The sequence below is a fragment of the Kribbella sp. NBC_01484 genome (assembly GCF_036227145.1).
GTDB lineage: Bacteria > Actinomycetota > Actinomycetes > Propionibacteriales > Kribbellaceae > Kribbella.
Genome location: NZ_CP109437.1, coordinates 4,693,803 through 4,748,582, shown reverse-complemented (window position 1 = coordinate 4,748,582; position 54,780 = coordinate 4,693,803). Strand labels below are relative to the sequence as shown.

Below are 54,780 nucleotides of genomic sequence, written 5' to 3'. Positions count from 1 at the left end.
CGACGGACCTATGCCGGTGGCTTGGCGCTGTTCACCGCGGCGTCAGTGGGCTGTGCGCTGGCCACCTCGGTGCCCTGGCTGATCGCGGCCCGAGCGGTGCAAGGAGTCGGCGCCGCCGCGGTGATGCCGGTGGCGATGGGCCTGCTCGGGGCGGCGTTCCCGCCGGAGCGGCGCGGCTGGGCGACCGGCGTGTTCAGCGGGGTCACCGGCCTCGCCGTACTGGGCGGGCCGATGATCGGCGGAGCGGTGACGGAAGGGCTGTCCTGGCAGTGGATCTTCTGGATCAACGTGCCCATCGGCCTCATCGCGATCGCGCTGGTACTGCGCAAGATCCCCGAGAGCAAGGGTCCGTCGCGGCGGCTCGACCTGGTCGGGGCGGTCCTGATCAGCCTCGCCGTACTCGGCCTGGTCTGGGGCGTCGTCCACGGTGGGAGCGCCGGCTGGTCGAGCGCCGAGGTGCTCGGCTCGTTCGCGGCCGGGGTCGTCCTGCTCGCCGCCTTCGCCGGCTGGGAGGGACGGACGGCGCACCCGATGATCCCGCTCGAATTCTTCCGGAACCGGACCTTCACCGCGGCGAACTCGGCCGGCTTCTTCCTCAGCGCGGCACTCTTCAGCGCTGTCTTCTTCCTGTCCCAGTACATGCAGGTCGTGTTCGGGTCGGCGCCGTTGAAGGCGGGTCTGCAGCTGCTGCCGTGGACGGCGACCCTCTTCTTCGTCGGTCCGCTCGCCGGCCGGTTGATCGATCGGGTCGGCGAGCGCCCACTCGTCGTGATCGGGATGACACTGCAGACCATCGGCATGTTCTGGGTCAGCCGAAGCACCGGCCAGTACTACGAACTCGTCGCACCGCTCGTGGTCACCGGCTGCGGGATCTCGCTGGCGATGCCGGCCGCCCAGAGTGCGAGCATCGGTGCGCTGCCACGGGAGGCGGTGGGCATCGCCTCCGGGGTCTACGGCATGACCCGTCAACTCGGCGGCGCAGCCGGTGTCGCCGTCCTCGGATCGGTCTTCGTGTCCGCCGGTGGGTACGCGGGTCACGGCTTCACCCGGGCCCTCGCCGGGTGCGGCGTACTGTCGTTGCTCGCGGCGTTGTCGGGTCTCGGCATCACCGCACGGCGCCGTACCGCCCAGCCGGTCGCCACGAAGGTGGTGGAGGGAGTCGGATGAACCTGGAGGAAGAGTTCGCGCTGCATCGGGGTGGTCTGGTCGCGCACTGCTACCGGATGCTCGGGTCGCTGTACGACGCCGAGGACGCGGTGCAGGAGACCTACCTGCGGGCCTGGCGCGGACAGGCGGACTTCGAGCACCGTTCGACCGTCCGGACCTGGCTCTACCGGATCGCCACCAATGTCTGCCTCAACTTCCTGCAGCACAGCAGCCGGCGGATGGTCCCGTCCGCGCTCGGTGCCCCCGGCAACGATCCGGACGAGCTGCATCCACAGGCACTCGAGGTGCCGTGGCTGGAGCCGTTCCCGGACCAGTTGCTCGGCGCCGACCCGGCCACGGTGGTCGGCGATCGGCAGAGCCTCCGGCTGGCGGTGGTCGCCGCGATGCAGCACCTTCCACCGCGCCAGCGCGCCGTACTGATCCTGCGTGAGGTGCTGACCTGGCCGGCGGCCGAGGTCGCGACCTTGCTCGACACCACGACCGCGGCCGTCAACAGCTCGTTGCAGCGGGCGCGGGCCGAGCTGGCGCGGCTCCGGCCGAGCGAAGAGGACTTCAGCGAGCCGGACGAACCAGTCCGGCGGGCGGTGCTCGATCAGTTCTCGGCGGCCATGGAGAGCAAGGATCTGGTCACGTTGGAGGGACTGTTCACCGCGGACACCCGGTGGGAGATGCCGCCGATCCCGACCTGGTTCAGCGGACGTGGCGACGTACTGCGGCTCCTGGACGCGAAGATGCGGTCCGGTCCCGACCGACGGATCCTGGTCGAGACCTCGGCGAACGGGCAGCCGGCGTTCGCGCTCTATATCCGGGGCGACGACGCGCTGTACCACGCGCATTCCGTCAAGGTCCTGACCCTGACCAAGGCCGGTATCTCGGCCGTTCTGTCCTTCCACCAGCCCGCGCTGTTCCCGGCGTTCGGGCTGCCCATCATTCAATCCCGCTAAGACGGAGACACCCATGTCACTCGCAACCACGCTCCGCGCCCTGCACGTGCCCGGCACGCCCCTGGTCCTGCCCAACGCCTGGGACGCGGCCTCGGCCCGGATGGTCGAACAGGCCGGCTTCCCCGCCGTCGCGACGAGCAGCAACGCGACCGCCGCGATCCTCGGGTACGACGACGGCGAACAGGCACCGGTCGACGAGGTCCTCGCGGCAGCGGCCCAGGTCGCCCGCTCGGTGTCCGTCCCGGTCACGATCGACTTCGAGCGCGGCTACCGGCTCCCGCCGGGCGAACTCGTCGAACGCTTCACCGCGACCGGCGCCGTCGGCCTCAACCTGGAGGACTCGGATCCGGCCACCGGCGACCTGGTCGATCCGGCCGAACAGGCGGACTTCCTGGCCGCGATCCGCGCCGCGGCCGGCACCGAACTGGTGGTCAACGCCCGGATCGACGCGTTCCTGCGCAAAGCCGGCTCCCCCGAGGAACAACTCCGGACCGCGCTCGACCGGGCCGCCCGCTACCTGGCCGCGGGCGCCGACTGCGTCTATCCGATCGGCGTGGGCGATCTCGACCTGATCGGGACGCTGGTCAAGGAGATCGGCGGCCCGGTGAACGTCGGCTACGGCCAGGGGGCCAACACGCTCGCCGACTACACAGCGCAGGGCGTCGCCCGGATCAGCTTCGGCCCGATGGTCCAGCGCCACCTGTACGGCAAGCTGGCCGGAACAATCCTCCCGGCGGTCGCCGCCGACCGGAATCCCTTTACGGAATGAACGCTGGACCAACACGCCCACAGGCCCTTGTCTGTGATCGTCGCGATCGGGTACGAAGGGATAGGTAGTCCAAGGCAACCATCGAGAGAAACGGGGAAAACGACGATGGGCATGTTCGACAACCTGAAGGACAAGGCGACGGAAGCCGTCGACGAGCACGGCGACAAGATCGGCGAGGGCCTGGACAAGGCCGGCGACTTCGCCGACGAGAAGACCGGCGGCCAGTACGGCGACAAGATCGACCAGGGCACCGACATGGCCAAGGACCAGCTCGACAACCTCGACGGCCAGGACGACGACATCGAGTAGCCGGACCCGACCACCGACGCCGAGCGGCCGCAGGCTTCCCGCCCGCGGCCGCTCGCGGTCTGTGAGACCACCATCGGGGCGAGCCGGTGAGGCAGTAGCGTCGGTGCATGGATAGCGATCTTGGGTTCTTGCGGCAGGCGGTGGAGCTTGCGCGGGTGAACGGGGCCGGGGGGCAGTTGCCGTTCGGGGCGGTCATCGTGGATGGCGATGAAGTCGTCGCAACCGGAGTCAACACGGCACTGCGCGACAACGACCCCACGGCTCATGGCGAAGTGGTGGCGATTCGCGCCGCGTGCCGAGAGCTGGGCGCGATCACCCTGGCCGGTACGACGCTCTACTCCAGCTGTGAACCGTGCCCGATCTGCCACACCGTCGCGATCGTGGCGGAGGTGGACCGCGTGGTCTACGCCGCGCCGAAGGAGTGGGTGCCGGACCTGCGTACGCCGTACGCGCCGATTCTCACCAAGATCCAGGCTGCTGCGCGTGAGCTCGACCCTGGACGGATCGAGCAGCTGGAGTTGCCCGAGGCCCGCGAGCCGTTCGCCGTCTATCTCGAGCAGCTCAGGTGAAGCTCGGGCTGAACCTGCTCAACTACGGCCCCGACACCACGCCCGAGCTGCTGCTGGCGTGGGCACGGTTCGCCGAGGAGTCCGGGTTCGCGCTCGCGATGATGTCCGACCACGTCGCCATGGCGCCCGAGGTGCAGGCGCTCTACCCGGTCCCGTTCTACGAGCCGTTCACCGCGATCACGTGGCTCGCCGCGCACACCACGCGGCTCCGGCTCGGCACCTCGGTCTCCGTCCTCCCCTACCGGCACCCGTTGCAGACTGCGCGCGTCGGCGCCAACCTCGCCGACCTCAGCCACGGCCGGTTCGTGCTCGGCGTCGGTTCGGGCTGGTCCCAGCAGGAGTACGCCGCACTCGGCGTACCGTTCGACCGCCGCGGCCCCATCACCGACGAGTATCTGGCCGCGATCACGCACGCCTGGACTCACGCCATCACGTCCTCCCCCGGGCCTCATGCGCCGTACGACGAGATCCACACCGGACCGCCCTCGGCGCACCGCCCACCGATCTGGGTCGGCGGGGCCGGCCGGGCCGCGATCCGGCGCGCGATCCAGTACGGCGACGCCTGGCATCCCATCAACCCACATCCGCTCTGGCTGCGTGACAAAGGCATGCCGGCCCTGCGTTCCGCCGCAGCCAACGCGGGTGTCGCCGTACCCGCGCTCTGTCCGCGCATCCGGGCTCATCCGACGGCGAAGCTCGCCGACGACGACCGCGTGCTCGGCGAGGGGACACTCGACCAGATCCGGGCGGATCTGGAAGGTCTCGCCGAGCTGGGTGCGGAGTACGTCGTACTGGACACCTACATCAGCCCGGACGTGCGGCGCACCGCCGAAGAGGACTGGCGCATCCTCGAGCAGGTAGCCGCCCTCAAGCCCTAGCCCCGCCTGGCGCGAACGCATCAGGTAGGGGACTCTTGGACTCATCGCCCAGTCGTCTCGTCACCAACCGGCGATGTTCTGGCCGCACCTTCAGGGGGAACGATGCCTGACCGGACGGATCTGCTGGTCGTCGGCGCAGGCCCCTACGCGTACTCTGCGGCCGCCTTTGCCCGTGACAACGGCATCGAGACCCGCATCGTCGGCCATCGGATGGATTTCTGGCGGAGGCACATGCCGGTTGAGATGTTCCTGCGTTCGGGCCCCGACTGGCATCTCGACGGACGCGGCGAGCACACGTTCGAGGCATTCTTCGAGGACCGGGGAATGCGACCCGCAGACTTCGACCCGATCCCGATCTCGGTCTTCCTCGACTACACGGAGTGGTTCCGCGAGCGCAAGCGCCTCGACCTCGACGAGCGCCTCGTGACCGGCCTGACCACGTCGAACGCAGGCTTCGTGGCAACGATGGACGACGGTGCGACGATCACCGCGGACAAGGTCCTCGCCGCCCCCGGCATCGGCTACTTCCTCAACCTGCCGGAGTGGTACGCCGACGTCCCCGCGCCTCGCCGGTCGCATACCTGTGAGCTGGTCTCGTTCGATTCGTTCGCCGATGCCCGGGTCGTGATCATCGGCGGCCGGCAGAGCGCCTACGAATGGGCGGCCTTGCTGTGTGACCACGACGCCGAGCATGTGGACGTGGTGCATCGCCACAGCACGCCCAGGTTCGCCAAGGTGAGCTGGGGATTCGTCGACCAGTACGTCGACCAGACGCTGGCGCACCGGGGATGGTGGCGAGGACTCTCCGTCGAGCGGCGGCGAGCAATCGCTGCCGAGTTCTGGCAGGTCGGGCGTCTCACCCTGGAACCCTGGCTTGTGCCACGGATCCCCGACACAGTCGTGACCAGTCATCCTGGGTGTGCGGTGGTCGACACGGCAGTCGGCGAACACGACGTGACGCTGACTCTCTCCGATGGCGAGGCGCTGACCGCCGATCATGTGGTCTTCGCTTCCGGTTACCGGGCTGACCTTGCTCGCGTGCCTTACCTGGGCGGTGTCGTGGATCGGGTCTCGCTGACCGAGGGGTTCCCCGACCTGACTGAGGGCCTCGAGACCTCCCTGGCCGGGCTGTACATGACAGGCTTCGCGTCGACCCGCGACTTCGGCCCCTTCTACGGGTTCACCAAGGGGTGCCCGTCGGCCGCCCGCATCGCCATCACCGACATGATGCGCTGACCGAACCCGAGCTGCTGCCGGAGCAGCTCGATCCAGCGGCTCATCGCTGCAGGTACTGGTCGGCTTGATGGCTGTTGCCTCACGCAACGGACTGTCGCCGACCGGCACTGGCCCGACCGGGCCGCGTTTCCCTACGGCTCACTGGCGTCAGCGCCAGATGACGGCTTCGATCTCCCGGCGGCGCTCGGAGAACAAGCCGTTGCCGGCGGCCTTGGTCAGCAGGTCGCGAAGGTCGGCCTCGAAGGCGGCGAGGTCCGGGCCGAGCAGGTGGGGGGTCGAGCTGGACAGCGAGAACACGGACGCGACGATGTCGTCGACGCTGCGGTCCTCTATCTCGTTGCCGCCGACGACGATCCGGGCCGGGCCGCGGTAGCCGGCCGTGCGCATGACCTCCTCTTCGCCCCCGCGGGTGCCGGTCGGCAGCACGCTCTGACCGGCGCGGCGGACCGGGCCGAGGTAGCGGACGACGAGCTTGTCGATGTCGTCCCAGGGTGGGCGTGGATGCGGGAGCTCGTCGGTGCCCTCCACGCCGCGATGAGTGGTGGCGCCGACGTGCACCCAGGCGCCGTCCGGCGTCAGCATGCCGCGAACCCGGTCGGCGACGAGCGCCTGATCCATCCAGTGGAAGGACTGCGCGAACGTGACCACCCGGAAGGTCCCGAGATCGGCCGGCAACTCCTCGGCTCGCAACTGCCGCCACCGCACGTTGGTCGACTCCGACCGACTCGCGGCCACCTCGAGCATCCCGCCGTCCGCGTCCACCCCGACCGCTTCCGCGAACAACGGCGCGAGCAAGAGCGTCAGCGACCCCGGACCACAGCCCACGTCCAGCAGCCGCCCGCTCCCGTCGAGCCCGAGCTCGTCCCGTACGGCGTCGGCCAACGCAGCCGGGTAGGCCATCCGCCCGACCGCGTAGTGCTCGGCGCTCCCGGCGTACAGGCTCGGATCCCACTGCCAGTTCCACTCGGTCGAGTCCATCCCGCGATGCTATCGACGGCTCCTGGTCTGCCGTCGACCGAATTTCGGCGCACACTCGAGGGTGGGGGAAGGAGCGTGTCATGTGGCAACCAGATGGATGGGATGTGCGGGCACGGATCGGTGTACTGACGCCGCACGGTGACGTCGGGCCCGAGTCGGAACTCCAGGCGATGGCTCCGGAGGGTGTTCGGGTGCATGCGACCCGTGTGCCGTTCGGGGGGATCAGGTCGGGCGGCCAGATGGACCCGACGATCCCCTTGGCGCCGGTGCAGGCGTTCGTCGAGCCGCCGGACATCGACGAAGCGACGGCCCTGCTGGCCGCCGCCCCACTGGGTGCCATCGGCATCGGATTCACCAGTTCGGCGTACGTGATCGGCGCCGACGGTGAACGCAAGGTCGTCGAGCGGCTGATGGAGCACAGCGCCGGCATCCCGGTGGTGTCCACGTGCGCCGCGGCGGTGGCCGGACTGCGGACGCTGAACGTGCAGCGGCTCGCGCTCTTCAACCCGCCCTGGTTCGACGCGGAGCTGGACCGGCTCGGTGCCGGGTACTTCACCTCGCTGGACCTGGACGTGGTCCGGCACGGACCCTGCGAGCTGCCGAGCAATCAGCGGAGCATCAGCCCGGCCGACCTGATCGCGTGGATTGTTGCCCACACACCCGACAGCGCCGAAGCCGTCTTCATCGGTGGCAACGGCTTCCGCACGGTCGGCGTGATCTCCACCTTGGAAGCAGACCTGCAGCGCCCGGTCCTCACCGCCAATTCCGTCCTGCTCTGGGCGCTCCTCCACGCCGCCCGCACGGCCGCCCGCCCGACGAACTACGGCAGGTTGTTCGCGCTCTGAGACAGCCGGCCGAGCCATTGCCACCCGCAACTGGTCGATCAACCCGCCGGCTCCCCGAACCCGAAGGCGCTCGCGACCTCAGCAGCCGTCGGTACATGCATGGACCGGCGCTGACACAAGTGTCGTGTAACAGCCTCCGACTCTGAGTGTCTGCTGAGAACTCCGTGAGTGGTCAGGGGGTTGCGAGGGGTCAGAAACGCCGACAGGGGTTCGATCTGAGCACTTCACGACGTAGGCTGCTCCTGCATCGGGGGAACGGTGGGGCGCTGCAGGGGGGAACTGCATGATGCTGGACTTTGGCCTGCCCTTGGGCAGGTGCACGCGATGATTCCGTTGCGACGGATTCTGGTCTGGATCTCCGGTGCATCGGCCGGGCTCGGCGCCGCTCTGGCGGCGACACTCCCGTTCGACGCGGAACTCGTCGACATCTCTCGCCGCGGTGGTACGCCGGGCGCCCACCACGTCGCGGTCGATCTGGCCGACCCGGACTCGTGGCCGGTGGTCGCGACGGACTTCAGGCAGCGACTGGACGGGTACTCCCCGGAGATGGCTGTCTTCATCCACAGCGCCGGCACGCTCACACCGCTGGGGCCGGCTGACCGCGTCGACACCGCGGAGTACACGCGCAACGTGCTGCTGAACTCGGCCGCGGCCCTGGTGCTCGGCCAGGCGTTCCTCAGCGCGGTCTCCGGCCGCGACTGTGAGCAGCACCTGATCATGATGTCCTCCGGTGCCGCCAGCCGACCGCACGAAGGCGAGTCGAGCTACTGCGCCGCCAAGGCCGCGATCGACCAGTGGGTCCGGACGGCCGGCCTCGAGCAACGCCGGCGAGATCCTGGCTGCCGGGTGATCTCGGTATCACCCGGCGCGGTCGACACCGACATGCAAGCCGAGTTGCGTGCTTGCAGCGACGACCAGGTGCCGGAGGCCAGCCGCTTCCGCCAGATGGACGCCCAAGGCCTGCTGTCCAAGGCGGAGGACATCGCCCGGACGATCTGGTCGACGCTCGACCGCGACCTCGACAACGGCAGCGTCCTACACATCCGCGATCTGACCTGAGCGCGCCAGCCGGTGGATCTGCGCACGAGTCGCCGGATACAGCTCCGTGTAGGTCTGGAAGAGCTCCCCGTACGTCGAAGCCGTCGACGGATCGGGACGGACCACGTGATCGGGTCGGGCCCAGTCGGTGTCCGGCGGGACCAGGCCGATCCCGATCGCCGCCAGCAGGGCATCGCCGTACGACGCTCCGATCGTCTGCGCAGGCACCTGCTGCTCCAGCCCGCACACGTCACTCACGATCTGCGTCCACAGCCCACCCTGCGTACCGCCGCCGACGGCAACGATCCGCTCCGGCCGCCCGGCCGCTTCTTCGAGAGCGCCGATGATCTGCCGCACCCCACAAGCGATTCCTTCGTACGCCGCTCGCAGCAGGTGACCACGCCCGTGCCGCAGCGTAAGTCCGGCGATCACACCACGGGCCAGCGGATCGTAGATCGGCGTACGCTCCCCGCTGAAGTACGGCAGCAGCACCAGCCCCTCACCACCGGCCGGAACGGCGGCCGCCTCCGCGACCAGCGTCTCGAACGGCACTCCACCGGTCAGATCCTGCAACCACGTGGTGATCGTCCCGGACGTCGCCATCCCGGCCGCCAGGGTGTGGGACGAGGGCTCGACGCCTGACGTCGTCCAGAGTCCACTGACACTGGTCGGTGCGGTCAGCACCTGGACGAAGAACATCGTCGAGCCGTACATCAGCATCAGGTCGCCAGGACGCCGCACCCCAACGCTGAAGGCTTCCGCCCAGGCGTCGACCGTGCCCGCAACCACCGGAGTCCCCTCGGCCAGTCCGGTCTCCGCAGCCGCGACGCCTCGCACCACGCCGACCTGCTCGGACGGCCACACCAACCGTGGCAGCGCCAGACCCGGCAGCACAGCTTCAACCCAGTCCCTGGCCCAGTCCTGCGTGCGGATGTCGTAGAAGGGATCGCACTGGCTCGCGGTGTGGTGATCGAGCACCCACTCACCGGTCAGCCGGGCCACGACGTACGTATGCGCACTGAACCATCGATCCTGCGGTTGCCAGTCCTCCCCTGCCTCCCGCCGCAACCACTCCAGCTTCGGTCCGATCGCCTGACTGGACAGGTCCTTGCCACAGCGTTCGAGGATCGCGTCCGCGCCGAGTTGCCCGGTGATCTCCTCGATCTCCCGGGTCGCGCGGGTGTCGACGCCGTACAGGATCGCCGGCCGCCGCGGCCGCAGCTCGGCATCGGTCTGTACGACGCATGGTCCGAGGCCCGAGACACAGACGGCGGCGATCTCCGCGTCCGGATGCGCGGACGTCAGCTCGGCGAGGACGTCCACGACATCACCCCACCAGTCGCGGTCCGGATCCATCTCGGCCCAGCCCGGCTGCGGCAGGCTCGGCGCGTGCTCGCGCCGGGCGACCGCCCGCACCGTGCCGTCGAGCGTGGTCAGAACAGCCTTGGTACTGCCCGTGCCGATGTCGACCCCGATCACGAAGCTCATCCGGCAACCCTAGAGTCCAGCCGCCTGGTCACGGTTTGGACATCTGCCGGACGAGGTCTTGTCACGGGTTATTCCAATGGTTAGTTTAACCGCCACTCTAATCAGGCTGGGCTGGGCGGAAGAGGTGTGCGATGGGAACAGCGTTCTCGCGGCGGGGGTTTCTCGGGATGGGACTGGCGGCCGGCGTCATCACGCTGACGGCCTGCGGATCGGACAGTGACAAGAGCTCGTCGTCGGGGAACGCCACCGCCGCCGACCTGGTGATGACGGTGTGGGGCGGGGAGAGCGACAAGACGGCGTACCAGAAGCGGATCGACCTGCTGGTGAAGAAGTTCCCCGAGCTGAAGGTGACGCTGCAGCTGATCCCGAACGACGGGTACGCCCAGAAGGTCCAGACGATGATTGCCGGCGGCAAAGGCCCGGACATCATGCAGGTCGCCGAGAGCGTCAACGTCTACTCGAGCAAGAACCAGATCCAGCCGCTCGACGACCTGGCGACCAAGGCCGGGATGGACCTGGAGAAGCGGTTCGGCGCGATCGGCAAGCTCTACTCGTACCAGGACAAGGTCTACGCGATCCCGGACCGCTCCGGCGCCATGATCGTCTTCTACAACAAGGCGCTGTTCGCGGCGAAGGGCATCAAGGCACCGACCGCGGACTGGACCTGGGACGACGCGCTGTCGGCGTTCAAGGAGCTGTCCGTGCCCGGGAAGCAGTGGGGCTACGCAGGCGGTGGCTGGTGGGCGCAGTGGTGGAGCTTCGTGTACCAGAACGGCGGCCGGATCATCGACGACAGCGGCAAGCCCGCGGTCGCCACCGACGAGGTGATCGACGCGCTGCAGTGGACCGGCGACCTGATCTTCAAGCACGGCGTCGTACCGACCCAGAAGCAGTACGCCGACATGGGCGCGGACGTCGGCGGCGACCAGGCGTTCGCGAACGGCAAGGTCGCGGTCAACACCACCGGCTTCTGGGGCATCAGCGGCCTCACCAAAACCAAGATCGACTGGGACATCGCGCCGCTGTGGCGGGGCAAGGAGCAGGCGGTGACCGCGTTCGGCAGCGGCCTTGCCATCTCGCGGACCGCGAAGAACCCGCAGGCAGCGTTCAAGGCGATCGACTTCCTCACCTCGCCGGAGGCGCAGCAGCAGATCATCGCCACCGGCCAGGACGTTCCGGCCAGCCTGGAGGTGCAGAAGAGCGACGCGTTCCTGAAGCCGGCCTGGATGACCAAGCCGGTGAACATGAACGTGTTCGGCGAGTCCAGCGACTTCATCTACCGGGCCCCGTTCATCCCGGCCTGGAACGAGATGCAGAAGGCGTTCGACGACGGGCTGGCCGACTTCTGGCTGGGCAAGCAGGACGCCCGCGCCGCGCTGACCGCGATCCAGCAGCGGCTCGAGTCGATCGTCAAGCCCGGCTGATGTCGACGCTGCGCCGCCGGGAGGCGCTGTGGTTCTACCTGTTCGCGTCACCGTGGATCATCGGGTTCGTCGTGTTCCTGCTCGGGCCGATGCTCGCGTCGGTCTACATCTCGCTGACCGACTGGGACTCGTTCACGCCGCCGAAGTGGGTCGGACTGCAGAACTACACCCGGCTGCTGACCGATGACCCGGTGTTCTGGAAGGCGTTGTGGAACACGTTCTACTACGCCGCGATCTCGGTGCCGCTCGGGCTCGGGATCGGCTTGTGGCTGGCGAACCTGCTGAACAAGCAGGTTCGCGCCCGCAAGGTGTTCCGGACGCTGATCTACCTGCCGACGCTGGTGCCGCTGGTGGCGACCGCGATGATCTTCAAGATGGTCCTCGCGCCGTCCGGCCCGCTGAACGACGTCCTGGGCTGGGCCGGGATCCCCGGGCCGTCCTGGTTGCTGGAGTCGGTCTGGGTGAAACCGGCCCTCATCCTGCTGTCGGTGTGGGGTGCCGGCGGCGCGACCGTACTGTTGCTCGCGGCAATGAAAGGCATCCCTCGGGAGCTGTACGAGGCGGCCGAGGTGGACGGCGCCGGGCCGGTCCGGCAGTTCTGGAGCATCACCGTCCCGCAGTTGACGCCGATCATCTTCTTCAACCTGGTGATGGGACTGATCGGCGCGTTCCAGGTGTTCTCCCAGGTCTACATCCTCACCAAGGGCGGGCCGAACAACGCCAGCCAGATGATGGTGCCGCTGCTGTTCGACGAGGCGTTCTCGTTCTACCACCTGGGGTACGCGTCGGCGATCTCGTGGCTGTTGTTCGCGGTGATCCTGGTGTTCACCCTGCTCGCCTTCCGCACCGCCCGGCGCTGGGTGTTCTACGAGACCGAGGTGAAGTGATGGCCACCGCACTCTCTACCGCCGCCGCACCGGCGCGGGAACGAACCACACGTCGGGATCGGGTCGCGGGCGTCTTCCGGGCGTCGCCGTTCAGCTATGCGACGCTGATCATCGTGTCCGCGGTGCTGTGCGTGCCGCTGGTGTTCGTGGTGTCGATCGCGCTGTCCAGCGATCAGACCGTCAACGCGAACACCTTCACGATCCTTCCACGCGAGTTCCACTGGGACAACTTCACCCGGGTGTTCGGCACCGACCTGCCGATGCAGCGGTTCCTGCTGAACTCGGTGATCATCTCGGCCGGCGCGGTGCTCGGCCAGGTGCTGTCCAGCGGACTCGTCGGGTACGCGTTCGCGCGGCTGCGGGCGCCGGGCAAGAACGCGCTGTTCATCATCGTGATCGCGACGATGATGATCCCGGCCCAGATCACGATGATCCCGCAGTTCATCCTGTTCAAGGACCTCGGCTGGGTGAACACCTACCTCCCGCTGATCGTGCCGAACTTCTTCTCCAACGCCTTCAACGTGTTCCTGGTCCGGCAGTTCGTGTCCCGGCTGCCGAGCGAGGTCGACGAGGCGGCGATGGTGGACGGGCTGGGCTTCTTCGGCATCTACCGCCGGATCATGCTGCCGATGCTCGCGCCGGTGCTGATCGCGATCGGCATCTTCACGCTGACCGCGACCTGGGGTGACTTCATGGGCCCGCTGATCTACCTGAACGACGAGGCCAAGATGCCGCTGGCCCTGGGCGTGCAGTACATCACCAGTACCTCGGCCGCACTGCAGGCGCCACCGTGGAACCTGGTGATGGTCGGCTCGATCCTGCTCACTGTGCCGATGATCCTGGTCTACTACCTGGGTCAGCGGTATCTGTACGAGATGGACATCAACGGCGGTAGTGCGGGGGTCAAGTGAGTTCGGTTGCGTTGAACGGCCAGGGCATCGTCATCGACGGCAGGCCGCAGGTCGTGCTGTGCTCGTCGCTGTTCTACTTCCGGCTGCCCCGGGAGCAGTGGCGCGCACGGCTCGAGCAGGTCCGCCGGTCCGGCTACACCTGCGTCGACGTGTATCTGCCGTGGAGCTTCCACGAGCTCGCGCCCGGGCGGTGGTCGTTCGACGGCCGGCGAGATGTGGCGGCGTTCCTGGACCTCGCGGCTGAGGTCGGGTTGCACGTCATCGCCCGGCCCGGGCCGTATATCTGCTCCGAGTGGGACGGCGGCGCGCTGCCGGCCTGGCTCGGGCTTGATCCCGCCGTACGCGTCCGGCAGAACGAGCCGCGGTTCCTCGCGGCCGTGACGGCCTGGTTCGACCACGTGCTGCCGTTGATCGCGGCTCGTCAGCACGGCGCGGGCGGCTCGGTGATCATGGTCCAGCTGGAGAACGAGCTGGACTTCTTCGACTGCGCGGACCGGCCTGGATACCTCACCGCCCTGCGGGACCAGGCTGTTGCTCACGGCATCGACGTACCGCTGATCGCGTGCGCTGGTCAGGGTGACCTCTTTGGTGCCACCGGCGACGTCGAGGGCGTCGTACCGGCGTGCAACTTCTATCCGAACGACGATTCGCCGTTCATCGAGGAGGAGGTAGGTCGCTATGCGGCACTGCTTGCGGACCGCGGGCTGCCGCTGCTGATCACCGAGACGAACCGGCGCCACCGGACCCTGCGGCGATTGCTGGCCAGCGGGGCGTCGTTGATCGCGCCGTACCTGCAGTCGTCGGGGTGGAACTTCGGCTACACCCCGTCGAGCGGCAACTGGGGGAAGCCGGGCAACTTCATGAGCCACGGGTACGACTTCGGTGGTTACGTGTCGTCGACGGGTGCCGAGCGGCCGGAGTACGCCGAGGCCCAGCTCTTGACACGCGTGCTGGATGCGCTGGGTCCGCGGTTGGCGCTGGCGACACCGGGTGCAGCGGTCGAGGTGACGGCCGACTTCCCGACCAGTTCCGTTCCCTCGGTCCTCGACCTCGACGGCGGCGGGCGAGTGGTCGCCGTACCGAATCTGAGCGACACCGACGGGCGTGCGGTCGTCAACGGTGTCTCGGTCGCCGTCGGTGCGGACTCGTGTCCGTTGATGCTGCTGGATCTGCCGGTTGGCGATCAGACCTTGCGGCTGGCGTCGGCGGACTTGGTGTCGTTGGACGACGGGCTGGTGTTCTGCTCGTCCGTGCCGGTGACCGTTGTCATCGGCAACACGTCGGTGGAGATCGCGGTAGGGTCCTCACTCGTGGTCGAGGGTGTTCAGGTCACCGTGGAACCACGATCGGAGGTCGTGGCTCCGCAGACGCCGGCGGCGACGTCGGTCGGTCAGGTGCGGCGACGGTCCACTGTGCCCACGGAGAAACCGGCAGGTACCCATGACCTGCCACCCACGCTGGAATCGCTTGGTGTCTACCGCGGACGCGGCACCTACACGACGACCGCGGAGCTGACCGACGAACTGCTGCTCGTAGGTGCGGCCGACATCGTGGATCTCTCGGTCGGCGGCCGAGTGCGAACACTTGCCGGCTTCGGCGCCGTGGAGCGCATCGACGTCCGTGGCCTCAGCGGCGAGATCCACGCCACTGTGGAGATCTGGGGCCATGCGAACTTCGACGACGCCCGGTTGCCTCCGCTTCGCCTCGGAGCACTGCGCGGCCTCGGCACGCTGTGGACTGTCATCGAGACCCGGGACATCTCCGCATTGTGGACAGTCGACGGCCACTGGGCGGGCGATCCGGCACCACTGCGCAGCCTGACCGGCTGGAGCAGCACCCGCATCGGTACGCCGGTCACGTACACGCGCCGCCTCGACACGGACACGCCGACCGCACTGCATCTGGACGGCGTCCGCGAGCCGGTCACCGTGACGGTGGACGACGGCGAGCCGATCGTCGTCCACACCGAGGACCCGTGGGCGCTGTTGCCCGCGGGCACCAAGCAGCTCTCCGTGACGATCCCCCACAATCCGAGTGGCGGCGGTCTCCGCGCCGAGTTGCTCACCCTGGATCCGGTGCGCGACTGGACGTGCGCCGTACAGGACGACGACGTGCTGACCGCCTTCGCACAGGCCCGCGAACCAGGCGCCGGGATCGACCTTCCGCTGGCGCTGGCACCGGGTGAGGAGGCCTGGCTCGACGTCGAGCTTCCAACGTTGGAGAATGGTGTCGTTCTCCGGCCGGAGGGGACCCAGCTGCGCGTCACCGGCTGGGCGTCCGGAGAGTGTTTGGGGCGGGTGTGGGTCGGCGACCGGCCCGCGTTCTCCGGTGGTGATCCCGACGTACTGTGGATTCCGCCGGGATGGTCCGGGCTGACGCTGCTGGTGCGGGGCGTCGACGGGCCGGCCACTCCGGAGCTACGTACGCTACGGCTGGAGCCGACCTAGAAGGGGGACAGAGTGCCGCGGCAGACATCCCGTGACCTGCGCAACGAGAGCCGGTTCGAGGTGCTGCACGCACTCTTCACCCTCGGGCCGTCGACCCGGCAGGAGATCGCCAAACACACCGGCCTGAGCACGGCGACCGTCGCGACGCTGGTGACGCAGTTCCTGGCCGAGGGCGTGCTGCGGATCGCGACCGTCGAGCAGAACACCGTCGGCCGCCCGTACGAGCGGCTCACCATCGACCCCGACCGCGGCCGCATCCTCGGCATCGATGTGGCCGAGACGTACGTCGACGCGACCGTGTACGACGTCACCCTCGGCCCGCTCGGCCAGAGCGAGGTCGCGCTCGACGAGCACCAGAACGGCCAGGCGTACGTCGTCGACGGCATCGTCCGCGCCATCGACGCGGCGGTCGAGGCCGGCGGCACCGACCGCAAGCGGATCATCGGGGCCGGCGTGAGCATGCCCGGCCAGGTCCAGCCGGACGCCGGCGTCTCGGTGTTCGCGCCGAACTGGGACTGGCACGACGTCAAGATCGAGGCCCTGCTCGAGGAACGCCTCGGCATGCCGGTGTACGTCGACAACCCGCTGAAGGCGGTCGCGCTGTCGGAGATGTGGTTCGGCGTCGGCCGAGTTACCAAGAGCATGGCCGTGGTCAACCTCGGCACCGGCGTCGGCGCCGGCATCGCGATCGACGGGTCGTTACTGCGCGGCGCGGCCAACAACGCGGGCGAGTGGGGACACACGCTGCTCCAGCTCGACGGCCGGCAGTGCCGCTGCGGCCGGCGCGGATGTGTCGAGGCATATCTCGGTGTGCACGGCCTGGAGACGACACTGGCGGAGATCGACCCGGATCACCCCGCGCTCCAGCAGCCGCAGCAGCGCGGGTTCGTCGAAGCGGTCGCGGTCGGTCTGGCCGGCGACGACCCGGCTCTGGTGGAGCTGGCCCGCCGTACGGCGCACTATCTCGCGGCGGGGCTCGGTGATCTGGTGAACCTGCTCAACATCCCTCACATCACCCTGACGGGCTGGACCACGGTCGCGCTGGGCGAGTGGCTGATCCCCGCCGTCACCGCCGAACTCCCCGACCACGTCCTGCCCGGCTCGCTACCGGGCCTGACGGTCGAGGCCTCGCGCGTCGCGGGCAACCCGGTGGCCCTCGGGATGGCCGCGTTCACGCTCGAGCAGTTCCTCGGCGCCCTGGGCCTCGCCAGCCCAGCGAGCGCCCCGACCACGCGCCGGCGGCTCCGGTCGCCGGCTTAGGCTGCCTTCTCGAACTGGGTGGAGTAGAGGTCGGCGTACAGGCCGCCCTTGGCGAGGAGTTCCTCGTGGGTGCCGCGTTCGCGGATGCGGCCCTCGTCCAGGACGAGGATGACGTCGGCGTTGCGGACGGTCGACAACCGGTGCGCGATCACGAGCGACGTACGGCCGACGAGTGCGTTGGCGAGTGCTGCCTGGACAGCGGCCTCGGACTCGGAGTCCAGGTGCGCCGTGGCCTCGTCGAGGATCACGATCGACGGCGACTTGAGCAACAGCCGCGCGATTGCGAGTCGTTGACGCTCGCCACCGGACAACCGGTAACCGCGATCGCCGACGACGGTGTCGAGACCATCGGGCAGGGTGCCGACCAGGGTCGCGATCTGCGCGGCCACGAGCGCTTCGTGCAGCTCGGCGTCGGTCGCTTCCGGGTTGGCGAGCAGCAGGTTGGAGCGGATCGTGTCGTGGTACATGTGCGAGTCCTGCGTGACCACGCCGATCACCTCTCGCAAGGAGCGTTGGGTGACCTCGCGGACATCGCAGCCGCCGACGAGTACGGCTCCACCGGTCACGTCGTACATCCGGGAGACCAGCGACGACAGCGTCGTCTTGCCGGCGCCGGACGGGCCGACGACAGCGACCAACTGTCCGGGCTCGACGGTGAAACTGACGTCCTTGAGGACGTCCTCGCCGGTCTCGGCCGACAGGGTCGCGACCGACTCCAGCGAGGCGAGCGACACCTCCTCGGCGGACGGGTAGTGGAAGGACACGTGGTCGAACTGGATCGACGGCTCGGCGTCGGCCGGCAGCTCCTTCGCGTCCTTGCGGTCGGCAACCATCGGCGGGAGGTCGAGCACCTCGAGCACACGCTCGAAGCTGACCAGCGTCGTCATCACGTCGACCTGGATGTTGGACAGCGCGGTGAGCGGTCCGTACAGGCGGGTGAGGTACGCCGTGAGCGCGACGACCGTGCCGATCCCGAGCGTTCCCTCCACCGCGAACACGCCGCCGACGCCGTACACGAGGGCAACGGCCAGCGCGGCGACCAGGGTCAGCGAGACGCGGAAGATACTCGCGTACATCGCGGTGGTGACGCCGATGTCGCGGACCCGGGCCGCCTTGCCGGCGAACTCCTTCGACGAGTCCTGCGTGCGGCCGAAGACCTTGGCCAGGACGGCGCCGGCGACGTTGAAGCGCTCGGTCATCGTCTGCGCCATGGTCGCGTTCAGCTTGTAGGTCTCGGCGGTCAGCTCGCGCAACTTCCCGGCCATCAGCCGGGCGGGGATCACGAACAGCGGCAGGACCACGAGCGCGAGCAGAGTGATCTGCCACGACATCACGAACATCGCGCCGAGCACGAGGGTGACGCTGAGCAGGTTGCTGACCACGTTCGACAGGGTCGAGGTGAAGGCCTGCTGGGCGCCGAGGACATCGCCGTTCAGGCGCTGGATGAGCGCGCCGGTCTGGGTGCGGCTGAAGAACGCGACCGGCATCTGCTGCACGTGGTCGAACACGGCGGTGCGCAGGTCGTAGACGAGTCCTTCGCCGATCCGCGCGGAGAACCAGCGCTCGCCCAGCGTGACCGCGCTGTTGACGACCGCGAGCAGCGCGACGACGAGGGCCAGCCACACGACCACGTCGGCGCGGCCCGGGACGATGCCGTCGTCGATGATCGCGCGGAACAGCAAGGGGGTGACGGCCCCGGTGCCGGCGTCGAGGGCAACCAGGACGAGGAAGAAGGCCAGGTAGCCGCGGTAGGGGCGGGCGAAGCCGAGGATGCGGCGGAGGGTGCCCGCGGTGAGCTTGTGGTGCCGGACGGAGGAGTCCTTCATCAGCGATCGCATCGCGCGACCGCCACCGCCTCCCCCACCCGGGAGTCCGGAGATCTGTGACATGCAGATCCTTTCGGTCGGGGATCAGATATACTGAGCTTACCTCACTATGAGCTAACCTCACAAGATCCTCAACCACTAGGCTCTGGTCGTGCACGCTCCGGATGACTCCGCGGAACAGATCGCGGCCCTGCTCGACGGCATCGTCCGCCGGCAGCGGCGCGCGTCCAGGGAAGGGCTCGGCGAGAGCGTCACCCACGGCCAGTTCCGCGTCCTCCGCACCCTCGACCGCGCCGACCGCGCCCTGCGCCTGAGCGAACTGGCCGCGCAGCTCGGCATCGTCCCCCGCTCGGCCACCTCGGTCGTCGACGACCTCGAGGCCGCCGGCCTGGTCGCCCGTCACCCCGATCCCAACGACCGCCGCGCCACCCTCGTCACCCTCACCCCGGCCGGCACCCAGATCCTCACCACCCTCCGCCACAACCGCCGCGAAGCCATGGCCACCCAACTCACCCGCCTCACCCCCACCGAACAATCCACCCTCATCCACCTCCTCCAACGCCTCACCGACGACTGACGGATATCCGGCTCTACTGACGTATCCGTGGGTGGTCCCGTTGTGCCGGGTGCCGCAGGGTGGGGAGGATCGGGATCCCGGATCGGGTGGGAGATCCTCCCCAGCCCGGGCAGGGCGGCGTCGCGCGCGCCTCGTTGTGATGGCCTGGCGGACCGGCCGACGGTACCGGAAAACACCCACCGAACCGGCAAAAGAGCCGGATATGCCATCGAGCGCCGGGTCCTCACCGGCCTCGGTCTGGGGTAGCCGCGCTGAGGTGGGTCAGTACGGCGAGCACCCGGCGGTGACCATCCTCGGTCTCGGGCAACGACAGCTTGGTGAACACGTGCCGGACGTGCGCCTCGACCGTTCGCTCGCTGAGGTAGAGCCGCTTGGCGATGCCACTGTTCGTCAGGCCTTCGGCCATCAGCTCGAGGACGTCGCGCTCGCGATCCGTCAGCATGGCCAGCGGATCCCCAGCCCCACGCCGCGCCACCAACCCGGCCACCACCTGCGGATCCAGCGCCGACCCACCCCGCGCGACCCGCTCGGCCGCGGCCAGGAACTCGCCGACATCGAGCACCCGATCCTTCAGCAGATACCCGAACCCACCGAGCGACACGAGCTCGACCACGTGATGGGTCTCGATGTGCTGGGACAGCAGCAGTACGCCGATCTCCGGGTGCGCACTCTTCACCGCCTGAGCCGCCCGGGCACCCTCGTCGCCGAAGCCGGGCGGCATCCGGATGTCCGCCACGACCAGATCCGGCCGGTACGACGTGACCGCCGCGAGCAGCCCGTCCGTGTCGCCGAAGGTCGCCACCACCTCGTGCCCGCCGTCGACGAAGAGCATCTTCAGCCCTTCTCGGAGCAGGACCTGCTCCTCGGCGATCACGATCCGCATGGCAGCTCCGCGACGAGCGTCGTACCGGTGCCGGGCCTGCTCTGGATGTGGAAGGTGCCGCCGAGCGCCGCGACCCGATCGGCCAGGCCGGTCAGCCCGGTGCCGCGACGGGCCGCGGCTCCACCCACGCCGTCGTCGACCACGCGCACGACCAGCCGCTCGAGGTCCTGGTCGGCGATCAGATCGACGCGCGTGGCGTTGGCATGCTTGACCGCGTTGGTGAGACCTTCACAGCAGATGAAGTACGCCGCGGCCTCGATGCCGGTGTCGAAACGCTGGTCGGGCATCCGCACCGACACCGGCAGCGGAGCACGACGCGCGAGTTCCTGACAGGCGGGGGCGAGACCGGCATCCAGTTGCGCGGGCGGCAGACCGCGAGCCAACTCGCGGAGCTCACCGATCGCCACGGTCGCCTCGGCGACCGCGCCGTCCAGCGTGACCCGCACGTCCGCGGGTGGCGCCGCTCCGAGTTGGTGCTGCGCGTGGCGGAGCGCGAGGCCGATGGACACCAGCCGCTGCTGGGCGCCGTCGTGCAGATCGCGTTCGATCCGGCGGCGTTCGGCGTGCCCGGCGGCAACGATCCGGGCCCGGGAGGCCTTCACCTCGACGAGTTGGACGTTGAGCTCGGCGCGCAGCCGCGCGACCTCTACGGCGAGACCACCGTCCTCGACAACCCGGCGCAGCAGGTCCGGGCCGATCCCGCCGGTGCCGTCGTACAGAACCACGCCGATCGGCTGGTCGCCGCGTTCGATCGCGATCCGGTGCCGGCCGTCGGCGTCGGCGCGGGTCGTGCCGGCCAGGTCGACGTACCGGCGGCTCTCCGGCAGGAAGACGAGGAGGTCGAGACCGGGGTCGCCGAGGATCTCGCGCAGGACGGCTTCGACGTCCTCCGGTGCGCGGCGGCCCGAGCGGACGTCTTCGAGGAAGCCGGCCATCCGCTGCAGGGCGTCGTACCGGGCCCGGTTGAAGCGGCGGTCGACGGCGTCCTGGATGCGGCCGCGCAACGGGCGGAACAGCACGGCGCACACCAGCGTCGCGATGGCTGTGGTCCAGGCCGAACCCCGGCCGAGAAAGGCGCCCAGGGCAACGGTCACGACGGCGTACGCCGAAATCAGCAAGACCGTCAGGCCCGCGTACGCGACGGTCCGGCTGATGAACAGATCGATGTCGTAGAGCCGGTAGCGCAGGATCGCGGCACCGGCGGCGAGCGGCAGGCCCGAGAGTGCGAGGGCGGCGATGACGCCGGCCACGGGGGTGACGTACCAGAGCAGGAAGGCCGTCGGCAGAGCCACGCCGGCGACGGACGCGGCGAGCACGAACCACTTGAGTTGCTGGCGTTCCAGGCCGGTCGAGCGCCGGAAGCGGACGGCAAGTGAGACGACCGCGCCGATCAGCGCGCCGAGGAACAGCGGCATTCCGATGGCGAGAAGGGCACCGGTCGGCAGCGACTCGACCGCCCACGGGTTGTGGCCACTACTGAAGTCCCGGCCCCTGGCTGGACTCAGCGACCAGGCGACCATGCTCAGCACCAGACCGGCCGCGGCGATCCACGGCAGCGGACGCCAGCGCCGGCTCGGCAGCTGGCCGGTCGGGAAGAGCAGGAAGGTGAGTGTCCATCCGAAGCCGCTCGGCAACCAGCTGACAGCGGAGATCCCCTCGCCGACCGGACCGCCGGCCCAGCCTTCGGCGGCGGCCCGGAGTCCCCAGCCCTGGGCCAGGTCCGCGGCGAGTGCGTTGAGCAGTCCGAAGCCGCAGAACAGCCAGCCGATCGCGTTCTCCGGATGCCGCCGGGCGATCAACGCTCCCGCGCCGACGGTGGTCACACCGATCGCCGCGTACAGCAGCGTGTCGTAGACGGGTTCGAGCCGCCACGACAGGGCGATCGCGGCGATCTCCGCGACCACGGTCACTCCGAACAACACAGCCGGTAACGGCCGGCGCCCACGCACGCCACCATCGTGGCAGCGCCGGACGATCCCGCCAACAGTGCTGGCACTGACGCGGTTTCGCGCGCCGATCGGCGTACTGACGCCGATGCGCCGGGCAACCGCCGAAACCTAGCGTCGAAGCACACTTCGAAAGGTGGGAATCATGAACCGCAAACTCGCAGTCATCGGTCTCGTCGGCGCCGTCCTGACGACGCTGTCCGGCATCGCCGTGGAGGTGCTGGTCAAGCCGGCCTCCGACGTCTCCGACACGATGTGGAGCTACCCCTGGAGCAGCGACGCCATCGTTCCGGTCTCCATCCTGTACGCCGGGTTCCACCTGCTCGTTCTCCTCGGCATGCTCGCCGTGGTTCGCGCGATGGGGAGCCGCGGCGGCCGGATCGGCGCGATGCTCGCGGTGGTGGGGACCTTCGTCCTCCTCGTCGCGGAGCTCGCATCGATCCCGATCGCCGGCCAGCGGCTGGACGACACCGGCCCGCAGATCGTCGGCCCGGTGTTCGGCCTCGGGGTCGCGCTCACCGCGGTCGGGTTGCTCGTCGCCGGCCTGGCGGTGCTGCGCTCAGATGACTGGACGGGGTGGCGTCGTTACGCGCCGCTGGCCGCGGGCATCTGGTCCTTCCTGTTGATCGGCGTGAGCATGACCAGCGCCATCGCACTGGGCGTCGCTATCTACGGCGTCACGCTGTGCGTCCTGTTCGCAGCCGTCTACCCACACCAGTCGACCGTCTCCTCCGAACCTCAGCTCCGGGCCCGCATCGATCACTGAGGGGTGGTCCGCGCGGCGGCCAGTTCGTAGAGGAAAGTGTTGACCGGAGTGGGGACCCCGGACTCGCGTCCAAGGCGGACTACCGCTCCGGTCCACGCCTCCAGCTCGGAGGGCCGGCCGGCGATCAGGTCCCGTTGAAGAGACGTGGTGCCGTCAGCAGGCAGCTGGTCGATCCAGGCAAGGGTTCTGGGTACGACGTCCGCCGCGAGAGCGATGCCGCGCGCCAGGGCGACGTCGCGGATCTCGGTGGTTGCCTCGGTGAGGAGCCGGCGGGTGCCGGGTCGCGTGCGGAGGACGCCGTACCCGGCTCCGCTCGCCGTACCGAGGCCGCCGCTCGGAACGACGGACAGGAACTTGGTCCACAGGCCGGCCCAGATATCGTCAGGGACGGTCGCTTGGAGGCCGGCGTCGACGAAGGCGTCGCGCAGCCGCTCGGAGCGGGGTGTCGGCTGGTTGTCCCACTCGCCGAAGGTCAGCTTGCCGTTGCCGAGGTGGCGGATGATCCCCGGACCATCGACGTACGCGATCACCTCCGCGGCACCCGGCAGGACCGCGTCGCGGCCGTAGACCGCAGCCACCTGGTCCGGCGCCTCAACACCGTTCTGGACCGTGACGATCGCCGTCGCATCGCCGACCAGCGGACCGATCGTGGTGGTCACCTCGGGCAGTTGCCAGGTCTTCACACAGACGAGCACATAGTCGGCCTCACCGAGCTCGGCCGGGTCGGCGGTGGCTCGCACCGGCGAGAGCTCCAGGTCACCGGCCGGACTCCGCACCACCAGCCCCTGGGACCGCAGCGCCTCCAGGTGCTTGCCGCGCGCAACAAAACCGACGTCCTGCCCGGCCGCGGCCAGCCGGGCACCGAAGTACCCACCGACGCCACCCGCTCCGACGATCGCGATCTTCACAGCCACACTCCTCGGTTACCGGTTCATCTGGTAACACCGATGATAGACTAAGTCGCATGAGCTTCACCTGGGTGGGCGGCCGGCCGTCGGTCGACTTCACCGCGACCCTCGGCAAGCGCCGGCAGACCCCGTTCGAGCGAGTCCCGGTAGCTTCCGACCTCGGCCGCTGGTTCCACGCCGCCGGCCTCGCCGATCACCCCGTCGCGGTCTCGCCCCGCACGTTCACCCGGGCCCTGGCACTGCGCGAAGCCCTCTACCGCCTCTTCACGGGTACGACGCTCGCCGCGGACGTCGACCTGGTCAACCACTGGAGCGCCCGCCCGCTCCCCGGCCCCCGCCTCACCGGCGACCTTCGAGCCGACAACACCACGACAGACGCCGCCGGCCTCCTCAGCGTGCTCGCGCGGGACGCGGTCGACCTCCTGACCGGGCCTCTCGCAGACCGGATCCGCACCTGCGCCGCCGACGACTGCTCCCTGCTGTTCGTCGACGAGAGCCGGGCCGGCCGGCGGCGCTGGTGCTCGATGAACACCTGCGGCGCCCGCGCGAAGATGGCGCACTATCGCGCGGCTCGGGTGGATTGAAGACATTCTGCAGTCCAACCGGTAGACGACCCGCGGCATGGTTCAGTGGGCGCATGCGTACACCGAAGACTTCTCCGGTCGAGGCGGCACAGCTGCTCCGAACCGACCAGGAGCTCCTGCTGACCCGCATCGACGGACGGACTGAGGCTGAGCTGCGAGCGCCGTACCGGGTGACGGCCGGCCCGCTCGGCCACTTCTGCGACTCGTTGCACGACCTGGTCGCGCACATCCTGATGTGGGACGAGATCACCCTCGCCGTACTCCGGGACGCCAAGGCCGGCCGCTTGCACTGGAGTATCGACCCGCGCTGGGAGACGGCCGAGATCGGCAGCGCTCTCAACGTCGGCGGCGTCGAGGCCGGTCGCCACATCCCGTCCGACCTGCTCCGGCACCGCTTCGACAGCGTCGGCGCGGCACTCGTCGCCGAGATCGAGCAGTACGACGAGAAGTCGTGGTCGGACCCGTCGACGGGCGGCGGGTTCGACGGCGGCATCGGCGCGCTGGCCGAGTACGCCTCCACTCCGCCCGACGGCATCGTCTTCGGCCACGCCGCCCGCCACCTCCAGCCCGCGCCGGTCTCCGCATGACGGCCGAGATCGTCGACAGCCCGCAGTTCGCGGCCGAGACCGACCAGCTGCTGAAGATCTTCGCGAACCAGCCCGAAGGCCCCGACCTCGACCCCTATCAGGCCCTGTTGCTCGATCGCGAGGAGCTCCCGGACCCGGAGCTGGCCGGCGAGTGCGATCCGCGGACTCACCCCGAAGACCTCACCATCACCTTGCCGGACCGCCGCCTCGAGGCGCGCGTCTATCGTCCGCTGACCTCCGGTCCACGGCCAGTTGTGCTCTGGTTGCATGGCGGCGGTTTCATCGGTGGGGATCTCCGCGACATCGAGTACGCGACCTCGGGAATCGCTGTCGCAGGCAACGTTGTCGTTGTCTCGCTCAACTATCGACTGGCGCCCGAGAGCCCTTATCCAGCAGGGCTTCACGACGTTCGCGACAGTCTCGACTGGCTCCGCGAGTACACAGCTGAGCTCAACGGTGACGGCAGGATCGCGGTCGGCGGTCAGAGTGCGGGCGCCGCACTCGCCGCCGGCGCCTGCCTGCTCGCGCGCGACGAGGGCACTCCGCTCCCCGACCGGCAGATCCTCTGCTACCCATCCCTCGACCTGGACCAGGACACCGAGTCGTACCGGTCGTTCGACGGCACATTCCTGAGCATCGCCCCGGGTGGTTGGTCCTCGACGCAGTACTTCCCCGACGGCGACCTCCCCGCCGCGGCCGTACCGCTACGGGCAGCCACGGTCGCCGGCCTGCCGCCCGCACTCGTCCTCGCCGCCGGACGTGATCCGCTGCGTGACGATGCGCGCATCTATGCGAACCGGCTCGGGCAGGACGGCGTACCGGCGCGGCTGGTCGAGTACGCGGACACGATGCACGCGTTCCTCAACTTTCCCGCGGCCCTGTCGGCCGGGCGGCACGCGGTCGAGCTGATCGGCGCCGACCTGCGGACGACGTTCAACGGACCCCGCCCATGAGGCCGGGCCGCCAGGGCGAGCGCCCACCTCAGCTGGTGTGCGGGATGAAGAACTTGGCCGGATCGCCGGCGGCTCTGGCCCCGGACTGGATCCAGGCGGCGAACGCGTCTGGACTGCGTCGCTCGAGCTCGTCGAGGTACGCGCGGCGGACGTCGGCCATCGCGGACCGGTGGTCGGCCGTCGAGGAACTCTGCAGCCGGGTGAAGCTCCGCCGCCACGCCAGGCAGATCTCCTCGTCACTCAGCTCGCACAGGCTGCGCGCCACCGCGGACAGATATCGAGGTGTGGGTAACGGTGGTGGGGGCACGTCCTGCGACTGACGCTTCGGCTCGGCCGGCTGGCGGGCGGCAGGCCGCAGCCGGGCGAGCACCGGCGGCGACAAGGTGATGATCAGCCCGACCAGGACCAGCGTCTCCAGACCCACCGCCGCGGCGAACCCACAGATCGCCAGCACCAGCAGACCGCCGAGAACGGCCAAGCGAGGTGTCGATCGGATCAAATCCGCCGACGGCAACTCCCGCGCGAGGCCGACCTGCAGAGCGGCCGCCCCGGCCACCGCGGCCGCGACCAGGAAGGCCACCAGGTTGGTCGACAGGCCGACGAACACGATCGCCGAGGCCAGCCCGATCGTGGCCAGCAGCACGACGGCCGCTCGCCAGATCCGGTCGTAACGCGATGCTAGGCGCTCCCGCATGCGGACCTAGTGCCCACTGCACCGGATCTCAACACGCCCTGCAACGCCTCGACGAAGGCCGTGGTAGCCGGCGGGTCCGGTGGTTCGCCGTACGTCGCGAGATAGATCCGGCGTACGACGGACAGCTCGGTCGCCTGCACTCCGTCCAGATGGTGTGAGCGCAGCGCCAGACCCGGCATCGTGGTGACTCCGAGACCAGCCGCGACGAAGGCCTGCTTCACGATGATGTCGTCGCTGGTGTAGGCGATGCGCGGCGTGAACCCGGCGTCCGCACAGTGCTGGAGCAGTTCCTGCCGGCAGTTCGCGCACCCCGCGATCCAATCCGAGTCCCGGTGGTCGGTGAGGGTCTCTCCCGAACGGCGACTCAGTAGCTGCACGGGATCGTCGAGGAGATAGGTGTACCGAAGCCCGTCGTCCGGGACGTCGTCGTCGTACCGAAACAAGATCGCAAGGTCGATGTCGCCCGCGCGCAGCTGTCGTGCCGCGACGACCGGGTGGGCGTCGGCCAACTCGAGCTCGAGGTTCGGATGCTCGCGGCGCAACTCAGCGGCGGCCGGCGGCACCAGGACGCTGAGCGCTGAGGAGAACGCCCCGACCCGGACGCGCCCGGACTGCAGACCGACCAACGAGGCGAGCTCCGCGTCGGCCGCATCGACGCGGCCGACGATCTCGGCCGCCCGACGCGCGAGCACCTCGCCTTCGGGCGTGAGCCGGATGCCACGGCCGACTCGCTGGACCAGCTTCGCGCCGGTCGCGGCCTCCAGCCGGGCGAGGTGATGACTGACGGTGGGCTGGGTGTAGTGCAAGGCCTCGGCCGACGCGGTCACCGAACCGTGGGCGGCGACCGCGGCCAGCACGCGCAGCCGGACGAGATCGAGCATGGATCGATGGTATCTATGCGTTCGAGCCGAGATTGGCATTAGACGCATACACTTCCGGACCGGCAGGGTGGTGGTCGAACGAGAGGAGAACAGCATGACCGGCAAGGTTGTCTGGCACATGACGATGTCCCTCGACGGCTTCATCGGCGACCGGGACGACAAGCTGGACTGGAGCTTCGGCGTGAACGAGCCGTCCGAACTGGCGGCCGAGGTCATCCGGACCACGGGCGCGTTCCTGTGCGGCGGGCGACTCGTCGACGCGGTCGGCGACAACCGACCGTACGGCGGTGTGTGGACGGGCCCGGTCCTGATCTACACCCACAAGGACCCGGCGACCAATCCGGTCCCGGAGTTCACCTACGTCTCCGGCGACATCCGCGACGTCATCGCCAACGGCCTGAAAGCCGCCGACGGCAAGAACCTGGTCGTCACCGGCGGAGCCGTCCCCCGCCTGACCCTGGACGCCGGCCTGGTCGACGAGATCGTCCTGCACATCGTCCCCGTCCTCCTCGGCGAAGGCGTCCGTTTCTACGACAGCCCCGGCGTCGAACCGACCAACCTCAAAGTCCTGACCACCGAACGCACCAACTTCCGCTTCGAGGTCATCAAGTAGATGGTCCAGCGCTTCGTCGTCCTCGATGCCATGGGCGTCCTGTACCGGCACGGCAACGTGGTGAGCGGCGTCCTCATCCCCTACCTCCACCGGCACGACTGCCCGCGCACCGAGGCGGAGATCCGCGACATGTACCGCCGTTGCACCCTCGGCCAACTGTCCACAGACGAGTTCTGGGCGGCGGTGGACGTCGGCCGGACAGCGTCCGACAGCGACTACTGCCGCAACCATCAGTTGACGGTTGGCACAGTCGGCATGCTGCGGGGTCTCCACGAAGCCGGTCTCACGGTGTTGGTGCTCACCAACGATGCCGGGCCATGGTCCGCCCACCTCCGGCGACGCTTCGGCCTCGAGCCGTACGTCGACCACTGGTACGTCAGCGCCGAGATCGGTGCCCGCAAACCCGACCCGGCCGCGTACGACGCCGTACTGGCGCACCCCGGCCTCGACCCGGCTCACACGGTCATGGTCGACGACCGGCCGACCAACCTCGCCGCAGCCCGGGCCGCGGGTCTGTGTCCTGTTCTCTTCCACAGCGAGGACACCGCCGCCAATCCGGCTCCCGACCTCGATGTGGCCGGTGCCCGCAACATGCCGGAGCTGCTCAAGCTTCTGCTCGCGCACGGCTGAGGCGGTGGCGGTAGGTCGCCTCGGTTGGACTCACACAGTTGGGGGCCGGCGCGTTCCTTGGGTATGGACAGATACGCGCAGCGAGTGGCGAAAGCCGACTGGGACGCCGTGACCGCCGAGGTGAACGATCTCGGGTGCGCGCTGCTGCCCCGGCTGCTCACGCCCGCCGAGGCGGCCGGCATCGCCCGGCTCTATGACGACGTGAGCAGATTCCGGGCCACGATCGACATGGCCCGGCATCGCTTCGGCGAGGGACAATACCGGTACTTCGACCGTCCGTTCCCCGAGGCGATCGAGGCGTTGCGGCAGGCGCTCTACCCACGGTTGTTGCCGATAGCACGCGATTGGTACGCCAAGCTCGGCCGCGACGCGGAGTGGCCGGACACGCTGGACGAGTGGCTCGACATGTGTCACCGCGCCGGCCAGACACGTCCCACGCCGATTCTCCTGCGGTACGGTGCAGGCGACTGGAACGCACTCCATCGGGACCTGTACGGCGACAAGGTGTTCCCACTCCAGGTCGTGATCAACCTCAACGACCCCGGCGTCGACCACACCGGCGGCGAATTCCTGCTGGTCGAACAACGCCCCCGAGCCCAGTCCCGCGGCACCTCGACCCTCATCCCCCAGGGCCACGGCCTCGTCTTCACCACCCGAGACCGCCCCGTCCCCTCAACCCGAGGCTGGTCCGCCTCCCCCGTCCGCCACGGCGTCTCCACCATCCGCACCGGCCACCGCCATACCCTCGGCCTCGTCTTCCACGACGCGAAGTAAACGCTACTCGGCGGAGGCCAGTTGTTCGCAGATGTTCCAGGCGGACTGGCGGAGGAGGGCTGCGGTGTCAGCAGGTAGGCCCTTGACTGGTACGTCGGTGCCGACTGGGTCCTCGTTCAGTAAGGCGATGAGGAAGACGCAGGCCGCGAGGTAGCTGCCGGCGAGCGCGGGGTGACTGTTGTCCGCGTCGTGGAGGACGGGTTCGTCGTACTGCGCCAGGAAGCGTTCCCAGACCATCCCGACCGGTACGAGCGTCGCACCCAGCTCCACCGCGCTAGCGGCGTACGCGTCGGTGAGGGCCTGTTGGGTCTCAGGGGCGTTCCGCCTCGCCCAGGTCTGGTAGAGGGCGGTCCGGGCGCCGGCGGCCGAGATCGCGGCGTGGAAGTCGCGGGCGCTGTCCCGGAAGCGCGCCGGGCTCTTGATCGGGAGCGTGCTCTGCTCCTGCAGTACGACGGTGTCGAAGTCGCCGGTCGCGATCGCCTCGAGGGCCTTCCCGGCGTTGAGGTGCTGGCGCAGGGACGCACCGCCGGCCGAGATCAGCTTGTGCTCGAGATCGATCCCCCGGGCGCCGGCCAGACCCTTGAGCAGGCCGGGCAGATTGTTCCGGGCCGTGAAGCTGTTACCGACAAAGAGAATCCGCACACCCGGACGCTACTACGCTGGGGAAGTGACTGAACTTCGGATCGTGCCGGTGACGGACGACGCGACGGTGCTGGACTGGCAGCGGGTGCACAACGAGATCATCCCGACCGCGCCGTTGTCGGTGGACGACATCCGCGAGCGCGCCACCCGCAACGTGCTCGAGGTCGCGTACGCCGGCGACGTACTGGTCGGCTGCTCGACCGTGCGACCGCCCTCGGAGGAGACCGAGGCGGTCACGGTGATCGCGCGCATCCTGCCCGAGCACAGGGGGAAGGGGTACGGCGAGACGCTCTACCAGCACTGTCTCGCGAAGGGCCGAGAGCTCGACGGGAAGGGCGTCGAGACGCACATCCTCGCCACCAACGAGGAAGGCCTGCGGTTCGCCAAGGCCCACGGCTTCACCGAGGTCGAGACCTACCTCCTGCCCGGCGACACGATCCCGTTCATCGAACTCCACCTCGCCTGCGTGTGAAATGACGTCAAGCGGCAGGACCAGCGAGACCGGCCACCGGTACGGCGTGCTGGCCGCGAGCGCGGTCGTGGTCGTGGCCGGGACGCTCTGGCTGATCGTCCTGGCCGACGCGGCGACCGAATCCGACGGGTTGGCGGCGTTCGATCCCGAGCTGACGGCAGATGCCGTGTCACACCGGACGACGGTCCTCACCGCGATCGCCCGCACGTTGACCTTCATCGGCAGCGCGGCGGTCCTCATTCCCCTGACAGTTGTCGCGGCGCTGGTCCTGTGGCGCTGGACCCGATCACTGCGAGCCCCGGCCGTGCTGGTCCTCGCGATGATCGGCTCGACAGTCTTGACGAGTGTGTTGAAGGCGCTGATCGGGCGTGCGCGACCCGATGCCGCGCTCGTCCTGGGTCCTGTCACCGAGACGTTCGCGTTCCCGTCCGGTCACACCCTGAACTCGACGGTCTTCTACCTCACCCTGGCCGCGCTGGTGTGCGAGAGAATCGACTCGCGCCGGACCCGGACCGCCGTTCTCGGGGTCGCGGTGGTGATAAGCATCGGCATCGGCCTGAGCCGTGTCTACCTCGGCTACCACTGGGCCACCGACGTAGTCGCCGGCTGGACCGTCGCGATCGTCTGGCTGGTGATCGTCCTGAACGCCGCCGCCTTCATCCGCAACCGTCTCGACCAACGCCGCGACGGGCCTGCGCCCGCGGCGGAAGGTTCACCCCCGCACTGACCGCAGTCGTCCGGCTCCTGCGGTGGCAAGTCGTTTGCCCGGGCCCTGCGCGATGGGTGAGGATGCTGGGGTGCGCTTTTCGATCAATGTGCCGAACTTCGGGGACTTCGCTGACGCTCGTACGGTCGCGCGGGTGGCTGCCGCGGCTGAGGAGGCGGGGTGGGACGGGCTGTTCGTGTGGGATCACGTGGTGCACAGCAAGGAGCAGCGGCGGGGGCAGGCGTTCGGGGATCCGTGGATGTTGCTGACCGCGGCCGCGCTGGCGACGTCGCGGATCACGGTGGGGCCGTTGGTGACGCCAGTGGCGCGGCGGCGGCCGGAGCAGCTGGCGCGCCAGGTGGCGACGCTGGATGCGCTCAGCGGTGGACGGGTGATCTTCAGCGCGGGGCTCGGTGGGCCGATCGCGGACGAGTTCGGCAGCTTCGGCGACGTGACCGATCCGAAGGTGCTGGCCGAGAAGCTCGACGAGGGGCTCGACCTGCTGGCGGCGTACTGGTCCGGTGAGACCGTGAACCACGCCGGCAAGCACTACCGGGTCGACGACGTGACGTTGCTGCCGGCAACGGTTCAGCGGCCGCGGCCGCCGGTGTGGATCGCGGGCTACTGGCCGCGGAAGGCACCGATGCGCCGGGCCGCGCGGTGGGACGGCGCCGTACCGCTGTTCCAGAACGCAAACCACGGCGAGGCTCCGCCGGTCGACGAGCTGCGTGACCTCGTCGGCTTCCTCCGTGACCAGGGTGGCGACCGGAGTACGCCGTACGACGTGATCGTCGGCGGCATCAGTCCGGGCGATCCCGCGAAGGCCCGGGCGCTGATCGAGCCGCTCGCGGAAGCCGGCGCGACCTGGTGGGACGAACGCCAACTGATCACCGGCACCGACTTCTACCGCCTGGAGCCGGTCCTCCGCCGAATCGAGCAGGGCCCGCCCAGCCTCTTGACCGACCGGGACTCGATCATACCGGGCCTGCGACTGGCAGATCGTCGTCTACCTCAACCATCGGGAGCTGCGGTTACTCGCGTCAGCGTGACTTGAGAGATCCTGGAGGTATGAGCGACGAGCATCCGTCCTGTTGTGTGCCACCGCGACCGGTGACTGAGGCCTCGACTCCGCCGCCCGTGTCTTCGGAGACAGGGCAGCACGGGGTGGAACAGGTGGTGCTCGACGGTGGCGAGTTCGCCATGGGTGACGGGACCGGGGACGGGAACGCCGGAGATGGCGAGACACCGGTTCATCGGGCCCGGCTGGCGCCGTACAGCATCGATGCCTCGAGCGTGACGAATGCGGACTTCGACCGATTCGTCGAGGCGACCGGGTATCGGACGGAGGCGGAGATCTTCGGCTTCTCCGCCGTCTTCCACCTCGCGTTGGCGGCCGAGCCGGACGAGGTGATGGGGCCGGCGGCGGGTACGCCGTGGTGGGCCGGGGTGCGAGGCGCGGACTGGCGTCACCCGGGTGGGTCCCGGTCCGATCTCGACGGACTCGACGACCATCCCGTCGTCCATGTGAGCTGGAACGACGCGGTCGCGTACTGCCGGTGGGCCGGACGCCGCCTGCCGACAGAGGCTGAGTGGGAGTTCGCGTCCCGGGGCGGCCTCGAGGGCGCGCGGTATCCGTGGGGCGACGACCTTCGTGACGACGGGGCTTGGCGCTGCAACATCTGGCAGGGCCAGTTCCCGGGCGTGAACACAGAAGACGACGGTTACCTCACCACTTCGCCGGTCCGCAGCTTCGAGCCGAACGGATTCGGCCTGTGGCAGACGGTCGGCAACGTCTGGGAGTGGTGCGCCGACTGGTTCGGCCCGCGGTACTACAAGTTCTCCCCCGATGCGGACCCCCAGGGCCCGTCGCTCGGCGCGGCCCGGGTGATGCGCGGTGGCTCGTACCTGTGCCACGACTCGTACTGCAACCGCTACCGCAACTCCGCCCGCTCCTCCAACACCCCCGAGTCGTCGATGGGCAACACCGGCTTCCGCACCGTCGCTCTCAGCTGATCCGTTCGTGGTAGTTCCCGACCTTGAGGCGCGTTCGGCGCCGGCAGCCGGCTGCCAGCACGAGCGCGCCGGCCAGTGTGAGCCAGAGATAGGCGTTGCCCGCCACCTGCTGGCCGAACGACCAGTCGAGCTCGCGGTTGTTCGATCGCGGTGGCCACCAGATCGGCGCGACCACGAAGGCGGCGTACCAGGCGCTCGCGACGACGATCCGGGCGCGGCCGTCCAGCACACGGGCCAAGGCGATGCCGCAGGGCAGGGTCCAGACCCAGTGGTGACTCCAGGACACCGGTGAGCAGAACAGGCTGATCAGGCCGCAGACGGAGGCGGCCGCCAGACGTTGCCCGCGCAACCAGAGCATCCGCGACAGCCACAGGCCGGCGCCGGTGGTGAGTACGACGAGCACCAACCAGACCGGCCCGCCACCTGCGAGATCACCGGACCGTCGGATCAGGAAGCCGTTCCAGGATTGGTTGCCCGCGTATGCCAGTCCGCCGATCCGGGTCGTCTCGCCCAGCAGGTGGGTCCAGTAGTGCAGCGCGGTGCCCGGGGCGACCAAGAAGCCGAGCACGACCGTACCCAGGAACGTCGCCGCGGCGTTCGCGAGCGCCCGGCGCTGCCGGGTGACGAGCAGCAGGCCGAGGAACACCAACGGCGTGAGCTTGATGCCGGCCGCGATCCCGATCCAGAGCCCCCGGTGCTTGTGCTTGCCGTCCAGGAGGTCGTACAGGATGACCGCGCAGAGGATCAGATTGATCTGACCGTAGGACAAGGTCTCGCGGACCGGCTCCAGCAGCAGCGACGCGGCCACCAGCATTACCAGGACGGGGGGATGCGGTTTCGCGGTGAACGAGCGCAGGCAGAGCCGCCAGATCGCGGTCAGCGCGACCCCGGAGGCGACGATCGAGGCGGCGTAGGCGAGCGGCCAGGTCAGCACTGCGAACGGGATCATCACCAGCGCGCCGAACACCGGATAGGTGAACGGCATCGCGATGTGCGGCAGCCGGGCGTCGTACAACGCCGGCGGATCGGTCAGCATCGTCCAGCCGCCGAGCCGATACACCTTCAGGTCGGCCCCGGTGTGGTCCCAGAGCCACGGCAACAACGCGCCCACCGTGACCACCACTGCCACGGCCAGCCACCACAGGACCGCCGTCCCCCTTTTCCACTGCACCAGTCCACGTTCTCACGCGACCTGGTGCGGATCCGGACTATGCCGCTGGCAGCTTCCGGCCAGAGGTAACTGGTGCCCGCAGCAACGACCGGGCCAGGACGCCGGCTACGGCGAGCGCGGCGATCAGGTAAGCGTTCCCCAGAACCTGCTGGCCGGCCGACCAGCCGAGCTCGCGGTTGTCGTGATCGGGCGGCCACCAGATCGGGCTGATCGTGAACACACCGAACCAGGCGAGGCCGGCGAGCACCCGCCACCGCGGTGCCACGACCTGGAGCAGAGCCACCCCGAGCGGGATCACCCAGACCCAGTGGTGGCTCCACGAGACCGGCGAACAGAGCAGGCCGATCAGCCCGCAGATCGACACGGCGGCGAGTCGTTGATCGCGCAACCACAGAACCCGGCACAGCCACAGCCCACCGAGCCCGGTGAGCAGTACGAGGACGTACCAGAGCGGCCCTCCGCCGTCGAGGTCCCCGGTCAGCCTGATCAGGAAGGCGTTCCACGACTGGTTGCTCGCGAACGCCAGACCACCGGTCCGCGTCGGGTCGGATACTAATGAGGTCCAGTACTGCCGCGACGCGTGCGGCGCGATCAGGAAGCCGAGGACGACCGTCGCCAGGAAGCCGGCCGACGCGTGTGCCAACGCCCGCCACTGCCGGGTGACGGCGAGGAACGCGAGGAAGACGAGTGGGGTCAGCTTGATGCCGGCGGCTACACCGATCCAGAGTCCACGGCGATGATGCGTTCGATCCAGGACGTCGTACAGGATCAAGGCGCACAGCATCAGGTTGATCTGGCCGAAGCCCAGTGTCTCCCGGACCGGTTCGAGTAGCAGCGACCCCGCGACGACAGCCAGCAGGAGCGCGGAGGACAGCGGAACCGACAGCCGCCAGATCGCGACCAGGCTCAGCACCGTGCCGACCGTCCAGACGACCGCTGCGACCGGCCACGGCAGCAAGGCGAACGGGACCATCACGATCGCCGCGAAGGGTGGGTAGGTGAACGGCAGTACGGTCCCGGCGAGCTGTACGTCGTACAGCCTGGACGGATCGTGCAGCAGGGTGCTGCCACCCAGGCGGTAGACCTTGAGATCGACCAGGGAGTGCTGCCACAACATCGGCAGCACGATGCTCGCGATGATGCAGACCCCGATGGCGGCTGCCCAGAGACCCGTCGTCCCGCGCTTCCCCATAACTCCAGATCCTGGCACAGGCCCGGTCAACCGCGCGGAGCAGGCCCGACCGACTCGGCGCCGACGCGGAGGCCGGGAGTGGTGACGGCGACGGTGGCGACCGCGGCGATGCAGAGGATGGCACCCGAAGCGAGGGCCGTGACCGGCGAGGTGAGCTGGGCGACCAGACCGCCGCGGAGGTTGCCCAGATCGGGCCCGGCCTGACCGACGATCTGCTCGACGGCGCTGACCCGGCCGAGGAGTTCGCTCGGCGTGTGAAGCTGGATGATCGTGCTCCGGGAGACGACCGCCACCGTGTCCGCGGCACCGGCCACCGCCAGGAACACCAGAGCCAGCCACGGCACCGGCGAGAACGTGAACAGAACAAGGGCGATCCCCCACCCCGCGGATCCAGCGAGCATGACCACGCCGTGTCGTGGCAGCCGGGTGAACGCACCAGACAGCACGGACGCCGTGACTCCACCCACCGCGATCGCGGTCAGGAACAGGCCGAGCGTCCGCGGATCGTTCCCGAATCGCTCCGCGTTGATCACCGGGAACAGGCTGATCGGCATCGACAGCACGGTCGCCGCGAGATCGGTGATCAACGCACCACGGATCACCGGCGTCGCCACGATGAACGCCAACCCGTCCCGCACTCCCCGCAGCCCCGGCTTGGCGACCGCCCCGACCCGCAGGCGCGGGAGTCCGAGTACGCCGTACAGCGCGGCCAGGAAACTGAGACAGTCGATCAGGTAGCAGGCGCCTGCACCCCAGACACTCACCACCAGACCGCCGATGGCGGGACCGAGCAGCATCGCCGCCTGGAAGGCGATCCGGTTGAGGGCGATCCCAGCGGCAAGGAGCTCCCGGGGCAGCAACTGCGGCAGGACGGTCCGCGCGACCGGCCCGGCCGCGGCCGCGAACGACGCCTGCGCCGCGACGAGCCCGAGCAGTACGCCGACCGGCACCGCACCGATCACCAACTGGCTCGCCATCACGGCCGAGGTGATCAACTGCCCGCATGTGGTGATCAGATAGAACCGCCGTCGCTCGACCCGATCGACGAGCACACCCGCGAACAGCCCGAGCAGGATCAACGGCAACGCCTGCGACAACCCGACCGCGCCGGTCCACGCCGTACTCTGCGTCTGGTCCCACACCTGGAACATCACCGCGACGAACGCCAACTGGCCGCCGAACGTCGACAACAACTGCCCGACCCACAACCGCCGGAACACCGGAGCGGCCCGCAGCGGCTCCAGGTCGATCAGCGCATGCTTGACGCTCACCGCTCCGGCTCGACGCGGTCGAGCTTCTCCGCGATCCGGTCGTGGAAGCTCTTGCGGGCCAGGGCTTCCTCGACGTCCCGGACCACCTGGGTCATCGGATACGGAAGCTCGGCCTCCAGCTCGGTGATCGCGGCCTCGGTCGCCCGCCACTCGGCCGCCAGCAGCTCGACGATCTTCTTCGCCTTCGCGGTCAGCGCGACCTTCTTGCTCCGGGCATCGGTCCCCGGCACGGTCCGCACCAGCCCCGCGGTCCGCATCGCCGACACCTTCTGACTGAGCGCGGAATGCGTCCGCCCGACCGACTCGGCCAGCTCGGTGATCGTCATCGGGCCCTTGGCGTGCAGCCGCAACAGCTCCATCACGAAGCTCGGCTTCAGTCCCTTGATCTGCCGGTCGGTGTAGATGCGCCCGATGTCGGCGTCCATCCGGGTCTGCAAGTGGTGCAGGCCTCGCCACTGACTCTGCTCCGTCGGATCGTCCATGGCAAGATCATAACAGCACTTATATAAGTCCTGTCGGGCTGCGCTCGGCGGATCCAGCTGAGAGCCAGTACGGCGGCCAGCACGCTGATGGTGACCAGGGTCGCGAAGCCGTACCGGGTGTCGGTGCGTCCGGTGACGATCGAGGTCACCAGCATGACGACGACGGTGGCGGCGAGACCGTAGCCGTTGGCGACCCCGAACGCGTGCCCGACCCGCGACTCGTCGACCGACGTCATCAGCAAGGACCGGGCCGCGATCCGCGCCTGCCCGAACACGAACGCACCGACCAGCACCAACCCCATCAGCGCATCGACCCCGAACAGCGGCTGCAGGACGAGCAACGCGTTACAGGCCAGGAACCCCACCACGGCAACCCGAAGATCACCGAACCGTACGGCGGACCGCCGATAGGCGACCGCGGCGAGCAGGAACCCGGCGCCCCCGAGCGCGTCCACAACACCAAGGACGGCCGGACCACGATGCCACTCACCGACGAGGAGCACCGGCAGCAATGCGTTGAACACCGTGACCACCACAAGCCCCTGCCCGAACAGCAGTGCTAGCGGGCCAAGTGGCAAAACCGCTCCTCCGACGGACCGCACAGTCGGCACAGGATCACCGCCGGCATCCGCCACGGGCCGGCGGCGCGCGCCGACAGCGGCGACAAACAGCGCAGAGGCAACGAACGTGATCCCGTTGAACACGAACAGCGGCGTAGAACCGAAGTACTGCAAGGCGAATCCGCCAACCGATGCCGACAGCAACATCCCGCTCTGCAGCGCGATCTCGTAGTTCCCGTTGAACCGCCGCAAGTCCGCCACCGGCACGCGTTCCCGCACCAGCGCCGCACTCGCCGGCACGAACAGCGCGGCAACGACCGCGAGCGCGAAGTTGCTCCCGTACACGAGCATCTGCTGCGATCCACCGACCGCCAGCCCGACCGGCAGACACAGCGCCGCGACGGCACTCACCACATCACACCCGATCCACAGCCGGCGCCGATCGAACCGGTCCGCGAGCCGGCCGAAGTACGGCGAGAGCACCGCCTGCGGCACTGCGACCGCGATGAACAGCCAGCCGACGTCCAGCATCGATCCCTGCGCGCGGACGAGCAGCAGCGCGGCGCCGATCAGCTGGATGTTGTTTCCGAGGGACGTGATGAAGGCTGCCGGCAACAGCAGCTTGTGTCTGCGCATCCCACCACGGTCGCATCGAACACTGACAGTCCATGTCAGCGATTCTCTTCCGCTACCGCAGTTGCGTAAATCGACCGGCCGGGCTAACCTTTCTTTCCGACACCGTAGTAGCGAAAAGAGGACGGCGATGGTGGGACGAGGGCGGCCGCGGGATGCCGGGGTGGAGGGACGAGTACTGCAGGCTGCCATGGCCGAGATGCGGGCCCGCGGGTACGACGGGATGTCGGTCGACCGGGTCGCGGAGCGGGCCGGGGTGGCGAAGACCACGATCTACCGGCGCTGGCCGACCAAGGCCGAGCTGGTGATCGCGATGATCGCCGGGCTGCGTGACACCGTGCCGTTCGAGCCGACCCCGGACACGCGGCGCGACCTGACCGACCTGGTTACTGCGATCGTCGCGACTCTCACCACGCTGCCGGTCACGCTCATCGCCGACCTCGCCGCCGCCGCGGCCCGGGAGCCGCGAGTCGGAGAGAGTGTCCGGGCCCTCTGGACCGAGCGGCATCGCGCCGTCACCGCGGTCCTTGCGCAGGCCCAGGCGGACGGCCGCGTCCGCAGCCATGCGTCGCCCGCCGTGCTGGTCGACCAGCTCATCGGGCCGCTGTACTACCGGCTCCTCGTCACCGGCGAGCCGATCACGTCCGTCTACGCGAGGGAGCTGGTCGACAGCGTCCTCGGCCCCGATCTGGAGCAGTCATGAAGAAGAGAAAGAAGCTTTTCATTGCCCTCGGCACCTTCGTGGTGCTGCTCGCCGGCTACACGGTCGTCACGATCGTGCGGCCGCTCGTCCTGCACACCGAGCTCGTCGTCGACGCGACCCCCGAGCAGGTCTGGAAGGTGCTCGCCGACCGGCAGGCCTACCCGGAGTGGAATCCGTTCATCGTCTCCTCGACCGGTGACCTGACCGCGGGCGGCACGATCACCAACGTGCTCCGCGACACGAAGGGCTCGGAGACCAGGTTCACCCCCAAGTTGCTCGCGGTCGAGCCGAACAAGGAGCTCCGCTGGATCGGCAAGGTCCCGCCCGGCGGGATCTTCGACGGTGAGCATTCCTTCCGCCTCGAGGCGCTCCCGGACGGCCGCACCCGCCTGATCCAGGAGGAGAAGTTCCGCGGCGTGGCGATCCCGTTCACCCGATCGTGGCTCACCAAGACCATCGAGCCGCAGTTCGTCGCGATGAACCACGCCCTGGCCGCCCGTGCCACGGGCTACTGATGCTCATACGCCGTACGCATCGAATGCCGGTAAAAGATGCATTGGACGGATGAGCGAGCCGCTGATTGGGTTGAGGCATGGAGATGCGCACGTTGGGACGAGTAGGGATCGAGGTCAGCCCGGTCGGATTCGGGTGCTGGGCGATCGGGGGTCCGTTCAGCAATCCGGCCGGCGAGCCGTTGGGATGGGGCGAGGTCGACGACGACGAGTCGGTGCGGGCGATCCGGCGGGCCGTCGAGCTCGGGGTGACGTTCTTCGACACCGCTGATGTGTACGGCGCCGGCCACAGCGAACGCGTGCTCGGCAAGGCGCTGGCCGGGATCCGTGACCAGGTGGTCATCGCGACCAAGTGGGGCAATACGTTCGACGAGTCGACCCGGGTCATGCACCACCAGGACGGCTCGGTCGAGTACGTCCACAAGGCCGTCCGGGCCTCCCTGGACAGGCTCGGCACCGACTACCTCGACCTCTACCAGTTGCACTTCGACACCACCGACGAGATCGCACTGCCGTTGCGCGAGGCGTGCGAAGACCTCGTCCGTGAAGGGCTGATCCGCAGCTACGCCTGGAGCACCGACACGCTGCACAGCGCGGAGCTCTTCGCCGCAGGCGAGCACTGCTCGGCGGTCCAGCACGAGGCCAGCGTTCTGCACGACGCTTCGGACTTCTTCGCGCTGTGCGAGCGGGCCGACCTGGCGAGCGTCAACCGGACGCCGTTGGGGATGGGGATCCTCGGCCGGCGGACCGCGGACCGGCCGGCGACCGGTGCGGACATCCGCACGCTGCCGCCGTCGTGGCTCCGGTTCTTCGACGAGGGCGGCGTACCGGCGCCGGAGTGGTGGGACAAGGTGTCGGCGATCCGCGACGTACTGGAGAGCGACGGGCGGACGCTGGCGCAGGGCGCGCTGGCCTGGCTGTGGGCGCGGAGCCCGCGGACGGTACCGATCCCGGGCTTCCGTACGGTCACGCAGGCGGAGGAGAACGCCGGCGCGATGCAGCTCGGCCCGCTCAGCGATGACCAGATGAAGGAGATCGCCGCACTGCTTGCGTGAGCCTCGATCGACTGGGTACTGCGATTGGTAAGCGATCTTCTTCGAGGAGGGTGAGAGAGGATGCGACTGATCAGGAGTGCCGGGCTGGCCGCTGCAGGTGTGTGCGCTGGAATGATGACCGAGTACCTGCTCGACCCGGACCGCGGGAAGGCACGACGCGCCCGGATGCGCGACAGAACCGCGCACCGGGCAAACGACCTGACCGACGGTGTGCGCGGCTTGTCGCGCGACGTGTCGAACCGCGGCCGCGGGATGGCGATGGCGACGCGCTACCGGGTCACCGGGCGGTCGGCGGACGACGCCGTACTGCACGACCGGGTGCGGGCCGAGCTCGGCCGGCTGGTCAGTCATCCGCACGCGATCCAGGTCCGGGTGGACGGGCGAACCGTAACGTTGGCCGGTGATGTGCTGGCCGACGAGGACAAGCAGGCCCGGCACGCCATCAAACGCATCCCGGGCGTCAAGGACGTGGATAGCCAGTGGACGGTGCACGAGGAACCGGGCAGCGTGCCGACGCTGCAGGGCAAGGGACGCTCGCACGTCGGCGCCAAGCGTTCCCAGCCGATGCACTGACCCTTCCCAGAGACCAGCCCGGCGCTTTCACCACAAGGTGGTGGCGCCGGGCTGAGCCACGAAAAGACCGCAGCCAAGGTCCTCCGACCTGCGTGGGAGGTGTCGGCTTTACTCAGCGGCTCACGAAAGACCTCGAAGAAAGCTTGCAGACACTCAGGTTTATCGATATATCTCTGAGGAACGCCCATCCTCCCGGGGGTCCTGATGAGGTCTGTGCTGCGGTCAGCCGGTGGGTATCGTCGTACCGCGCTGGATCAGCCGGGCCGGCACGATCAGCTCCTGCGGGTCGCCGGTCGGGCCGCCGGTGATCTGGGCGATCAGCAGCGACGTAATGGCGTCGGCCATCTCTCCGTGGCCCGGGTTGACCGAGGACAGCGACGGAACCAGATACGGCGCTTCGTCGATGTCGTCGAAGCCCACCACCTGGACGTCGTCCGGCACTCGCAGCCCGGCATCGGCCAGCGCCCGGAGCGCACCCATCGCGGTCACGTCGGTCAGCGCGAAGACGGCATCGAAGGTGATGCCGCGATCGAGCAACGACCGGATCCCGGCGTACCCCGCTTCGAGCGTGAACTGGCACCGGACCGTCAGCTCCGGATCCATCGGTACGCCGGCCTCGGTGTGCGCGAGAGCGTAGCCCTCGGCGCGCAGGGCCGGCATGTTCGCGGTCGAGTCGGGGTTGCCGCCGAGCATGGCGACCCGCCGGGCGCCGGTGGCGAGCAGGTGCGCGGTCGCCTGCCGGGCGCCGTCGACGTTGTCCATCATCACGTGGTCGAAGCGCGACGGCAGCGCCCGCTCCCCGATCATCACCACCGGTGCGTCGGTGCGGATCTGGGCCAGCTCGGCCGGGTCGATGTCGACCACGCTGAGGATCAGGCCGTCGTACATCCGCAGCCGGGAGAAGGCGACCGCGTCCAGCTCGCCCTCGCGGCTGGCGCCGGTGCGCTCCATCACGATCCGCAGCCCGTGCCCCTCGAACCGGTCCGCGAGCCGTGCGGCCAGCTGGGCGAAGTACGGGCGCTCGAGCTCCGGGACCGCGAGGCCGACCACGCCGGTGCGGCCGGCGCGCAGGTGCCGGGCGGCCAGATTGACCTGGTAACCGAGCTCGCTGATCGTCGCCAGCACCCGTTCCCGGGTCGCGGCGCCGACCCGCGGCCGCCCGTTGATCACGTTCGACACGGTCATCGTGGAGACCCCCGCGGACCGCGCCACGTCAGCCATCGTCACCACGGTGGATGCTCGTTTGCCGGCTTCCCCGCCGCCCCACCGCCCAGGTCGCGTCATATCCCCACCCTACGTAAGGATCCACGCCTTCCGGCCCGCCCCCGTGGCCGTCCTGTCCGATCCGCTGACGCCACTTCCAGCGGTGGCGCTCCTGATGGTGGGGAAAGAATTCGTCGCCGGATGCAAACTTCTGTCCCCACCGACCGGGATCAGCCGGGCGTGCGGGCGGACCGCGTTCCTCCGGTCGCCCTCAGCATCGGCCGTACTGCCCGAAACCCCTCGAAACAAGGAGAATGTGGTGTCCATAGCATCTGCTGCCCGCGTCGTGATCGATCTCGACGTACCAGGACCGACCATCAGCCGGCATCTGTACGGGCACTTCGCCGAGCATCTCGGGCGGTGCATCTACGGCGGCTTCTACGTCGGTGAGGATTCGGAGCTCCCGCATGAGGGTGGCATCCGGCTCGACGTGGTCGAGGCGCTGCGGGCGTTGCAGATCCCGAACCTGCGCTGGCCGGGCGGCTGCTTCGCCGATGAGTACCACTGGCAGGACGGGATCGGGCCGAAGGCGGACCGGCCGTCGATGATCAACACCCACTGGGGCAACGTCGAGGAGAACAACCACTTCGGCACCCATGAGTTCATGGCGCTGTGCGAGTTGCTCGGCGCGGATCCGTACGTGAACGGGAACGTCGGCAGTGGGACCGTGCAGGAGATGAGCGAGTGGGTCGAGTACCTGACCCGCGACGGCGACAGCCCGATGGTCCGCCGGCGCAAGGCCAACGGCCGCGACGAGCCGTGGAAGGTCCCGTTCTGGGGTATCGGCAACGAGGCCTGGGGCTGCGGCGGGAACATGCGTGCCGAGGCGTACGCCGATCTCGCCCGAAGGTACGCGACGTTCTGCCGGGACCACGGCGACAACAAGCTCTACCGGATCGCTGCCGGTGCCGCCGATGACGACCTGGCCTGGACCGAGGCACTGATGAAGGCGATCAGCTGCCTGGGCTGCGGCCGCGACCCGAAGAACATCTTCCAAGCGGTCTCGTTCCACTACTACACGGTGGCCGGGACCTGGGAGAACAAGGGCAGCGCGACCGACTTCGACCTCGCCGACTACTACCGGACGATCATCAAGGCACAGGACATCGAGCGGGTGATCCGCGGCCACTCCGCGGTGATGGACGCGTACGACCCGGAGCGCAAGGTCGGCCTGGTGCTGGACGAGTGGGGCACCTGGTGGGATGTCGAGCCGGGCACGAACCCCGGGTTCCTGTTCCAGCAGAACGCGATGCGCGACGCGCTGGTGGCGAGCCTGCACTTCGACGTGTTCCACCGGCACGCGGAGCGGCTGGTGATGGCGAACATCGCGCAGACGGTCAACGTGCTGCAGGCGATGCTGCTCACCGACGACGACGACGGTCTGGTGCGGACCCCGACGTACCACGTCTTCGAGATGAACAAGGGGCACCACGACGCGGTGTCCGTGCCGGTCCACGTCGTCGAGCAGCCGGCGCCGTACGAACTGGATGGCGAGAGGATGGAACTGGTGTCGGCCTCAGCTTCGGTGAAGGACGGGCGGGCGCTGATCTCGATCAGCAATCTGGATCCTGTTGCGTCGCTGGACGTCGTACTCGATCTGCGCGGTGCCGAGATCCGGGAGCCGTCCGGACGGTTGCTGACGGCATCCAAACCGCAGGCGTACAACACGGTCGGCGAACCCGGCGCGGTGGCTCCGGTTCGGCTCAGAGTGGAACCGGAGCCCCGCGGCCTGCGGGTCACGCTGCCGCCGCACTCCTTCGCGACGGTCAGTTCGGCCATCTAGTTCGGCTTTGTGACCGGGATCTGGAACTCGTGCACCCAGTTGGCCGGGTTGTCCATGTCGAACTGGAGCGTGACCTCACGGGCGTACCCCTGACTGCGGTAGCCGTTGTCCTCGATCCAGCGGGCCAGCGTCTGCATGCTGCGGTCGGCTTCCATCATGTCGCCCTTGTGCACGATGGTCGCCGCCTGCGTGAGTTCGGGAAGATCGACGAGGTCGACACCGGCGGCTGTGCCGGTGTCGACGGGTACGGCGGCGTGGACACGGACCGTGTCCCCGTCGGCGTCCTCGTAGTACGCGACCGGCGAACCGCACGGGTTCACGCCGGCCTCGCCGAGGCGCTCGAACAGCTGGCCGAACAACGGCTGCAGCACCGGTCCGATGTCCTCGCCGTCGTAGCTGGGTGAGATCGCGGACAGCTCCGCGACCCGGGTCGGGGCGATGCGTTTCAGAACGACGTCGTCAGTGGGCATGTGGCCTTCCTTCTCGATCAGCCGGAGCCTCGCCTCGACACTGACCAACCGCGACGCGCCCCGCGCCAGCTCCGCCTCGAGCTGGGCCTGCCGCAACCGCAGCATGCCGCGCAGCTCCTCGGCGGACAGCTTGGCGTCGACGATCTCCGCGACCTGCTGCAGGCTGAAGCCCAGATCCTTCAGGGCGATGATCCGGTTCAGCCTGCGCAGCTGGTCGGCCGAGTAGAAGCGGTACCCGCTCTCCGGGTCGACCACCGCCGGCCGGAGCAGTCCGATCGCGTCGTAGTGCCGCAACATCCGGGCCGATACCTGTCCGAACGCCGCGAAGTCTCCGATGGTGAACATGCCCCCACCTTCCGGCTTGACACTGTGTGAAGGTCAAGCCTGCCTGCCGCGAACGGTCAGGAGGTGACGCCGGCCCTGCGGTCGCGGACGGCGGCGACGGCGAAACCAGTGAGCAGGACCGCGACGCCGCCGGCGCCGAGACCGGTGACGAGGTCGCTGCGGCTGCCCAGCCGGGCGTCGCACTGCATCGGCGTGATGCCCTTCTCGGGCTGGAAGACCGAACCGCAGGCCTCGCCGTTGACGTGGACCGGCCGTACGGCGAACACCACCCCGGCGATCAGCAGGACCACACCTACCGCGCCGAGAACCTTGCTCAGCACTGCCCGTCTCGCAGCGCGATGCCAGCCGCAAGGACCGACCACACCTGCCCGGTCAGATCCCGCATCGGCGCTCACGCTCCCTGGTAGCTCGGCAAGATTTGATCAAATCTAACGCAGCTAGCAGCTACCGCTGAAGCCAGGAACCGGCCCCGGATCGAATCTTCACTCAGTTCTAACGATCTCCGGGCCGGAACCGTTCACCCCGGGAGCACGGCCACCAGCGAACCACTGACGCGACCGTGGGCGACGTCTGCCAGCGCCCGATCGACCGCTGCGAACGGGACCGCGGTGGTGTGGGCTCTGACGGGCAGCCGGGCGATGAGGCGGAAGAGTTCCTCGCCGTCGCGGCGGGTGTTGGAGGTGACGCTGCGCAGGTCGCGTTCGTGGAAGAGATCGCGCTCGTAGTTCAGCGCCGGTACGTCGCTCAGGTAAATCCCGGCGACCGCCACAGTTCCACCGGGCTTGAGCGCTTCGAGGGCGTACGGGACCACGTCGCCGGCCGGAGCGAACACGATCGCCGAGTCCAGTGGCACGGGCGGTCGGTCGGCGGTCTCCCCGACGTACGCGGCACCCAGGGAGCGGGCCAGCTCCCGGTTCTGTTCGCCGCGCGTCATGACGAACAGCTCGGCGCCCTGGGCGGTCGCGATCTGGGCGGTGAGGTGAGCGCTGGAGCCGAAGCCGTAGATCCCGAGGCGGCCGCCCGGCGGGAGGTTCGCCCGCAGGAGCGACCGGTAGCCGATGATCCCGGCGCACAGGAACGGCGCGAGCTCCTCCGCGGGACGGTCGGCCGGCAGCGCGTACGCGTAGTCCTGCGGTACGACGGCGTACTCGGCGAATCCGCCGTCCGCGTCCCAGCCCGTGTACGACGACAGCGGGCAGAGGTTCTCGGCTCCGGCGCGGCAGAACTCGCAGACCCCACAAGTGCTCCGGAGCCACGCGATCCCGACCCGATCTCCGATCTCGAACCTGTCGGCCTGCGGTCCGCGATCGACCACCGCACCCACGACCTGATGCCCTGGTACGACGCCGGGCCGCCGCGGCTCGAGGTCGCCTTCGCACAGGTGCAGATCGGTGCGGCAGACCCCGCAGACCTCCACCTTCACCAGCACTTCACCAGGTCCGGCTTGCGGGACGGTACGACGTACCCTCCGCAACGGCCCGTCGTCGATCGGGCCGGGCCGCTCCACCGCCCATGCATCCATCAGCTCGCCCATAGGACCACGATCTCAGGCAGCCCCACGCGCTGCACGATTCCTGAGATAGCGCTGTTCCGACGTATTCGTGGCGAGCTTCGCGGCCGCCAGATACAGCTCCTTCGCCGCGTCGGCGTCACCCTGCAGAGCGAGCAGATGCGCCCGTACGGCGGGATAGCGATGCGACCGGGTCACGCGATCGTCGTCCCGCAACGTGTCAAGCAACGCGAGACCCGCGGCCGGACCGTGCACCTTCGCGACCGCGACCGCACGGTTCAACGTCACCACCGGACCGTCGAGGTGCCGCTCGAGCAGGGTGTAGAGGCCGAGGATCTGTCGCCAGTCGGTGTCGGCCGCGGTCTTCGCCTCGCTGTGCACGGCAGCGATCGCGGCCTGCAGCTGGTACGGCCCGAGCTCTGTCGTTGACATGGCCCAGGTGATCAACTCGACGCCCTCACCGATCGCCTTCTGATCCCACAGCCCGCGGTCCTGGTCGTCGAGCGGCACCAGCAACCCGTCCGCCGTCGTACGAGCAGCACGCCGCGCATCGGTCAGCACCATCAGCGCGAGCAGACCGGCGACCTCGCCATCGTCGGGCAGGATCGCGTGCAGCATCCGGGTCAGCCGGATCGCCTCCTGCGCCAACTCGACCCGGCTCAGCCGCTCCCCCGCCGTACCCGTGTAGCCCTCGTTGAAGATCAGATAGAGCACCTGCAGTACGGCGGCCAACCGCTCGGCGTACTCGGCCGGCAAGCGGAACGGCGTACCGCGCACCTTCTGCTTGGCCCGGCTGATCCGCTGCCCCATCGTCGCGTCCGGCGTGAGCAACGCGGCGGCGATCTCGGTCGTCGTCAGACCGCCGACCGCGCGCAGCGTCAGTGCGATCTGCGACGCGGTCGGCAACGTGGGATGGCAACACAAGAACAGCAAGGTCAGCGAGTCGTCCGACCCCGCGGCCGGATCGGGAGCGACATCCGGAACGCGTACGGCGTCCTCCCGGTGCCGGCGTGCTTCCTCGTTCCGGAGGATGTCGATCAGCCGCCGGGAGGCGACCCGGATGAGCCACGTCTTCGGCTCATCCGGGACACCTTGCTCCGGCCACTGCGTCGCGGCCGCGAGCAACGCCCCCTGGACCGCGTCCTCACAGGACTCGAAATGCCCGTACCTCCGCACCAGCGCGCCCAGGACCTGCGGGGTCAGATCTCGCCAGATCTGCTCGATCATGGTTGTTCGGGCGGGCCTGCCATGATCGGCCGGACCTCGACTGCGTCGCCGACGGCGCCGGTGATCCGGGTGGCGATGGACATCACCCGGTCGTGGCTGTCACAGTCCACGACCGCGAAGCTGACCAGCACCTCCTTGGACTCGGCGAACGGCCCCTCGCTGGCGATCGGCCCGTCAACACCCCCGCGGATGGTGTGCGACAGCGCCGGATGGGCCAGCCCCTCGGTCGACAGCAGCTCACCGGATGCGGTCAGCTCGGCCCCCAGTTCCTCGTAGAACGCACACGCCGCCAGGAACTCCGGGCTCGTCACGTCCACCGTGTCCCAGTCGGCCTGCTTGGTGTAGGCCAGCAACAGATACTTCATGACGCTCTTCCCTTCAGTAGTCGGTCACCTGCTTGCACCGACACCTCGAAGCTCTCGGAGCCGTTTCGACATCATCCGCGGCCCCCTTTCCTACGACACCGCTTTTCTACGACACCGCTTTTCTACGACATCAGACCGCGCAACAGGCGGCGGGTGATCAGGCCGTCGGCCAGGCCGAGCTCGACCAGGTCGTCGAAGATGCGCTGGTCAGCAGCGGCCGCGCGGATGCCCGCGTCGAGGACGCGCCCGGAGCGGGTGAGTTGGACGGTGAGCGCGGTGTGCCGGAGATGCCTGGCGAGAAGGCGAGCCGTTCGGCGGCGGTACGACGTACCCGCATCGGCGCTGTCTGCCCGCAGAGCATTGGCGACCGCGCGGCCGGCGAGCAGACCGGTCGCGACGGCGTAGTAGATGCCCTCGCCGGTCATCGGGTTGATCAACCCGGCGGCGTCGCCCGCCAGCATCACCCGACCCGCCGATGGACGCCAGGTCCATCCGGACAGCGGCAGATGGTGTCCCCACCAGGACTTCCCGCCGCCGGACGCGCCTGGCAGCAGGGCCTCCAGGTGCGCAAGCAGGTCGGCCCGGGTCGGACGAGGCCGGTCACTGGTCAGCTGTTCGCCGTACCCGACGTTCGACCAGCCGTCGCCACGGTCGAAGGACCACGCGTACGACGGCTGCCGCCCCGGACCGTACGCGATCACCTGACTCGCGGCCCGCGCACTCGGCGTCGGCGCATACCCGCGGATCGCCAGCGCCACCGGACCCGGCTTCACCCCCAGATCCCGCCGTACGACGGAATGCGCACCATCAGCGCCGACGACGAACCGGGCGTCGACCTCGCCGTCCACCAGCACCGCCCGCCGCTGGATCTCGAGACCACGGACCCGTCGGCGGACGAGCTGCGCACCGGCCGTCTGGGCCGCGTCCGCCAGTCGGTGATCGAAGACGGTCCGCGGCACCACCCAGTTCGGCCGGGCCATGTCCCGGTCGACTTCGACGTCGCCCCAGGTCAGGGCGAACCGTCGTACCGGCGTCCAGTCGTCGACGATGCCGGTGACGCCGACTCCCGCCAGCAGATCGAGCACGTGCGGAGCGATCCCGTCACCACAGGCCTTGTCCCGCGGGAAGTCGTGCCGATCGAGCATCAGCACCGAGAGGCTCGGGTCGGCCGCCAGCGCGCCGAGCGCAGCCGAAGCCCCCGCCGGGCCGGCTCCGACTACCACCAGATCCCACACAGGCACCTCCCGCAGATCCCTCCCAGTGTGGCAGCGGGCACGACTGCTAGCTGCCGGGACGCCTACCTGGCTTGTTGGGGCCGCGGGAGCCGGTCCGGCGCGGGCGCGGGACGAGCCGATCCGCGTGACCACTGGACTGACCCAACGAACCGACCGGGCGGGCCTCGTCGAGATCGACCACCCGCGGTGGCGGCGGGACGAAGACCTCGATGGTTTCCTCATCGTCCGGCAGAGGCGGCGGCGCGACCACCTGGACCGGCTTGGCCCGGGCCGCCGACTCCTTGCTCGCGCGCGACACCGGCGCCGCCACCCGCACCGCGGCGATCGGGACCCGGACCGGGCGCCGCGGCAACTTCGTTCGCAACTCGATGCCGAGCGCATCGATCAGCTTGCGGCAGGCAACGATCGACACCGCGACCGCGAACACCGTGCAACCGGCGAACAGCACCGACTGTCCACCGGATGCCCAGTTCGACGGGTCGGTACGACGCATCGCGGCGATCATCGCGACCACGATCGCGTTGGTGATGCCGAGGGCAACGGCCAGGCCGGTCGTGCGGAGCAGCACTCCCCGGTCGAGGCCGACATCGTCAGCGGCCGCCACCAATCCGGCGATCAGGCCCGCCAGCACCGGCACCGTATAGACCAGCGCCAACGTCAGCCCAGGGCTCGCAACGAGATAGAAGACGTCGAACACCAGCGCGGTGCCGGTCAGGGCGGCCGCGAAGCACACCACAATGCGCGGGTACGCGCGGACCACGGCGACCGCGTCCGCGGGCACCGTCCTGATCATCCGCAACGCCAGGAACAACGACTCATCCCCTCGTTTTCCCCCATTGTGCCGCTACCCTGCACCCTCGGTAACCATCCGCTGCGGGCGAGTCGCCATAGGGTGGGTGGAATGGACGAGGTGGGGATGGTTGTCGAGGCGGAGCTGAGTCTGTTGCGGCCGGACGTCCGGTCGTCAGCGCAGGCGGTCGAAGCGTTGCTGGATCCGGATTTCGTCGAGGTGGGCGCGTCCGGTCGCCGCTGGGACCGGCCGGCGATGGTGGCCGCGCTCGGCAGCGGTGAGATCACCGACCCCGAACCGATCCAGGCGACCGAGGTCGCCGGCGTCCAGTTGGCCGACGACCTCGTCCACGTCACCTATGTGTCGCGCCGTACCGGCGGCGCCCCGGTCCGCCGCAGCTCACTGTGGCGGCGGACCGACGGCACCTGGCGCCTCTACTACCACCAAGGCACTCCGGCGGATGTCGCCTCCGGCAACGGTTAGGCGGCAGCCGGCAGCGGAGCGAGCTTGTCGCGCAGGTCGTCGAGGATCTTGCGCAGCACCCGGGAGACCTGCATCTGGCTGACGCCGATGTCGTTCCCGATCTCCGACTGGGTCCAGCCCTCGACGAAGCGCAGTTGCAGGATCCGCCGCTCGCGCTCGCCGAGATCTGCCAGCACCGGCTGCAACATCTCGACCGTCTCCAGCTGATCGATGCTTCCGTCATCGACGTCGGCGACCACGTCGGCCAGCGTCAGCTCGGCGTCGACCTCGGCGGGCCGGTCCAGCGAGAGCACGTTGAAGCAGCCCTTGGCGGCGAGCGCCTGCTCGACCTCGGTGACGTCGACCTCGAGGTGCTCGGCGATCTCGCTCGGCGTCGGCTCCCGGTTCAGCTCCTGCTCGAGCTCCGGCAGCTTGGTCGCGATCGTGCCCTGCATCTCCTGCAGCCGGCGCGGAATCCGGACCGTCCAGGCGCAGTCGCGGAAGTACCGCTTCACCTCGCCGCGGATGGTCGGAATGGCGAACCCGATGAACGGGGTGTCCGCGTCGAGCCGGTAGTGATGCGCGGCCTTGACCAGGCCCAGGTAGGCGACCTGCTCAAGATCGTCGGCCTCGGCGCCGCGGCCGCGGAACCGGCGCGCGATGCCCCGGGCCATCTCGAGGTTGAGTTCGACGACTTCCTCGAGCAGGCGTTGCCGCTCGGCTTCGTCGGTGCAGGTAGCCCTGCGTTCCATCAGTTCCCTGGTGGCTGCTTCCCGGGCGGCCCGATCGGCCGGGGTCGTGCAGCTGGTGGAGGTCCGTCCTGACCGGGACGGGGCGGTGGCGAACAACACGGTGCTCGTACTCATTTGGTATGACCTCGCGACTCTTGTCACGGCGTGGCACTTCGCTGAACCACGGTCATGCCTGCTTCTGGTTGGTACCCATCTCCCGCGATCCCATGCATCCCGGCTCCGCCTGCCCAGCCGGCGTCGTACCGCGGATTCCTGTCACCGATCGCGACCTCGGGATGGTTTGCAACGGGCGTTTGAGCCTGTCGTGATCACTGCACGTAAGGGGGCGGACACCCGGCCCCGAAACGTGTACGATGCAAATGCAAGGCCAAATGCACGTGCATATGCCAAAGACGTACGGAAGGTGCAGCTGATGACTGCTGTCTACAACGGCATGCCCGGCGACTCGATCAGCGAGCTGATCTGGCGGAAGAGCCAGCGGAGTGGCCCCAACGGCAACTGTGTCGAGGTAGCGAAACTGGCGGACGGTGGCGTGGCGATGCGGAACTCGCGTCACACCGACGGCCCGGCACTGGTGTTCACCAAGGCCGAGATCGAGGCGTTCCTCGGCGGCGTCCACGACGGCGAGTTCGACTACCTCGCCTGACGGAACCGGAAGCAAGAGGCCCCTTCGCCAGGCGAGTGACGAAGGGGCCTCTTCCGTTGTCCGCTGCGACGGCGAAAGCCGGGGACGGCGGTCGGCAGCAAAACCTCACATGCGGCCGGCCGGCCCGACCCAGCGGGCGGACATCGGGCGAGCGCCGTACCAAGGAACGACGAAGGCCGACCCTCGGACGAGGGCCGGCCTTCGTGTTACCGGGAGGGGTCGAACGGGCTACTGGACGGTGAGCGGCCAGAGCTGTTCGCTGGGCAGTTCGGAAGCTTTGCCGGTGGCCGCATTGTCAACGGTGATACGCAATCCGGTGAACTTCGGCGTCATCACCCGCTGGTACCGCGACGCGCGGTCCGGCTCGGCGACATACTCGGCGATCAGGTGGTCTCCCAGCCAGATCCGCACCATCTTTCGGCCTCCTACTGCTCTGTCGGTGGTCATGGGGCGAGACTCACGATCGGGTCTCCGTCGAGGTGGCGGACACCGCGCAACCAGCCCTCGAAGGCCCAGCGCTGTTGCTCAGGGCAACGCGCGACCAGTGCCTGGATCTCCCGCTCCGTCAGTTCGTCGGGCGCGCGGCCGCCGGCCAGCTGGGCGATGCGCTCGGCTGTCTCACTGTCGTCGTCGTTCATCGACTCGGGTTCCCCAACCAGTCAAGCCAACGGGAGGGCCGTCGGCGGCCTGTAGGACCGGCCTGCCAGATCACGCAATGTTACGTATCGCGAGATCCAGCTCACCTTCTGTGCATGAATCAATCATGGCGTCAGCACGCTTCGAATGCAAGCGTCAGATGCACGTGCATCCGCACGTTTTCCATATCGAGACCACAAAGCCGCGGTTTCCGCCTGCCGAGGACTGGATCGAGGGCCGTCGAACGGTGTTCGCCTCAGCTCGAACGAACTGTCATGTCCTGACAAATTGACGCTATGACGCATCGGCTACTGTTACGACGCGTGATCGTCGGTCCGGATTCGCTGCTGATATGTAAGAACTTCGGCAGATTCGCTCCTGAGCGTGCGATGATGTGCACTGCGGGCAATGTTGCCGCTGATCAGACCGCTGGGGGCTGTGGGAGGTGGGTGTGACCGAGTCGGGCGCGCAGAGCGGACCGACCGCGCTTCGCATCATCCTCGGAGCGCACCTACGGCGGATGCGGGACGCGGCTGGGATCAGCCGATCCGACGCAGGGTGGGAGATCCGATCATCGGAATCCAAGGTCAGCCGGATGGAGCTGGGCCGCGTCGGCTTCAAGGAACGAGACGTCGGCGACCTGCTGACGCTGTACGGCCTGGACGACGGCGAAGAGCGCGAGCGGCTGCTCGCCCTCGCCCGTGAGGCGAACAACCCCGGCTGGTGGCACCGCTATGGCGACGTGCTGCCGAGCTGGTTCCACTCCTATCTCGGGCTCGAGGCAGCGGCCGCTCTGATCCGTACCTATGAGCTCCAGTTCGTCCCCGGTCTGCTGCAGACCACGGACTACGTGCGCGCGGTCGTCCAGCTCGGTCGTGGGCTGATCCCGGCCGAGGAGGTCGAGCGGCGGGTCGCCCTCCGGGTAAACCGGCAGGAAGTCCTGACCCGGCCGAATCCGGTCCGCCTCTGGGCCGTCGTCGACGAGTCGGTGCTGCGCCGGCCGATCGGCGGTGTGAAGGCGATGATCATGCAGCTGGACTCGCTGATCGAGGCGACCCACCTTCCGAACATCACGCTGCAGGTGATGAAGTTCGACTCCGGCGGCCACGCGGCGACCGGCGGCGCCTACAGCATCCTGCGTTTCCCGGAGCAGGACCTGCCGGACATCGTCTACATCGAGCACCTGACCAGTGCGCTGTACCTGGACAAGCTCGAGGACCTCGACCAGTACACGGCCACCATGGAGGCCCTCTGCGTCGCGGCCCCGCCGCCGAACAAGACACGCGACATCCTCACCGCGATCCGCCGCGACTACGACCGCTGATCCCGGGCTGCCTGCCGGCGGTCAGGTGTTGTCGATCAGCCAGGTGATGAGCGGCCGGGTGGCCTTCCAGTCGGCGCGGATCTGGCCGGCCAGCTCCGGCTTGTGGATGACGGGCTCGAAGCCGTAGGACTTGCTGACTGTCAGGGACTTGTGCCGGAGCAGGTCGATCCTCGGGTGCTCCGCGTCGTACCCGCGGGGGCTTGTCTTCAGCCGGT

Annotated in this window: 60 protein-coding genes (2 of these 60 running past the window's edge); 34 read left to right on the top strand and 26 right to left on the bottom strand. The window is 68.9% G+C overall.

Features of this window, described 5'->3' with window-relative positions; all coding sequences use genetic code 11:
- The 7 genes from OG555_RS23365 to OG555_RS23335 form a co-directional block, all read left to right on the top strand.
- Window positions 1–1,167 carry the 3' portion of a DHA2 family efflux MFS transporter permease subunit gene (locus OG555_RS23365; protein ID WP_329474653.1) on the top strand. The gene continues 219 nt to the left of window position 1, outside the view, so only the last 1,167 of its 1,386 coding nucleotides appear in the window; its start codon lies off the left edge, out of view; the stop codon is at window positions 1,165–1,167.
- Complete coding sequence (locus tag OG555_RS23360; protein ID WP_329474652.1) at window positions 1,164–2,111, top strand: sigma-70 family RNA polymerase sigma factor; 948 nt, start codon at window positions 1,164–1,166, stop codon at window positions 2,109–2,111. The genes OG555_RS23365 and OG555_RS23360 overlap by 4 nt, the downstream gene beginning before the upstream one ends.
- A 13-nt stretch (window positions 2,112–2,124) precedes the next feature.
- Window positions 2,125–2,880, top strand: a complete 756-nt coding sequence (locus OG555_RS23355) for an isocitrate lyase/PEP mutase family protein (RefSeq protein WP_329474651.1) — start codon at window positions 2,125–2,127, stop codon at window positions 2,878–2,880.
- A gap of 105 nt (window positions 2,881–2,985) precedes the next feature.
- The gene (locus OG555_RS23350; protein WP_329474650.1) at window positions 2,986–3,189 is read left to right on the top strand and encodes an antitoxin; all 204 of its coding nucleotides are present in this window, start codon (window positions 2,986–2,988) and stop codon (window positions 3,187–3,189) included.
- 107 nt (window positions 3,190–3,296) lie between these two features.
- On the top strand, window positions 3,297–3,758 hold the full coding sequence (locus OG555_RS23345; RefSeq protein WP_329474649.1) for a nucleoside deaminase: 462 nt from the start codon (window positions 3,297–3,299) through the stop codon (window positions 3,756–3,758).
- Window positions 3,755–4,636, top strand: a complete 882-nt coding sequence (locus OG555_RS23340; RefSeq protein ID WP_329474648.1) for a TIGR03619 family F420-dependent LLM class oxidoreductase — start codon at window positions 3,755–3,757, stop codon at window positions 4,634–4,636. The genes OG555_RS23345 and OG555_RS23340 overlap by 4 nt, the downstream gene beginning before the upstream one ends.
- A 102-nt stretch (window positions 4,637–4,738) precedes the next feature.
- Window positions 4,739–5,872: an FAD-dependent oxidoreductase gene (locus OG555_RS23335; protein WP_329474647.1), complete on the top strand. Its 1,134-nt coding sequence runs from the start codon at window positions 4,739–4,741 to the stop codon at window positions 5,870–5,872.
- 147 nt (window positions 5,873–6,019) lie between these two features.
- On the opposite strand, the gene OG555_RS23330 is transcribed toward OG555_RS23335, so the two are convergent.
- Complete coding sequence (locus tag OG555_RS23330; protein WP_329474646.1) at window positions 6,020–6,850, bottom strand: class I SAM-dependent methyltransferase; 831 nt, start codon at window positions 6,848–6,850, stop codon at window positions 6,020–6,022.
- 80 nt (window positions 6,851–6,930) lie between these two features.
- Between OG555_RS23330 and OG555_RS23325 the strand changes: the two genes are divergently transcribed.
- Window positions 6,931–7,695, top strand: coding sequence for a maleate cis-trans isomerase family protein (locus tag OG555_RS23325; protein WP_329474645.1), 765 nt, complete (start codon window positions 6,931–6,933; stop codon window positions 7,693–7,695).
- 324 nt (window positions 7,696–8,019) lie between these two features.
- Complete coding sequence (locus tag OG555_RS23320; RefSeq protein ID WP_329474644.1) at window positions 8,020–8,754, top strand: SDR family NAD(P)-dependent oxidoreductase; 735 nt, start codon at window positions 8,020–8,022, stop codon at window positions 8,752–8,754.
- Here the strand turns inward: OG555_RS23320 and OG555_RS23315 are convergent.
- Complete coding sequence (locus OG555_RS23315; protein ID WP_329474643.1) at window positions 8,731–10,221, bottom strand: FGGY-family carbohydrate kinase; 1,491 nt, start codon at window positions 10,219–10,221, stop codon at window positions 8,731–8,733. The two genes, OG555_RS23320 and OG555_RS23315, sit on opposite strands and share 24 nt — an antisense overlap.
- Window positions 10,222–10,352: 131 nt before the next feature.
- Here OG555_RS23315 and OG555_RS23310 point away from each other — a divergent pair, with 131 nt between their 5' ends.
- The 5 genes from OG555_RS23310 to OG555_RS23290 are packed head-to-tail and all read left to right on the top strand — an operon-like array spanning window position 10,353 to window position 17,150.
- Entirely contained in the window at window positions 10,353–11,645 is a 1,293-nt protein-coding gene (locus OG555_RS23310; RefSeq protein ID WP_329474642.1) for an ABC transporter substrate-binding protein, read from the top strand.
- The gene (locus OG555_RS23305; protein ID WP_329474641.1) at window positions 11,645–12,532 is read left to right on the top strand and encodes a carbohydrate ABC transporter permease; all 888 of its coding nucleotides are present in this window, start codon (window positions 11,645–11,647) and stop codon (window positions 12,530–12,532) included. Before OG555_RS23310 ends, OG555_RS23305 begins: the two co-directional genes overlap by 1 nt.
- Window positions 12,532–13,443 carry a carbohydrate ABC transporter permease gene (locus OG555_RS23300; RefSeq protein ID WP_329474640.1) on the top strand — a complete coding sequence of 304 codons (912 nt, stop codon included), beginning with the start codon at window positions 12,532–12,534 and terminating at the stop codon, window positions 13,441–13,443. The genes OG555_RS23305 and OG555_RS23300 overlap by 1 nt, the downstream gene beginning before the upstream one ends.
- Window positions 13,440–15,890 (top strand): beta-galactosidase, encoded by a 2,451-nt coding sequence (locus tag OG555_RS23295; protein WP_329474639.1) that lies wholly within the window; start codon window positions 13,440–13,442, stop codon window positions 15,888–15,890. Before OG555_RS23300 ends, OG555_RS23295 begins: the two co-directional genes overlap by 4 nt.
- A 12-nt stretch (window positions 15,891–15,902) precedes the next feature.
- Window positions 15,903–17,150: an ROK family transcriptional regulator gene (locus OG555_RS23290; protein ID WP_329474638.1), complete on the top strand. Its 1,248-nt coding sequence runs from the start codon at window positions 15,903–15,905 to the stop codon at window positions 17,148–17,150.
- Here the strand turns inward: OG555_RS23290 and OG555_RS23285 are convergent.
- A complete protein-coding gene (locus tag OG555_RS23285; RefSeq protein ID WP_329474637.1) occupies window positions 17,147–19,039 on the bottom strand; it encodes an ABC transporter ATP-binding protein in 1,893 nt (630 codons plus the stop codon). The genes OG555_RS23290 and OG555_RS23285 overlap by 4 nt on opposite strands.
- Window positions 19,040–19,127: 88 nt before the next feature.
- Between OG555_RS23285 and OG555_RS23280 the strand changes: the two genes are divergently transcribed.
- Complete coding sequence (locus tag OG555_RS23280) at window positions 19,128–19,553, top strand: MarR family winged helix-turn-helix transcriptional regulator (protein WP_329474636.1); 426 nt, start codon at window positions 19,128–19,130, stop codon at window positions 19,551–19,553.
- A gap of 223 nt (window positions 19,554–19,776) precedes the next feature.
- On the opposite strand, the gene OG555_RS23275 is transcribed toward OG555_RS23280, so the two are convergent.
- Window positions 19,777–20,436, bottom strand: a complete 660-nt coding sequence (locus tag OG555_RS23275; protein WP_329474635.1) for a response regulator transcription factor — start codon at window positions 20,434–20,436, stop codon at window positions 19,777–19,779.
- The gene (locus tag OG555_RS23270; protein ID WP_329474634.1) at window positions 20,424–22,385 is read right to left on the bottom strand and encodes a sensor histidine kinase; all 1,962 of its coding nucleotides are present in this window, start codon (window positions 22,383–22,385) and stop codon (window positions 20,424–20,426) included. Before OG555_RS23270 ends, OG555_RS23275 begins: the two co-directional genes overlap by 13 nt.
- 142 nt (window positions 22,386–22,527) lie before the next feature.
- Here OG555_RS23270 and OG555_RS23265 point away from each other — a divergent pair, with 142 nt between their 5' ends.
- Window positions 22,528–23,148, top strand: coding sequence for a hypothetical protein (locus OG555_RS23265; RefSeq protein WP_329474633.1), 621 nt, complete (start codon window positions 22,528–22,530; stop codon window positions 23,146–23,148).
- Here the strand turns inward: OG555_RS23265 and OG555_RS23260 are convergent.
- Window positions 23,142–24,056, bottom strand: coding sequence for a 2-dehydropantoate 2-reductase (locus tag OG555_RS23260; RefSeq protein ID WP_329474632.1), 915 nt, complete (start codon window positions 24,054–24,056; stop codon window positions 23,142–23,144). The two genes, OG555_RS23265 and OG555_RS23260, sit on opposite strands and share 7 nt — an antisense overlap.
- Window positions 24,057–24,112: 56 nt before the next feature.
- On the opposite strand from OG555_RS23260, the gene OG555_RS23255 reads away from it, so the two are divergent.
- From OG555_RS23255 to OG555_RS23245, 3 genes are read left to right on the top strand one after another with little or no spacing between them, the layout of a single operon-like run.
- On the top strand, window positions 24,113–24,640 hold the full coding sequence (locus OG555_RS23255) for a CGNR zinc finger domain-containing protein (RefSeq protein ID WP_329474631.1): 528 nt from the start codon (window positions 24,113–24,115) through the stop codon (window positions 24,638–24,640).
- Between the two features lie 53 nt (window positions 24,641–24,693).
- Window positions 24,694–25,227, top strand: a complete 534-nt coding sequence (locus OG555_RS23250; RefSeq protein WP_328523249.1) for a maleylpyruvate isomerase N-terminal domain-containing protein — start codon at window positions 24,694–24,696, stop codon at window positions 25,225–25,227.
- Window positions 25,224–26,180 (top strand): alpha/beta hydrolase, encoded by a 957-nt coding sequence (locus OG555_RS23245; protein ID WP_329474630.1) that lies wholly within the window; start codon window positions 25,224–25,226, stop codon window positions 26,178–26,180. Before OG555_RS23250 ends, OG555_RS23245 begins: the two co-directional genes overlap by 4 nt.
- 28 nt (window positions 26,181–26,208) lie before the next feature.
- Here OG555_RS23245 and OG555_RS23240 read toward each other — a convergent pair whose 3' ends face one another.
- Complete coding sequence (locus OG555_RS23240) at window positions 26,209–26,874, bottom strand: hypothetical protein (RefSeq protein WP_329474629.1); 666 nt, start codon at window positions 26,872–26,874, stop codon at window positions 26,209–26,211.
- Entirely contained in the window at window positions 26,859–27,755 is an 897-nt protein-coding gene (locus OG555_RS23235) for a LysR family transcriptional regulator (RefSeq protein WP_329474628.1), read from the bottom strand. The genes OG555_RS23240 and OG555_RS23235 overlap by 16 nt, the downstream gene beginning before the upstream one ends.
- A gap of 94 nt (window positions 27,756–27,849) precedes the next feature.
- On the opposite strand from OG555_RS23235, the gene OG555_RS23230 reads away from it, so the two are divergent.
- From OG555_RS23230 to OG555_RS23220, 3 genes are all read left to right on the top strand, one after another.
- Window positions 27,850–28,368, top strand: coding sequence for a dihydrofolate reductase family protein (locus OG555_RS23230; RefSeq protein ID WP_329474627.1), 519 nt, complete (start codon window positions 27,850–27,852; stop codon window positions 28,366–28,368).
- Window positions 28,369–28,998, top strand: a complete 630-nt coding sequence (locus tag OG555_RS23225; RefSeq protein ID WP_329474626.1) for an HAD family hydrolase — start codon at window positions 28,369–28,371, stop codon at window positions 28,996–28,998.
- Between the two features lie 84 nt (window positions 28,999–29,082).
- Window positions 29,083–29,772, top strand: a complete 690-nt coding sequence (locus tag OG555_RS23220) for a 2OG-Fe(II) oxygenase (protein WP_329474625.1) — start codon at window positions 29,083–29,085, stop codon at window positions 29,770–29,772.
- A gap of 3 nt (window positions 29,773–29,775) precedes the next feature.
- Here OG555_RS23220 and OG555_RS23215 read toward each other — a convergent pair whose 3' ends face one another.
- Window positions 29,776–30,414 carry a hypothetical protein gene (locus OG555_RS23215; RefSeq protein ID WP_329474624.1) on the bottom strand — a complete coding sequence of 213 codons (639 nt, stop codon included), beginning with the start codon at window positions 30,412–30,414 and terminating at the stop codon, window positions 29,776–29,778.
- Between the two features lie 25 nt (window positions 30,415–30,439).
- Between OG555_RS23215 and OG555_RS23210 the strand changes: the two genes are divergently transcribed.
- From OG555_RS23210 to OG555_RS23195, 4 genes are all read left to right on the top strand, one after another.
- Window positions 30,440–30,886, top strand: a complete 447-nt coding sequence (locus OG555_RS23210; RefSeq protein ID WP_329474623.1) for a GNAT family N-acetyltransferase — start codon at window positions 30,440–30,442, stop codon at window positions 30,884–30,886.
- 1 nt (window position 30,887) lies between these two features.
- The gene (locus OG555_RS23205) at window positions 30,888–31,613 is read left to right on the top strand and encodes a phosphatase PAP2 family protein (protein ID WP_329474622.1); all 726 of its coding nucleotides are present in this window, start codon (window positions 30,888–30,890) and stop codon (window positions 31,611–31,613) included.
- Window positions 31,614–31,683: 70 nt separating this feature from the next.
- Window positions 31,684–32,646, top strand: coding sequence for an LLM class flavin-dependent oxidoreductase (locus OG555_RS23200; protein WP_329474621.1), 963 nt, complete (start codon window positions 31,684–31,686; stop codon window positions 32,644–32,646).
- Window positions 32,647–32,792: 146 nt separating this feature from the next.
- Window positions 32,793–33,605: a formylglycine-generating enzyme family protein gene (locus OG555_RS23195; RefSeq protein ID WP_442914536.1), complete on the top strand. Its 813-nt coding sequence runs from the start codon at window positions 32,793–32,795 to the stop codon at window positions 33,603–33,605.
- Here the strand turns inward: OG555_RS23195 and OG555_RS23190 are convergent.
- The 5 genes from OG555_RS23190 to OG555_RS23170 are packed head-to-tail and all read right to left on the bottom strand — an operon-like array spanning window position 33,598 to window position 38,917.
- Entirely contained in the window at window positions 33,598–34,776 is a 1,179-nt protein-coding gene (locus OG555_RS23190; RefSeq protein WP_329474619.1) for a glycosyltransferase 87 family protein, read from the bottom strand. The two genes, OG555_RS23195 and OG555_RS23190, sit on opposite strands and share 8 nt — an antisense overlap.
- 37 nt (window positions 34,777–34,813) lie before the next feature.
- Entirely contained in the window at window positions 34,814–35,968 is a 1,155-nt protein-coding gene (locus OG555_RS23185; RefSeq protein WP_329474618.1) for a glycosyltransferase 87 family protein, read from the bottom strand.
- 26 nt (window positions 35,969–35,994) lie between these two features.
- On the bottom strand, window positions 35,995–37,239 hold the full coding sequence (locus tag OG555_RS23180; protein ID WP_329474617.1) for an MFS transporter: 1,245 nt from the start codon (window positions 37,237–37,239) through the stop codon (window positions 35,995–35,997).
- Window positions 37,236–37,664, bottom strand: a complete 429-nt coding sequence (locus OG555_RS23175; protein ID WP_329474616.1) for a MarR family winged helix-turn-helix transcriptional regulator — start codon at window positions 37,662–37,664, stop codon at window positions 37,236–37,238. The genes OG555_RS23180 and OG555_RS23175 overlap by 4 nt, the downstream gene beginning before the upstream one ends.
- Entirely contained in the window at window positions 37,613–38,917 is a 1,305-nt protein-coding gene (locus OG555_RS23170) for an MFS transporter (protein ID WP_329474615.1), read from the bottom strand. The genes OG555_RS23175 and OG555_RS23170 overlap by 52 nt, the downstream gene beginning before the upstream one ends.
- A 127-nt stretch (window positions 38,918–39,044) precedes the next feature.
- Here OG555_RS23170 and OG555_RS23165 point away from each other — a divergent pair, with 127 nt between their 5' ends.
- From OG555_RS23165 to OG555_RS23150, 4 genes are all read left to right on the top strand, one after another.
- Window positions 39,045–39,617, top strand: a complete 573-nt coding sequence (locus tag OG555_RS23165; protein ID WP_329474614.1) for a TetR/AcrR family transcriptional regulator — start codon at window positions 39,045–39,047, stop codon at window positions 39,615–39,617.
- Window positions 39,614–40,132: an SRPBCC domain-containing protein gene (locus tag OG555_RS23160; RefSeq protein WP_329474613.1), complete on the top strand. Its 519-nt coding sequence runs from the start codon at window positions 39,614–39,616 to the stop codon at window positions 40,130–40,132. The genes OG555_RS23165 and OG555_RS23160 overlap by 4 nt, the downstream gene beginning before the upstream one ends.
- 77 nt (window positions 40,133–40,209) lie before the next feature.
- A complete protein-coding gene (locus OG555_RS23155) occupies window positions 40,210–41,184 on the top strand; it encodes an aldo/keto reductase (protein ID WP_329474612.1) in 975 nt (324 codons plus the stop codon).
- Between the two features lie 60 nt (window positions 41,185–41,244).
- Entirely contained in the window at window positions 41,245–41,757 is a 513-nt protein-coding gene (locus tag OG555_RS23150; RefSeq protein ID WP_329474611.1) for a BON domain-containing protein, read from the top strand.
- 222 nt (window positions 41,758–41,979) lie between these two features.
- On the opposite strand, the gene OG555_RS23145 is transcribed toward OG555_RS23150, so the two are convergent.
- The gene (locus tag OG555_RS23145) at window positions 41,980–43,041 is read right to left on the bottom strand and encodes a LacI family DNA-binding transcriptional regulator (RefSeq protein ID WP_329474610.1); all 1,062 of its coding nucleotides are present in this window, start codon (window positions 43,039–43,041) and stop codon (window positions 41,980–41,982) included.
- 238 nt (window positions 43,042–43,279) lie between these two features.
- On the opposite strand from OG555_RS23145, the gene OG555_RS23140 reads away from it, so the two are divergent.
- Window positions 43,280–44,803 carry an alpha-N-arabinofuranosidase gene (locus OG555_RS23140; protein WP_329474609.1) on the top strand — a complete coding sequence of 508 codons (1,524 nt, stop codon included), beginning with the start codon at window positions 43,280–43,282 and terminating at the stop codon, window positions 44,801–44,803.
- On the opposite strand, the gene OG555_RS23135 is transcribed toward OG555_RS23140, so the two are convergent.
- From OG555_RS23135 to OG555_RS23105, 7 genes are all read right to left on the bottom strand, one after another.
- The gene (locus tag OG555_RS23135; protein ID WP_329474608.1) at window positions 44,800–45,618 is read right to left on the bottom strand and encodes a MerR family transcriptional regulator; all 819 of its coding nucleotides are present in this window, start codon (window positions 45,616–45,618) and stop codon (window positions 44,800–44,802) included. The two genes, OG555_RS23140 and OG555_RS23135, sit on opposite strands and share 4 nt — an antisense overlap.
- A 56-nt stretch (window positions 45,619–45,674) precedes the next feature.
- Window positions 45,675–45,938, bottom strand: coding sequence for a hypothetical protein (locus tag OG555_RS23130; protein ID WP_329474607.1), 264 nt, complete (start codon window positions 45,936–45,938; stop codon window positions 45,675–45,677).
- 197 nt (window positions 45,939–46,135) lie between these two features.
- The gene (locus OG555_RS23125; protein WP_329474606.1) at window positions 46,136–47,152 is read right to left on the bottom strand and encodes a zinc-dependent alcohol dehydrogenase family protein; all 1,017 of its coding nucleotides are present in this window, start codon (window positions 47,150–47,152) and stop codon (window positions 46,136–46,138) included.
- A 12-nt stretch (window positions 47,153–47,164) separates the two neighbouring features.
- Window positions 47,165–48,355 carry an RNA polymerase sigma factor gene (locus OG555_RS23120; RefSeq protein ID WP_329474605.1) on the bottom strand — a complete coding sequence of 397 codons (1,191 nt, stop codon included), beginning with the start codon at window positions 48,353–48,355 and terminating at the stop codon, window positions 47,165–47,167.
- A complete protein-coding gene (locus OG555_RS23115) occupies window positions 48,352–48,720 on the bottom strand; it encodes a YciI family protein (RefSeq protein WP_329474604.1) in 369 nt (122 codons plus the stop codon). Before OG555_RS23115 ends, OG555_RS23120 begins: the two co-directional genes overlap by 4 nt.
- Before the next feature lie 122 nt (window positions 48,721–48,842).
- A complete protein-coding gene (locus tag OG555_RS23110; protein WP_329474603.1) occupies window positions 48,843–49,955 on the bottom strand; it encodes an NAD(P)/FAD-dependent oxidoreductase in 1,113 nt (370 codons plus the stop codon).
- Between the two features lie 46 nt (window positions 49,956–50,001).
- Window positions 50,002–50,748, bottom strand: coding sequence for a hypothetical protein (locus OG555_RS23105; RefSeq protein ID WP_329474602.1), 747 nt, complete (start codon window positions 50,746–50,748; stop codon window positions 50,002–50,004).
- Between the two features lie 108 nt (window positions 50,749–50,856).
- On the opposite strand from OG555_RS23105, the gene OG555_RS23100 reads away from it, so the two are divergent.
- Window positions 50,857–51,228 (top strand): nuclear transport factor 2 family protein, encoded by a 372-nt coding sequence (locus OG555_RS23100; RefSeq protein WP_329474601.1) that lies wholly within the window; start codon window positions 50,857–50,859, stop codon window positions 51,226–51,228.
- Here the strand turns inward: OG555_RS23100 and OG555_RS23095 are convergent.
- Entirely contained in the window at window positions 51,225–52,073 is an 849-nt protein-coding gene (locus tag OG555_RS23095) for a SigB/SigF/SigG family RNA polymerase sigma factor (protein ID WP_329474600.1), read from the bottom strand. The genes OG555_RS23100 and OG555_RS23095 overlap by 4 nt on opposite strands.
- A 298-nt stretch (window positions 52,074–52,371) precedes the next feature.
- Here OG555_RS23095 and OG555_RS23090 point away from each other — a divergent pair, with 298 nt between their 5' ends.
- The gene (locus tag OG555_RS23090; protein WP_329474599.1) at window positions 52,372–52,605 is read left to right on the top strand and encodes a DUF397 domain-containing protein; all 234 of its coding nucleotides are present in this window, start codon (window positions 52,372–52,374) and stop codon (window positions 52,603–52,605) included.
- 228 nt (window positions 52,606–52,833) lie between these two features.
- Here OG555_RS23090 and OG555_RS23085 read toward each other — a convergent pair whose 3' ends face one another.
- Window positions 52,834–53,052 carry a hypothetical protein gene (locus tag OG555_RS23085; RefSeq protein ID WP_233714578.1) on the bottom strand — a complete coding sequence of 73 codons (219 nt, stop codon included), beginning with the start codon at window positions 53,050–53,052 and terminating at the stop codon, window positions 52,834–52,836.
- The gene (locus OG555_RS23080) at window positions 53,049–53,243 is read right to left on the bottom strand and encodes a hypothetical protein (RefSeq protein WP_329474598.1); all 195 of its coding nucleotides are present in this window, start codon (window positions 53,241–53,243) and stop codon (window positions 53,049–53,051) included. The genes OG555_RS23085 and OG555_RS23080 overlap by 4 nt, the downstream gene beginning before the upstream one ends.
- Window positions 53,244–53,692: 449 nt before the next feature.
- Here OG555_RS23080 and OG555_RS23075 point away from each other — a divergent pair, with 449 nt between their 5' ends.
- Window positions 53,693–54,565 carry a helix-turn-helix domain-containing protein gene (locus OG555_RS23075; protein ID WP_329474597.1) on the top strand — a complete coding sequence of 291 codons (873 nt, stop codon included), beginning with the start codon at window positions 53,693–53,695 and terminating at the stop codon, window positions 54,563–54,565.
- A 21-nt stretch (window positions 54,566–54,586) separates the two neighbouring features.
- On the opposite strand, the gene OG555_RS23070 is transcribed toward OG555_RS23075, so the two are convergent.
- Window positions 54,587–54,780, bottom strand: the 3' portion of a protein-coding gene (locus OG555_RS23070) for a DUF2461 domain-containing protein (protein ID WP_329474596.1). It continues 433 nt past the right edge of the window; 194 of the gene's 627 nt are visible here — the last part of the coding sequence; the start codon falls outside the window, past its right edge; the stop codon is at window positions 54,587–54,589.

What these genes read in the sequence shown, in the direction of transcription:
- OG555_RS23105 (WP_329474602.1), bottom strand. Translation starts at nt 50,748, where the DNA reads ATGATCAGGACGGTGCCCGCGGACGCGGTCGCCGTGGTCCGCGCGTAC.
- OG555_RS23305 (WP_329474641.1), top strand. Translation starts at nt 11,645, where the DNA reads ATGTCGACGCTGCGCCGCCGGGAGGCGCTGTGGTTCTACCTGTTCGCG.
- OG555_RS23195 (WP_442914536.1), top strand. Translation starts at nt 32,793, where the DNA reads ATGGGTGACGGGACCGGGGACGGGAACGCCGGAGATGGCGAGACACCG.
- OG555_RS23360 (WP_329474652.1), top strand. Translation starts at nt 1,164, where the DNA reads ATGAACCTGGAGGAAGAGTTCGCGCTGCATCGGGGTGGTCTGGTCGCG.
- OG555_RS23230 (WP_329474627.1), top strand. Translation starts at nt 27,850, where the DNA reads ATGACCGGCAAGGTTGTCTGGCACATGACGATGTCCCTCGACGGCTTC.
- OG555_RS23120 (WP_329474605.1), bottom strand. Translation starts at nt 48,355, where the DNA reads ATGATCGAGCAGATCTGGCGAGATCTGACCCCGCAGGTCCTGGGCGCG.
- OG555_RS23115 (WP_329474604.1), bottom strand. Translation starts at nt 48,720, where the DNA reads ATGAAGTATCTGTTGCTGGCCTACACCAAGCAGGCCGACTGGGACACG.
- OG555_RS23245 (WP_329474630.1), top strand. Translation starts at nt 25,224, where the DNA reads ATGACGGCCGAGATCGTCGACAGCCCGCAGTTCGCGGCCGAGACCGAC.
- OG555_RS23165 (WP_329474614.1), top strand. Translation starts at nt 39,045, where the DNA reads ATGGTGGGACGAGGGCGGCCGCGGGATGCCGGGGTGGAGGGACGAGTA.
- OG555_RS23090 (WP_329474599.1), top strand. Translation starts at nt 52,372, where the DNA reads ATGACTGCTGTCTACAACGGCATGCCCGGCGACTCGATCAGCGAGCTG.
- OG555_RS23255 (WP_329474631.1), top strand. Translation starts at nt 24,113, where the DNA reads ATGAGCTTCACCTGGGTGGGCGGCCGGCCGTCGGTCGACTTCACCGCG.
- OG555_RS23320 (WP_329474644.1), top strand. Translation starts at nt 8,020, where the DNA reads ATGATTCCGTTGCGACGGATTCTGGTCTGGATCTCCGGTGCATCGGCC.
- OG555_RS23185 (WP_329474618.1), bottom strand. Translation starts at nt 35,968, where the DNA reads ATGGGGAAGCGCGGGACGACGGGTCTCTGGGCAGCCGCCATCGGGGTC.
- OG555_RS23300 (WP_329474640.1), top strand. Translation starts at nt 12,532, where the DNA reads ATGGCCACCGCACTCTCTACCGCCGCCGCACCGGCGCGGGAACGAACC.
- OG555_RS23235 (WP_329474628.1), bottom strand. Translation starts at nt 27,755, where the DNA reads ATGCTCGATCTCGTCCGGCTGCGCGTGCTGGCCGCGGTCGCCGCCCAC.
- OG555_RS23275 (WP_329474635.1), bottom strand. Translation starts at nt 20,436, where the DNA reads ATGCGGATCGTGATCGCCGAGGAGCAGGTCCTGCTCCGAGAAGGGCTG.
- OG555_RS23170 (WP_329474615.1), bottom strand. Translation starts at nt 38,917, where the DNA reads ATGCGCAGACACAAGCTGCTGTTGCCGGCAGCCTTCATCACGTCCCTC.
- OG555_RS23085 (WP_233714578.1), bottom strand. Translation starts at nt 53,052, where the DNA reads ATGACCACCGACAGAGCAGTAGGAGGCCGAAAGATGGTGCGGATCTGG.
- OG555_RS23355 (WP_329474651.1), top strand. Translation starts at nt 2,125, where the DNA reads ATGTCACTCGCAACCACGCTCCGCGCCCTGCACGTGCCCGGCACGCCC.
- OG555_RS23135 (WP_329474608.1), bottom strand. Translation starts at nt 45,618, where the DNA reads ATGTTCACCATCGGAGACTTCGCGGCGTTCGGACAGGTATCGGCCCGG.
- OG555_RS23205 (WP_329474622.1), top strand. Translation starts at nt 30,888, where the DNA reads ATGACGTCAAGCGGCAGGACCAGCGAGACCGGCCACCGGTACGGCGTG.
- OG555_RS23310 (WP_329474642.1), top strand. Translation starts at nt 10,353, where the DNA reads ATGGGAACAGCGTTCTCGCGGCGGGGGTTTCTCGGGATGGGACTGGCG.
- OG555_RS23150 (WP_329474611.1), top strand. Translation starts at nt 41,245, where the DNA reads ATGCGACTGATCAGGAGTGCCGGGCTGGCCGCTGCAGGTGTGTGCGCT.
- OG555_RS23145 (WP_329474610.1), bottom strand. Translation starts at nt 43,041, where the DNA reads ATGACGCGACCTGGGCGGTGGGGCGGCGGGGAAGCCGGCAAACGAGCA.
- OG555_RS23160 (WP_329474613.1), top strand. Translation starts at nt 39,614, where the DNA reads ATGAAGAAGAGAAAGAAGCTTTTCATTGCCCTCGGCACCTTCGTGGTG.
- OG555_RS23080 (WP_329474598.1), bottom strand. Translation starts at nt 53,243, where the DNA reads ATGAACGACGACGACAGTGAGACAGCCGAGCGCATCGCCCAGCTGGCC.
- OG555_RS23240 (WP_329474629.1), bottom strand. Translation starts at nt 26,874, where the DNA reads ATGCGGGAGCGCCTAGCATCGCGTTACGACCGGATCTGGCGAGCGGCC.
- OG555_RS23250 (WP_328523249.1), top strand. Translation starts at nt 24,694, where the DNA reads ATGCGTACACCGAAGACTTCTCCGGTCGAGGCGGCACAGCTGCTCCGA.
- OG555_RS23095 (WP_329474600.1), bottom strand. Translation starts at nt 52,073, where the DNA reads ATGAGTACGAGCACCGTGTTGTTCGCCACCGCCCCGTCCCGGTCAGGA.
- OG555_RS23125 (WP_329474606.1), bottom strand. Translation starts at nt 47,152, where the DNA reads ATGGGCGAGCTGATGGATGCATGGGCGGTGGAGCGGCCCGGCCCGATC.
- OG555_RS23225 (WP_329474626.1), top strand. Translation starts at nt 28,369, where the DNA reads ATGGTCCAGCGCTTCGTCGTCCTCGATGCCATGGGCGTCCTGTACCGG.
- OG555_RS23265 (WP_329474633.1), top strand. Translation starts at nt 22,528, where the DNA reads ATGAACCGCAAACTCGCAGTCATCGGTCTCGTCGGCGCCGTCCTGACG.
- OG555_RS23285 (WP_329474637.1), bottom strand. Translation starts at nt 19,039, where the DNA reads ATGTCACAGATCTCCGGACTCCCGGGTGGGGGAGGCGGTGGCGGTCGC.
- OG555_RS23155 (WP_329474612.1), top strand. Translation starts at nt 40,210, where the DNA reads ATGGAGATGCGCACGTTGGGACGAGTAGGGATCGAGGTCAGCCCGGTC.
- OG555_RS23100 (WP_329474601.1), top strand. Translation starts at nt 50,857, where the DNA reads ATGGACGAGGTGGGGATGGTTGTCGAGGCGGAGCTGAGTCTGTTGCGG.
- OG555_RS23350 (WP_329474650.1), top strand. Translation starts at nt 2,986, where the DNA reads ATGGGCATGTTCGACAACCTGAAGGACAAGGCGACGGAAGCCGTCGAC.
- OG555_RS23175 (WP_329474616.1), bottom strand. Translation starts at nt 37,664, where the DNA reads ATGGACGCCGACATCGGGCGCATCTACACCGACCGGCAGATCAAGGGA.
- OG555_RS23345 (WP_329474649.1), top strand. Translation starts at nt 3,297, where the DNA reads ATGGATAGCGATCTTGGGTTCTTGCGGCAGGCGGTGGAGCTTGCGCGG.
- OG555_RS23330 (WP_329474646.1), bottom strand. Translation starts at nt 6,850, where the DNA reads ATGGACTCGACCGAGTGGAACTGGCAGTGGGATCCGAGCCTGTACGCC.
- OG555_RS23315 (WP_329474643.1), bottom strand. Translation starts at nt 10,221, where the DNA reads ATGAGCTTCGTGATCGGGGTCGACATCGGCACGGGCAGTACCAAGGCT.
- OG555_RS23335 (WP_329474647.1), top strand. Translation starts at nt 4,739, where the DNA reads ATGCCTGACCGGACGGATCTGCTGGTCGTCGGCGCAGGCCCCTACGCG.
- OG555_RS23325 (WP_329474645.1), top strand. Translation starts at nt 6,931, where the DNA reads ATGTGGCAACCAGATGGATGGGATGTGCGGGCACGGATCGGTGTACTG.